The sequence below is a fragment of the Paraburkholderia saeva genome, from assembly GCF_907164555.1.
Lineage (GTDB): Bacteria > Pseudomonadota > Gammaproteobacteria > Burkholderiales > Burkholderiaceae > Paraburkholderia > Paraburkholderia saeva.
In genome coordinates this window covers 113822-170117 of the sequence record NZ_CAJQZC010000002.1, presented here as the reverse complement: position 1 = coordinate 170117, position 56296 = coordinate 113822, and the positions used below count along the sequence as shown (strand labels likewise).

Below are 56296 nucleotides of genomic sequence, written 5' to 3'. Positions count from 1 at the left end.
GCGCGGAAGTGCGCGAGCGTCTCGCGCACCTCGCCGACGTATTTTTCCCCGATGGCACGCAAGGTCTCGACATGCGCGCCGCGCTGGAGCGGGTGAGTGCAGACGTGCCGGTGCGCGTCGTGTGGGGATTGCAGGACCGCGTCCTGCCAGCGCGACATGCCGAGGGCCTGACAGGCCGCATCGCCGTGCATCGCTTTGCCGGCGCCGGCCATCTGCCGCAGGTCGAGGCACAGGACGACGTTGCGAGAATCGTCGCTGAAAACGTCGCGAGTGCAATGGGGGAGAGCGTCATGCGCCGTGGCGCGGTAGGATGACGCTGCGTTAATTCGTTGTGCCCGCAACCCATGCCTCGCGCGTCGGGCTTCGGGATAGATGAATGGCAAAGGGAGAGGCGCATGACCGCGTTTTTCCCAATGCAAACTGAAATGAACAATTGTAGTATCGAAAATACAATATGTTCACAAAGAGCCCGCCGTAAAACGGCGCCGCAGCAGTCGGGCGAGCGAGGGCTCCAGTCAAAAATCAGGAGACGACGATGGACTATGTGCGCGGTGCCCTGCTCGCCCTGGCCGTATTCTGGGCGTTGCAACTCGTGGGTTCGTTGTATCAGATGCGCCGTTACCGCGAGGCCGTGCAGGATTCGGCGCGTCGCTGGCATAGCGGCTTTCTTGGCGTAGGCTCCTGCAAGGTCAGGCTCGGACGTGGCGCGGTTGCCATCGTCGTGCTTTCGGCCGACATGCGGGTCTGCCAGTTCCTCAGCATGTCCGGCTTCACGGTCTTCACGCGCTTTCAACCTCATCCCGGCTTCGAAGATCTTTCGATGGATGAGTTCGTCGAGCGGCTGTATCGCGCGAAGCTGCGCGGCAGCATCGTGAAGGCCGCCATCGATGCGCTCGAGCGCGCACACCGCGCCGCCGAGGCACCTCCCGGGCATGAGACGCAGGCCGCCGCGCCGGCCTGACCGGCAGCTGCCAGACCCTCCGGTTTCCTGTCGTTCCGCTCTATCGCTTTAGCGTTCTGTCCGGTTCCGCGTGGCGACCGCCGTGTGGGGCTTTTCGCGATCGTTTCGGTTTATCTGGGAGATTCGCCATGTTCATGCTTGATTGGCTTACGCATCTCGCTGAAGGATTTATCGGCATCTTCAATGCCGGCGGCAAAACGTTTGTGGGTTTCGTCACGGGCATCCTGCCTACGCTGATCGTGCTGCTGACCGCCGTGTACACGATCATCGCGCTCGTCGGTGAACATCGGGTTCAGGGTCTCGCGCGCTTCTTCTCGAAGAACGTCATCACGCGCTACACGCTGTTGCCGCTCCTCGCGATGTTCTTCCTGACCAATCCGATGGCCTACACGTTTGGCGTGTTTCTGGAAGAGAAGCACAAGCCCGCGTTCTACGACTCGGCTGTTTCGCTGTGTCATCCAATCACCGGGCTCTTTCCGCACTGCAATCCGGGTGAACTCTTTGTCTGGCTCGGCGTGGCGGCCGGCATCACGAAACTCGCGGAAAGCGGTGCCGCGCCGTTTTCGATTCCCAAGCTCGCGTTGTTCTATCTGATCGTCGGTCTCTTCGTGAATCTGCTAAAGGGGATTCTCACCGAGGCGCTGACCCGCATGCTGGCGCATCGGGAAAACGTCAAGCTGTGATGCATTGCCCTTGCTGGCAAACCCCCATCGCAACATCGAGACAGAGGAGCAACTGAAATGGACACACGCGTATATAGAACCGTCCGGGTCGAACGCGGGCCGAACGGCTGGGGCGGTCCGCTCCTGATCCGGCCGACGCCGGAGCGCAACAAGATCGTCGCCGTCACCGGCGGCAATATCCCTGAGCTGGCGAAGGTGCTGGCCGAGATGACGGGCGGCGTGCTCGTCGACGGCTTTCGCACGCCGCCGCCCGAATCGGAAATGGCCGCGGTCGTGATCGATTGCGGCGGCACCGCGCGCTGCGGCGTCTATCCGCGCAAGAAGATTCCGACGATCAATCTGACTTCGGTCGGGCAATCCGGTCCGCTCGCCCAGTTCATCACCGAAGACACGTACGTGTCAGGCGTGACGCCCGAGCAACTGACGGGCGTCGATGACGGCGACGCAGCTGCTGCATCGAGCGGTCTTGCGCGTGCGGCGTCGCCGTTCGCGGCGCCGGCCAGCGCGGCCGTGGCCGTGGAGCAGGCGGCGGAGCATTCGCGCGGTGTGGTCGGTCTGATCACGTCGATCGGGCGCGGCATGGGCGGCGTCGTCAATGTGCTGTTCAACAGCGGCCGCAAGGCGATCGACACCGTGATCCGTAACGTCCTGCCGTTCATGGCGTTCGTGACGATGCTGATCGGTATTATCAATTCGACGGGCATCGGCACAGGTCTTGCGCATCTGCTTTCACCGCTGGCCGGCAACATCATCGGCCTGATCGTGCTGTCGGCGATCTGTGGGCTGCCGTTTCTGTCGCCGGTGCTGGGCCCGGGCGCGGTCATCGCGCAGGTGATCGGCGCGGCCATCATCGGGCCGGCGATCGGCAACGGGACGATTCCCCCGCAGATGGCGCTGCCCGCGCTCTTCGCGTATGACACGCAGGTCGGTTGCGACTTCGTGCCGGTCGGGATGGCGCTCGGTGAAGCCAAACCGGAGACGATCCGGATCGGCGTGCCGGCCGTACTGATCAGCCGGCAGATCATGGGACCGATCTCGGTACTGATCGCGTGGGCCGCGAGTTTTGCTCTCTAACTGCTATACGTGAAGAATGAGAATGACCATGCATTACTACAAGACTGTGATTTCAGAGGTGGGCCCTGAAGTGGGCGATCTGCTCGAAGGCGGCGTGCTGATTCTGTATGCACACGGCGCGCCGCCAGAACTCGCTGAGGTGTCGGTGCTGCACCGGGTCGAAGCGGCGCACGAAAAGGCGCCTCAGGTCGGCTCGCAACTGCGGATCGGCGACGTCAGCGCGTCTGTGACGGCAGTCGGTCCGACGGCGTGGAACAAGGTGAGTGAACTGGGCCACGTCGTGATCAACTTCAACGGCTCGCCTGCGGCGGAGCGCCCCGGCGAAATCTGCGCGCAGCCGGTCGATGTGGCCGAACTGCTCGCCAGCATTCGCAGCGGCGCGGTGATTGAAATCGCGGATCTGTGACGTGTCGCGGCGAACGTCGTGCGTTCGCCGCGACGTGTGTGGTCCGGTAGGGGCCGCTGGAAACGCGCATTAAAGTACGTCTGGACAGGAAGGTCTTGATGCTGGAAACCGAAATCGTTGTGAAGGTGAACGAAGGTCTGCACGCGCGGCCGGCGACGCAATTCGCCAAACTCGCGAAGGAGTTTTCGTGTTCGCTGCAGATTTTTCGCGGGACGACGAGTGCGGACGCGAAGAGCGCCGTGAAGCTGATGCTGCTCGGCATCAAGCAGGACGACCAGATCCTGCTGCGTGCCGACGGCTCGGATGAAAGCGTGGCGGTGAACCGGTTGCTGGCGTTCCTGTCGGAGCCGTCGGCCGGCGTGCAGCCTGCACAAGCGGCACAAGCGGCACAAGCGGCACAACCCGCGCAGACGGAAGCGGTTTCGGCGTCCGTCAACGGTTCACACACTATGGCGACCGATGCTGCCACACCGGAAGCCGCGCTCTACGTGCGTGGCGTGCCGGCCAGCGAAGGTCTCGCATGCGGCGAGGCGTTCGTCTATCTGCCGGAAGCGCTTCGTGCGACGCGGCAGTTCATCGAGCCGCACGAAGTCGCGACCGAACTCGACCGTTTCAGCGCGGCGTTCACCGAATCGATTGCTGCGCTCGATCAGCAGTTCAAGACAATGGGTTGCCACGACGATATCGTCGAAGCGCTCGCCGATGTCGCGCAAAGCGACGAGTTTTCCGGCGCCGTGAAGCAGCGCATCGCGTCGGGTTGGGATGCGGCGGCGGCCACCTTGCAGGTTGGCGAGGAACTCGCGGCGTCGTTTCTCGCGATGGAAGACGAATACCTGCGCAGCCGCGCCGACGACATTCACGGCATCACACGTCAGGTGGCGCTGCGACTGCTCGGTATGGAAGACGTGAGCCTTGCCAGTCTGTCGAGACCGTGTGTCGTGCTCGCTGCCGAACTGAGCGCGCTCGACTTCGCGCGCGCCAGAGTGGCGAATATCGTGGGCCTCGTTTGCACGAAGGGCAGCGCGACGTCGCATCTGGCGATCATGGCGCGCTCGCACGGCATTCCGGCGGTGCTTGGTCTGCCGGTCGACGAAGCGCTGCTGCGCGGCGCCACGCGCGTCGCGCTCGACGGCGCGCAAGGGCAGGTGTGGTTCGATCCGTCGCCGGAGGTGGAAGCGGGATTCGCGACGCGCATCGCGCAGGAAAAGAGCCGGCATGCAGCGCTGAGCGTGTATCGCGACGTCGAGCCTCTCACGCGCGACGGTCGTCACGTCGAGATTGCGGCGAACCTCGGCTCGCTCGGCGAGATCGACGCCGCGCTCGAAGCGGGCGCGATGGGCGTCGGCCTGTTTCGTACCGAACTGCTGTTCATGGACCGCCGCACAATGCCTGACGAGGACGAACAGGCAGCGATCTACACGAAGCTCGCGCAGGCGTTCCATCCACGGCCGGTCGTGATCCGCACGCTCGATGTAGGCGGCGACAAGCCGGTGCCCGGTATCGTGTTTCCCGAGGAAGACAATCCGTTTCTCGGCTGGCGCGGCGTGCGGATGTGCCTCGACCGCCCCGACGTGTTCATGCCGCAGTTGCGCGCGCTCTTGCGGGCCGCGACGGTCGGCAACGTGCAGGTGATGATCCCGATGATCGACGACGTCGACGAAGTGCGTCGCGTGAAGGCGCTGATCGCCACGTGCGGCGAAGCGCTCACGGAAGAAGGCGTCGCGTGGGCGCAGCCGAAGCTCGGCATCATGGTCGAGACGCCCGCTGCGGCGCTCACGGCGGATCTGCTCGCGCAGGAAGTCGATTTCTTCTCGATCGGCACGAACGATCTGACGCAGTACGTAATGGCCGTCGACCGGATGAATCCGGATCTCGCGTCGCTGTATCGCACGGATCATCCGGCCGTGCTGCGCGCGATCGGCATGGTGTGCAAGGCCGCGAATAACGCGGGCATTCCCGTTGCCGTGTGTGGTGAGGCGGCGGCAAGGCCGGAGATGATTCCGCTTTTCATCGACCTCGGCGTGACCGAGCTGAGCATGAGCCCGTCGTCCGTGTTGCGCGCGAAGAAGATTGTGTGCGAGCTTTGATGCGGTGAGCGGTGGCGCTTCGGGCGCGCCCATTACGGGTGCGTGTAGTGCGGCACACGGCTCCGGTGCACCACTCCGGTTCGTTTTGTGAGCCGTTCCCGCCTGTGGTGAAGTGCACGACATGTTCTCGCCAGAGCGACCGTCGTGCGACTTCTTCCCTTGAGATCGCGCGCTGCATGAAGGCGGCGAAGGCGCTTGCAGCGGCGCTTCGCGGGCGATTGCGCGCGGTCGCGATACCTGGATTCCACGCACACGGACTCCCGCCTGGCGCTGCGATTGTGCGTGTCATGGCATGAGACTTGCACGTCCTCAGCCGGGGTCAAGGGCGACTCCGATACATTGAATTGGTGCTGGCTGCCTGTTGTCGGGCGGCCATCAGGGACAACGGCGTCCCGAAACGTGATTTCGCGCAGAACGAGCAATCGGTCGTGCGAACGCGTTTCGGGGCGCTTTTTTTTGCGCTGGCGAAACGCCGGCGCCTGCGGTCCGGTGACGGGTTTCCCGATCCGGTCTTCTCCCGCTTTCTACATGAAACATCAGACACAAACACGCCACGACGACGTTTCCGGACAGGTGATCGGAGCGCTCATCAACCTGTCTGGCCGGCAGCGGATGCTTTCGCAACGCATCGTGCTCCACGTGCTGCTCGCTTCGCACGGCGAGCCCGGCGCGCTAGCAGTGGTCAAGGATTGCCTCGCCACCTTCGCGGCGACGCATGCTGAACTCGTGAACGGCAACGCTCATTTGCCGGGCGTATTCTCCGATGCGCTGCGGCAACTCTACTTCGGCACACGTCGGGCGGACGATCGCATCCAGCAGTTCATTGCATACGCGAATCACGCCGTGGCGAGTCTCGAGTCGGATTCGATCGATGCACGCGAGGAGATCGCCGCGCTCGTCGCGCAGGCCACGCCGCTGCTCGAACTGCTGCAGGCCATCACGCTCGCCTACCAGAACGAGATGCGCGGGATCGAGATGGCGTCGCTGCGGCGTCAGAACGAGATCGCAGAGCAGCTTGGCAACATCTCGATGCAGGCGAATATCGTCGCGCTCAATGCGCGTATCGCGGCGGCGCGGGCAGGGCAGTTCGGCCGGGAGTTCGCGGTGATCACGACCGTGCTTGCCGACATCATCAAGGAGATGGACCAGCTGATCCATAGCGTCGTCGATCCATCCGGCACGAACGACGCCTCGCGCCGGAGCAGCGCGCAACGTGCGGCGCCGGTTGCGACTGCCGGATGATCCGGCTCACCATCTGGGATTGAACATGCACAAACGGTTATCGGATTTTCTGCGGTCGTGTCTTGCGGGTGAATCGTCCATTGTGGCCGGAAGCAGCGAGACCGCGCCGCGCTGTGCCGACGAGGACGAGCGGGCGCTGCGGCATACGGCGGATCTGCGTCCCGCCAGCCAGCGTGGGCGCAGGCGGCGCGTCCAGTCGCGCCATGACAGACGGGACATTTCGCGGATGGGGTGAGTGAAGGCCGAACACCATCGTGGATCGGCCACGGGCCGGAATTAGCAAATCACAAACGTATATTTGTGCCGGCACGATGTCTGGCGTTACGATCGCGCCTTTGTCGGTCGTCCCTTTCATGTCAACCACCTTTGCGCCCGTACAGGCCCCTGTTTCGAAGACGGGGCCCGCAAAGCCCGTCATCCGTTCAGCGTCCGATGTATCCAGCCTCGTCAATCAGGGGGCGGCTGCCGGCAGCGACGCCCGTATCGTCGTCGCGATTGCGCTCGGCGGGGTATTTCTCGACGCCTACGATCTCGGCGCGCTTGCATTTGGTCTGAAGGACGTCGCGCGCGAGTTCTCGCTGACGCCCGCGGGCACCGGGCTCGTTGCTTCGGCGATCACGTTCGGTGCGATCTTCGGCGCGTTCTTCGGCGGATTTCTGACCGACAAGATCGGCCGTTATCGCGTCTTCATGGCCGACATGTTTTTCTTCGTCGTGGCCGCTCTCGCGTGTGCTTTTGCCCCTAATGCGTGGGTGCTCGGTGGCGCGCGTTTTGTCATGGGGCTTGGTGTCGGGATCGATCTGCCCGTCGCGATGGCCTTTCTCGCGGAATTCTCACGCCTGTCCGGGCGCGGCAACAAGGCCGCGCGCATCGCCACGTGGTGCCCCGTCTGGTATGCGGCAATCAGCATTTCGTATCTGCTGGTGCTGGGTTTCTATTCGACGCTGCCGGCCAGCCATTCAGGTTTGCTGTGGCGTCTGATTCTGGGCTTCGGCGCCGTGCCGGCGATCATCATCATTGCCGTACGCAGCCGGTACATCAGTGAATCGCCGGTCTGGGCCGCGAATCAAGGCGACCTGGAGGGCGCCGCGCGCATCCTGAAGCGATCGTATGGCATCGACGCGGAAGTCGCGCGCGATACGAAGGCACACTCCGGCCACACGCAGGTTCGCGCAGGCGCGTTGCGGAACTATGGCGCGCTGCTGCGCGGTGTCTATCTGAAGCGCACGGTGCTGGCGACGGTCATCGGCATCGCTTCGGCATTCGCGTATAACGCGGTCGCGTTCGGCTTGCCGGTCATCATTTCGAGCTTCCTCGCGCAGTCGATGCTGACGACGATCCTCGCTTCGCTCGTGCTGAATCTCGGATTCGCGTTCGTCGGCGGCTTGATCGCGGTGCGCATCGTGCCGAAGGTCGGCGCGTGGAATCTGACCGTGCTCGGCTATGCGCTGCAGTTTGTTGCGCTGATCGGACTCGCGCTTGTGGGCCGGCCGGCTTCGACGCCCGAGGTGGCGGCCGCTGTCGCACTGCTCGCGCTCTTTCTGCTGGGTCAGGGCATCGGGCCAGGTTCGCACAGCATGACGTTCGCGTCATTGAGCTATCCGACTTCGCTGCGCGGCGTCGGCGTGGGCTTCAATCAGACGCTGATGCGCGCAAGCTCGGCCGCTTCGCTGTTCCTGTTTCCGGTGCTGGCGGCTACATTGAGCACGCGCGTTTTCTGGATCATCGCCTTTGCGCCGCTGTGCGGGCTGATCGCGTTGCTCGCGATTCGCTGGGAACCGTCAGGTTATGACGTCGACGCAGAGGACTTCAAGGCTGGCACGCAACCCCTTGCGGGCTGACAGCGTAGCAGCCTGTGAACCTGAATGCCTGCCAGCCAGGCTGCTGGCAGGCCGTCAAGCATCTACTGACCCGATGCGTGTGCGCGCAGAAACGGCACATAGCCGTTCTGGGCCTTGATGATCTTGCCGGCGCACTCGTCATAGTCCTTGCCTTGCGCGCCATCCGGCCCGTACATGTTGCGACACTGTGCGAAGAGCGTCAGCGTCGCGCCCGCGCCTTTCGCGGCACGCGTTGCCGACAAGGCGGCGTCGCCGGAACTGGACGGCACGTCGGTTTCGATGGCGACTGCATCCGCGCGCGTCACGGGCGTATTGGAATGTTGCTCGATGTAGCGTTTTGTCAGCGCCCAGGCGGCGTCGCAGTTCGACGGATCGCAATCGACGGCCGCATTGCGCTGGGCCGTGACGAGGCCGCTTTCGTTATGGGCGAAATCCTGGGCCTGTTTCTCCTGCTTTTCGGCAGACGAGCAGGCCGTGAGTACAAGCGCGACGAGCGCAGCGGTAGCGATCTTCTTCACGAGTAAAACTCTCCTCACCATGTTCGAGCGCGATTATAGCGGGGCGCTGGAAGGGGTCGCAGGTTCGTCGCAATGACGCGGCCGTGGCCGGCAGGCAGCGGCGCCATCGGAAGCCAGTCGGCGGCAGAGCGGCCAGCGCCATGCAGCAGCCAGATGAATTCGCCTGTGCCACCGTAGTCCTGCACCGCGAGTCGGGTCGTGCCGGCAGCTTGCGATGTTTCGCGATAGAGGTGCATGGCGGGTGCGCAGGGTGATGGTCAACACGGCGTGCTATGCCAGCTCTCCCGCTTCGTTTCGAAGGTCCTGCGCGATGAAGTCGACAAACGCGCGAATGCGGTTCGACATCTGATGCCGTTGCGAATACACCGCGAAAATATCGGCGTTCGGCGTGTCGTGATCGGGCAGCACGCGCACCAGCGAGCCATCGGCGAGATATTGCCTGATGTCCCACTCGGCACGCAGCAGAACGCCGTGTCCTTCCAGGGCCCACTTCACGGCGATCTCGCCGTCGTTCGTGGTCAGCGTGCCGTTGATCCGCACCGCTTCCGTCTTGCGCGATGCGCCCCTGCCCGACGTCAGACGCCACACGCCGTATGCCTCGTCGCCCTGGCGGATGCCAATGCAGTTGTGCCGCGTCAGGTCGTGTGCAGTCACCGGCATCCCGCGTGAGGCGATGTACGAGGGCGCGGCGCACAGCAAACGCCGGTTGGCCGCGAGACGCCGCGCGACCACCCGTGTATCGGGCGGCTCACCGAAGCGGATACAGACGTCAAACGTATCGTCTGTCAGCGGCGGAGGCGTGACCGATAGCTGAAGCTGGACCGACACCTGGGGATACTTCGCGACAAAGCGCGAGATCGCGGGTGCGACATGGCTGCGTCCAAAACCGAGCGTCGCGTTCACGCGCAACAAACCCTTCGGATTTTTTTTCGCCGTGCCCAGCAGTTCGGCCAGTTCGTCGATTTCGTCGAGGATGCGGCGCGCGTGTTCGAGGTACAGCTCGCCCTCTGGCGTGAGCATCATCCGGCGCGTCGTCCGGTTGATCAGCGCCACGCCCGCGCGGCTTTCCATCTGCGTCAGGCGCTTGCTGACGGCCGCGGGCGTGAGGCCCAGCTCGCGCGCCGCGGCGCTCAGGCTGCCGCAAGCGGCGAGGGTCGAGAAAAAGCCCAGATCGGACGGCTGGACTGTGTCGCGCATCGTCGTCACTTGTGAATTCAGGTTAAAGATGCTTTGAGTTTAGCACCGGTTTTTGCGTCCGGATATCGATAGAGTTCAGTCACGCCCCAAACACATGAAGGACGGAGACATGAAAACCTATCGCATCGCAACCATCCCCGGCGACGGCATCGGCAAGGAAGTCGTACCCGCTGGCGCGCAGGTTCTGGAGGCACTCGCAAAGACCACGAAGTCGTTTGCGTTCGAATTCGAAAACTTCGACTGGGGCGGCGACTATTACCGCAAGCACGGCGTGATGATGCCCGCCGACGGGCTCGATGCGATCCGCGACAAGGACGCTATCCTCTTCGGCTCGGCTGGCGACCCGGACATTCCCGATCACATCACGTTGTGGGGCCTGCGCCTGAAGATCTGTCAGGGCTTCGACCAGTACGCGAACGTGCGCCCGACCCGCATCCTGCCGGGCATCGACGGCCCGTTGAAGCGCTGCAAGCCGGAAGACCTGAACTGGGTCATCGTCCGCGAAAACTCGGAAGGCGAATATTCCGGTGTGGGCGGGCGCGTGCATCAGGGGCACCCGCTCGAAGCCGCGACGGACGTTTCGATCCTGACGCGGGCCGGCGTCGAGCGGATCATGCGCTTCGCGTTTCGCCTCGCACAATCGCGTCCGCGCAAGCTGCTCACGGTCATTACGAAGAGCAATGCGCAACGTCACGCGATGGTGATGTGGGACGAGATCGCGCTCGAAGTCTCGAAGGAATTTCCCGACGTCAAATGGGACAAGGAACTCGTGGATGCGTCGACCGCCCGCATGATCAACCGTCCAGCGACGCTCGATACGATCGTCGCGACCAACCTGCACGCCGACATCCTCAGTGATCTCGCCGCCGCGCTCGCGGGCAGCCTCGGCATCGCGCCGACGGGCAACATCGATCCGGAGCGCCGATTTCCGTCGATGTTCGAGCCGATTCACGGTTCCGCGTTCGACATCATGGGCAAGGGTCTCGCCAATCCGGTCGGCACGTTCTGGTCGGTCGTCATGCTGCTCGAGCACCTTGGTGAAGTCGACGCCGCAAAGCGCGTGATGCAAGCCGTCGAAGCGGTGACAGCGGACAAGTCGCTGCATACGGGCGATCTCGGCGGCACGGCAACGACTGCACAGGTGACGGCGGCCGTCTGCGCGTTCATCGAGCGAGCCGCGGTGCCTGCGGCCAATGCGGCATAACTCCCGGGGCGGCCCTGCTGGCGTTTCGCCTGCATGGGCTGCCGTGCGCTGCGCAGATTCCGCCAGACGCATGACCGTTGCCCGAAACGTTTGAACAGCAGATGCGCGTGACAGACAAGAGCCACATCCGATGGCTGCGGCGCGTACCTCGCCATGACCGCGATTCTGAACAGAGCACGGCTCAAGCCTCCAAGGAGGAGACAATGATTTCCGATCTCGAAAGCCGGGTTTCCCGCAAGCTCATGCTGCGGATCATTCCGTTTGTGATGCTGCTGTATTTCGTGAGTTTTCTCGACCGCGTCAATGTGGGCTTCGCCGCGCTGACGATGAACAAGGCCATTGGCCTTTCGCCGACAGCGTTCGGACTCGGCGGCGGACTGTTCTTCATTGGCTACTTCCTGTTCGAGGTGCCGTCGAACCTGATTCTTCACAAGGTCGGCGCGCGTCGGTGGATCGCCCGCGTGATGGTGTCGTGGGGAATCGTTTCGTTCGCGTCGGCGTTCGTGGTCGGCCCGAACAGTTTCTACGCGCTGCGCTTTATCCTCGGCGTCGCCGAAGCGGGCTTCTTCCCGGGCATCATCCTGTATCTGAGCCTGTGGTTTCCGTCGCGTCAACGCGCGCTCGCGGCTGCATGGTTCATGGCAGCCGCACCGATCTCGACCGCGATCGGCTCGCCGCTTTCAGGCGCGATCATGAAGCTGCCTCCCATTGCCGGGCTTACCGACTGGCAGTTGCTGTACATCCTCGAAGCGGTGCCCGCGATCGTCCTCGGCTTTGTCGTGCTGAAGTACATGACGGACACCCCGTCGAAGGCACACTGGCTTCAGCCGGAAGAACGCGAGTGGCTGATCGCGAAGCTGAAAATGGAAGCAGACGCGCGGCACACGCACGCCGGGCACACAGCCGGCGCGCTCAGCGCGTTGCGCGATCCGCGTGTGCTGGCGCTGGCACTCATCTACTTCGGCACGTCTGCGGGGCTGTACACGCTTGGCCTGTGGGCGCCGCTCATCATTCGACAGTACGGCTTCGGCTCGTTCGAGACGGGTCTGCTTGCGGGTGTGCCGAGCATCCTCGCCGTGATTGCGATGATCGTGTGGGCAAAGCATTCGGACCGCACCGAAGAGCGCACGTGGCACGTTGTCATTCCGTGCGTCGTGGCGTGCCTCGGATTCATCTTCGCCGGGAACGCGACGACCGCGTTGATGATCATTCTGGCGCTCGTGGTCGTGAACATCGGAATCAGTGCGGCGAAGGCCCCGCTGTGGGCAATGCCGAGCATGTTCCTGTCAGGCGCCGGTGCGGCAGCGGGGATCGCGATGATCAATTCGGTCGGCAACCTGGGCGGCTTCGTCGGCCCGTTTGTGATCGGCTGGCTCAAGAACGTGACGGGCGGCTATTCGGCGGGCCTGTACGCTGTGGGCGCGACGCTGGCTGTGTCCGCTGTCGTCACCCTGATGCTGAGCCGGCAATCGAAACAGACGCCCGTCGCGGCAGGGGAACGGCACGGTCATTGAGCGTGCTGCGCGTGTGGTTCGAAGGTTTGCGTTCCGCACGCCGACGCGACGGCGCGGAGTCGCGCGGCAGTGGCGGCAAGCGGGCGATGCGGCAATGAAACCATTCCATCGCGCCCGCTGCCGTGAACGGCAAGCCTATCGAAGATTCGATTTGAAAAACCCGAGCACCTTTTGATTGAAGTCTTTGTGAAAGGCCACGCGATCAAACCCTTTTTCGTCGACGCAGAGTTCAGGCGCGTCCTTCGTCATGCCCGGTGAACACGGGGCAAGAAAAACAAAATGCGCTGCGCCGGCGACACGATGGAATTCAGGTCTCTGTGGAAGCGCGCTGGCAAGCGCAGCGCCCGTTTCGGGAAGCACGCCGTCCCCGCCGAATTGCGAAGCCCAAAGCTGAATGGATGCTTTCACATCTTTCAGGCTCTCCGCGGTTGGAAACTCATTGAGCGGGTCCGCGAGGACATAGGCTTTGATCCGCGCATCATGCGTCAAGGGTTGTTGAGGGATTTCTTTGCGCTGAAGCTGTTTGCAGATCAGAAGCTGCGGATCCGGGCAGGCGACGCCGGCATTCAGGAAATCCGGGTTGCCGCCGGCCAGCACAACGCCGGTGTAACCGCCGCGCGAAAAGCCGAAAAATCCGATCGATTTCGGGTCGATCTTCGCCGCTTCGGGTGAGCTGCTCAACATGTAATCGATGAGGCGTTTTATGTCGGTTGGGCGCTCCACGAATTCAGATATGTCGGCCGCGCGGCTCATATCAGAGAATGTGTCACCGGGATGGTTGATCGCTGCGACAACGAATCCGGTGTCGGCCAGCACCTCGGCCAGGTCATGGTGGCCGAGGAATGAACCGCCATGGCCGTGTGAGATCACCACCAGCGGCAGGTTGTCGCCAACGGTCGGGCAGTCCCGTTGCCCCATCAGAACATACGGCCCGATTCGTACTTCCTGCGCGGCGGTTGCGCATGGCGTCCACACAATCGCCCTCAAGGCCGGGCCGGCGGCATCGGCCGGAACCTGAACAAACCTGATTCCCGCAGCCTGCGAGAGCGTCGAAAAAAAGCAGAGCACCGCCGCCAGTGCAATTGATCTCATGTGGCTTCCTGAGGCTATGAGGGGAGGGCAGTCGTTCCCGTTTTAGTGGAAGGGGAATGTTACGCGCTGTCGTCTTTCGAAGCGAAACGCGTTGCCGCGTTCCGTGCCAAAAAAAAGGAGGAGCCTGAGCTCCTCCTTTATCAGGGCGCCTTAAGCGGCGTCTGTCAATCGTAGAGCACGGCGGAGATCTTGGGATCCGTCATGTTGGTCTTGTCATACCAGTAGAAGCCCGTGTCGACTTTGCCGGGCAACTTCTCGCCCTTCATTGCCTTTACAGCCGAGTCGACCACGCACTTGCCAATGCCCACCGGGTTCTGCGTAATGGCGCCCAGCATCAGGCCCGAGTTGATGTCGTCCTTTTGCTCCTTGCCCGAGTCGTAGCCGATCAGCACGAGCTTCTTGCCCGATTCCTTGACGCCAATCGCTGCACCTTCCGCCGAGCCTTCGTTAGCGCCGAAAATGCCCTTGAGATTGGGGTTCGCCTGGATCATTGCCTTGGCGATTTCGGCTGACTTCAGGTGGTCGCCGCCGCCATACTGAACCGAGACGATCTTGATGTTGGGATGCTTTGTCTTCATCTGGTTAAGGAAGCCATCGCGCCGGTCGATGCCGGTACGGCTGGTCTGGTCATGCACGATCACGCCGATCTCACCCGAATTGCCGATGGCATCGGCCATCTTGTCGGCAGCGAGCGCGGCGGCGGCGACGTTGTCTGTGGCACACGTTGTCAGCGGAATCGTGCTGTCGACGCCCGAGTCGAAGGCGATAACCGGTATCTTGCTTGCCTGTGCCCGCTTCAGCAGCGGAATGGCCGCCTTGCTGTCGAGCGCGGCGATGCCGAGCGCCTGGGGCTTCTTCGCGAGCGCGGCCGAGAGCATGTCGATCTGCTTGTCGACCATCGCCTCGGTTTCCGGTCCCTCGAACGTGATCCTGACGTTGTGTTCCTTCGCCGACTGTTCAGCGCCGGCTTTGACCGCCTGCCAGAACTGATGCTGGAAGCCTTTCGAGATCAGCGGGATATACGCTTCGTCCGCGTATGCAAGACTCGTCCCGCCGACGAGCGCGCCGACGCCGATCGCGGCACCGATAAGTCTTCTTTTCAACATGGTGTGTCTCCTCCAGGGTTGGGCTATTAACCTTCGGCCATTACAGGAGCCTTTGGGCGCTCCTTTTTCGATCTTGTCCTATGGGGTCAGCTCTTCCTGCGTCGCAGGATATCGGCATAGACCGCCAGAATGATGATGAGTCCCGTCACCACGATCTGCCATTCCTGGGCGACGGACATGATGCGCAGTCCGTTCGTCAGCACGCTGATGATGAAAGCGCCGATGATCGTGCCCAGAATCGTGCCCGAACCGCCGCTAAGCGACGTGCCGCCGATGACGACAGCAGCAATTGCTTCAAGCTCGTAGCCCTGGCCAAGCGCGGGCTGCGCCGAATTCAGACGCGAGGCGATGAGCAGACCCGCGACGCCGCAAATCGCACCGCTCAGGCCGTAAATCGCGATTTTCCAGCGGTCGACATTCACGCCGGACAGACGCACCGCTTCTTCGTTGCTGCCAAGCGCAAACGTATAGCGGCCAAGCGCGGTACGCGTCAGCGTCATCGAACTCGCAATGGCGAGGAAGAACAGGATCAGAACCGCGTTCGGAATTGGCACGCCCGGCAGCACGTGGCCGATCAGCGAATCCTGCGAGATCATGTAGAAGTTTTCGGTGTCGGTGAAATAGATCGGCTTGTCGGCTGAGACGACAAGCGAGAGTCCTTTCAGCAGCATCATCATGCCTAACGTCGCAATGAAGGGCGGAATCTTCATCTTCGCCGTCAAGGTGCCTGACACCATGCCGCAGAGCGCGCCCGTCGCGATCGCCGCGAGGACGCCGATCCACATCGGCAGATGCCAGTAGGTGAGAAACACGCCGCAGATAACCGCCGTAAAGGTCATCAGCGTGCCGACGGACAGATCGATGCCGCCCGTGATGATGACGAATGTGCAGGCGATGGCCAGCACGCCGTTGACCGCCGTCGCCTGCAGAATGCCGAGGATGTTATCCATCTGCATGAAGGCCGGCGACGCGAAGCTGAAAAACACCAGCAGCAGGATCAGGCTCGCAAACGCAAGCAGCTTTTGCAGGGTCGTCGGCGCGAAGAGGCGGCGCCTCAGGCCGGAAGCTCGTCCTTCGTTAGCCAGCGCCGCAGTATCGGATGGCAGTGTCATGTACTTGACCTCTTGAGGGTTACGCCGCTTCCAGGGATTCGCGCCGCGTCGCGAGATGCATGATACGTTCCTGCGACGCCTCGCTGGCGGAGAGTTCGCCGGTAATACGGCCTTCGCACATCACCACGATGCGGTCGCTCATGCGCAGGATTTCCGGCAGTTCCGACGAGATCATCACGATCGCCTTGCCCTCTGTGGCGAGCGCGCGCAGGAGCTTGTAGATTTCGCTCTTGGCGCCCACATCGATGCCACGCGTGGGTTCGTCGAAGAAAAGCACGTCACAGTCGCGCTCCAGCCATTTTGCAATGACGATCTTCTGCTGGTTGCCGCCGGAGAGCAGCCGCACCTGCTGCGTCGCGGAAGGTGTGCGAATGGCGAGCAGATTGATGAAATGCGAAGCCGTCTTGCGTATCTGCGCGCGACGCAGGAAGAAGTTGAACGACAGGAATTTCGGCAGGTTGGACATCACGATATTCGATTCGACGTCCATTCCCGTTGCGAGACCGAACCGCTTGCGGTCTTCTGAGAGATAGCCGATGCCACGCGCCACCGCATCGCCCGGTGTCCTGATGACGGCTTTCGCGCCCTTCACCAGAATCTCCCCGGATTCGACCGGGTCGGCACCGAACACGGCGCGCGCGACCTCCGTGCGCCCCGCGCCCATCAAGCCGGCGAAGCCCAGGATCTCGCCTTTGCGTAGCGTAAAGCTCACATCCCTGACGAGCGGGCCGGCTGTGAGATGTCTGACTTCGAGCGCGATCTCGCCCGTGTTTTTCGCGCCCTGAAACGGCGTGACGTCGGTCAGCGTTCTCCCGACCATCATGCCGATGACCGCCTCGACGCTCGTGTCCTTCGCAGTGACCGTCGCCACATATTCACCGTCGCGAAGCACGGTGACGCGGTCGGCAATCTGCTTTAGCTCATCCATCTTGTGCGAGATGTAGATGATGCCGACGCCTCGATCCCTCAACTGGCGAATGATGCGGAAAAGCTCTGCAATCTCGGCGTCGTTCAGCGCTGAGGTCGGCTCATCCATGATCAGGACGCGCGAATCGAACGACAGCGCCTTGGCGATTTCGACCATCTGCTGGCTCGCCACTGTGAGCTCGCCGACAATCGCGCGCGGGTCGATCCGCACATGCATATGGGCGAGAATGTCGCGCGCCTGCGCGTTGAGCTTGTCCTCGTCGAGAAAGAGCCCCAGACGTCCGCGCGGCTCACGGCCGATGAAAATATTCTGCGCAACGGTCAGGTGATTCATCAGTTGCAGTTCCTGATGAATGATGCCGAAACCCATGGCCTGCGCGTCACGTGGGGACTGAAAATCGACGGGCTTGCCCTCGCAGAGGATTTCGCCTGTATCCCTTGTGTACACGCCGGCGAGGATTTTCATGAGCGTCGACTTGCCGGCGCCGTTCTCGCCCATCAACGCGTGGACTTCGCCAGCCATGAGCTCGAACTGAATGTCGTGAAGCGCCCTCACGCCGGGAAAGCTCTTGCAGAGGCCGGTGACGGAAATGAGCGGGATCATGGTGCGGGTTTGGCAATAACGGCACGGGGTTGTTTCGACCCATGGCAGAAGCGGACGGCGCACGCCCAGGGCGTGCACCGCCATTCAGAACCGGAGATGCAATGAAAAGCCAGATACATTGCCGCCGCCTCTTAAATCCCATGTGCAGCGATTCAGCGATGCTGCACGACAGTGGTTGATTTCGCGCTTTACTCACCGTGTGCGACGTAAGGAAATCGTCTGGATTGCACACGGTTTCAGAAATGGGTCGCCGTCGATCACGGCGAGTGCAGCTCGCTAAGGTTCAAAGAGATCCGAGCGTTCGCTTGCGGACCGGTACAGCTCGGCCACGACCTGATCGAGATGGTCGTGCATGGCTTTCGCAGCCACGTCGGCTCTCGCGCTGCTGATCGCCTCGAAAATCGCTTCATGTTCTTCGAGGGTGTGCACGAGCCGCTCAGGACTCGCCAGCAATTGCCTCGCGCGATCCAGTGCGTTACGCGACACTGCGGCGATTTCCTTCACTCGCGGCAAATTGATCGAGTCGAAGAGGGCGCCGTGAAAGGCCAGATCGAGTACATGAAAGGCGAGGCGTTCGTTATTCGCAACGGCTTCGCGCTGCTGATCCAGATTGAGCGCCAGGGCGTCCAGCGTCGCGCGATCCCGCGTGAGCGCGACGGTACGCACCGTTTCGACTTCCAGTGCGCTGCGCACGAACAGATGCTGACGGATATCCTCAAGCGAGATCGGCTTCACGCGCGTGCCGCGCTGCGGCAAAACCTCGACGAGGCCCGCGTGTTCGAGCCTTGCGAGCGCGGCCGATACGGGAAAGCGCGAGACGCCCATCCGTTCGCAGACCGCCAGCTTGTCGATCATCATTCCGGGTTCCAGCACCAGCGTCATGATCGCTTCTCTTAGCGCGTGTTCAACCACGTCAGTCAGACTGCCTCGTTCGCCGCCCGTGATTTTTTGCAACGCAGCATACGGGTTGCCGGGGGCACTCGCTACCTCGGAAGAAGAGCTCACGGCGGGCTTGATTTGCAGTAAAGATGCTAGCATGCTAGGAGGTGGATTCAGTGTTGTCAACGCGGGCAAATGCCTGGGCGCAACCCTTAAGGGTGTGTCATTGCCTTCGCATGCACGCGCCGGGCTGCTCTTGATGTTCGCAGGCGAAAAATCGATCACCTCGCCCTTGGAGGGTGCAAAGATGACCACGATTACAAAGCTGTCCGTTCGGGACATTCGCTTTCCCACCTCGCGTTCACTTGACGGGTCCGATGCGATGAACGCCGCGCCGGATTACTCCGCCGCCTACGTAACGCTCGAAACCGATTCGCCGCACGCGCTCACAGGACACGGCCTGACCTTCACCATTGGGCGAGGCAACGAGATCTGCGTAAGTGCGGTAAAGGCGCTGGCCCCGCTGGTCGTCGGCAGAACGCTGGAGGACATCGCCGCGAACATGGGTGCGTTCTGGCGCTCGCTGACGTCAGACAGCCAGCTGCGCTGGATCGGCCCGGACAAGGGCGCCATTCATCTGGCGACAGCGGCCGTCGTGAATGCCACCTGGGATCTGTGGGCAAAAGCGGAAGGCAAGCCGGTATGGAAGCTGCTCGTCGATATGAGCCCGGAAGAGCTCGTGCGTTGTCTAGACTTCCGTTACGTGACAGACGCAATCACACCGCATGAAGCCATCGCGATGTTGCATCGTCACGCGTCGACCAGAAACGAACGCGAAAAGGAGATGCTCGCTCAAGGCTACCCGGCGTATACGACTTCGGCCGGCTGGCTTGGCTATGACGACGACAAGATTCGCCGCCTCGCACGTGAGGGCGTTGCGCAGGGCTGGACGCACTTTAAGCAGAAGGTCGGCGGCAATCTTGAGGAAGACGTGCGCCGCGCCCGTATCCTGCGTGAAGAAATCGGCGAGGACCTCAAGCTGATGATGGACGCGAACCAGGTGTGGGATGTCGATGAAGCGGTCGCGAACATGCGGCGTCTGGCGGAATTCGACCCGTGGTGGATCGAGGAACCCACAAGTCCAGACGACGTCCTCGGCCACGCGGCCATCCGGCAGCGGCTTAAGCCCATCGGTGTCGCGACGGGCGAGCATTGCCAGAATCGCGTGATGTTCAAGCAGTTGCTACAGGCGAATGCGATCGACTTCTGTCAGGTCGACAGCTGCCGTCTGGGCGGTTTGAACGAGGTGATCGTCGTGCTGCTGATGGCGGCGAAATTCGGCGTACCGGTCTGTCCGCATGCGGGCGGCGTCGGTTTGTGCGAGTACGTTCAGCACATTTCGCTATTTGACTATATCTGCGTGTCGGCTTCGCTTGAGAACCGCGTGCTCGAATATGTCGATCATCTGCATGAGCATTTCGTCGATCCTGTCGTGATCCGCAACGGGCACTACATGCCGCCGCAGCGTCCCGGCTATAGCATCGAAATGCACGCGGCCTCGCTCGATCAGTTCCACTTCCCTGACGGGCCGGCCTGGCAAGCGTGAAACAGGCTTGCAGCCTGCGTGCGACTTGAAACGTCGCACGCAAGAGCCCTTACCTCAGGGTATTTCTGCGTTCCTGCGGATTCGCAGCCAGCAGTTGCAAATGAAGCGCTTCGGTGTCTTCATCGACGGGGAACATGCATTCGACGCGCAACTCCTGCGCGGCTACGGTTTGCGGCGTGCCCACATTTGAAACCATCGAAAAATAACGCAGTACCTTTCCTTCACTGACAAAGCCGATTGGAATGACAGGCATCGTCGGCGTAGCGGACGGTACATGAAGCGATTTCCAGTCGCGCGGCACGCCGGGATACGCGAGCAGTTCGTCGAGCAGACTTCGTGTGTCGCGGTCGATCACCTGACCGATCGATTCACGACATACGCGTTGCAGCAGACTTCGCGCGACGTTGTCCCAGTCGTCTATGAAAGGACGCATGCCTTGCGGATCGAAGATCAGATGCAGCATGTTTCGCGGCGTCCTGCGCGCGGCCATATCGACGAAGCAGTTGAAAAAGCGTGGCGCGGCGTCATTGGTCATCAGAACGTTCCAGTAGCGATCCATCACGATCGCCGGAAACGGTTCGTGCTGGCGCACCACGCGCTCAAGCGCGCGCACGACGGTCTGCATCTCCTGCGCATTCCACGGCGCCCCGGAATAGAGCGGGGCGTAACCGGCGGCGAGCAGGAGCGCGTTGCGCTCCCGCAGCGGCACATCGAGCGACTGCGCGAGATTCAGGATCGTCTGCCGCCCGGGCGCGCTGCGACCGCTTTCGATGAAACTGATCTGACGCTGCGAGATACCCGCCTCGAGCGACAGATCGAGTTGACTCACGCCCCGCGCATCCCGCCAGTAACGCAACAGTTCGCCGAGTTCGTTCGGTGGCACGTTCGGGCCGGAATGCGTGACGCTCATCGTATTTCCTTACTACAGTGAGGGCGGGTAGAGGGTACCGCGTCCGGGTGAAGGCGCGTGCCAGGTGAATTCCTGGAACGACGCCTCAAGCGGCGGCCGTGTCACGCTGCCCGTGTAGTTCGTGATCGTGGACGCCGCAACCACCGCGATGACTTCGAGGATCTGCTCCGCGCTGAATCCTGCTTCAACGAAGCGCTTCCGGTCGGTCTCTGACAGATGCCCGCGCGTTTCGATCAGCGTACGGGCCAGCGTCGAGAGTGCGGCGAGCGACGCATCGCCGGGTGACCTTCCGTGCCGGATCGCATCGACGTCAGCCGGTTGCACGCCCTGGTTCAGCGCCAGCGCCGTATGAAACGCAACCGCCCATTCGCTGGCGTTCGTGACCGCGTTGGTCAGCAGCAGCGTCTGGATCTGCGGCTCGGTAAGACTACTCGAATGGACGTGCTGGAACAGTCCGACGAATCCGCCGATCAGCACCGGCGAAGACGCCATCGCGCCGGCGACGTTCGGAATAAAGCCAAATACCTTTTGCAGTTGTTCGAGCACGGGCTTCGAGTGTGCCGGGGCGGACTCGATGGTGTGAACGGGATAGCTGGACATGGTAGCTCCTTGTGAGTGAGCGCCACCGAAGCGGCGGCGCGACAGACAAAGAGTAGGGATGACGGTGCGCTGCGCCAATTACATCGCATGTAATCGCGGCGCTGCGGGCGAGGCCCCGCCCGTGGCCGCCTGCACATCATCTTTTACGGTGTTGCGCTAGACTGGCTGGGTCCTGGAGGGGCTCCGCGTGTCTGATCCAAAATCCGTGCTGATCCGTTCAATCGCGACGTGTGCGCTCGTTTGCGCGTCGTCGTTCGCGTACGCCGCGAACGCGGCGGGGCCAGCCGCTGACACCCATTCGTCATCCGCTGAACAATCCGCTTCTGCGGTTGCAACATCGACGCAGCCTTTCGTGGGCGACGACCCAGCCGTGGTAAGAGACACCCTCGCAAAACTGCGGATCAAGGCCGACACGCCTTCGCTCGGCGACCGCGTGCGAAGTCTTGTTCACGCCCCCACCGGCAAGACATCGCACGAGATGGATCTCGCGTCGGCCGGACTCGATCGCGAACTGACCTTCGTTATCCCTGCGTCGTACGGAATACTGTACCGGTCGAACAGGCATCAACTGACGGTCGACGTCGATCTTGCCGACGACGAACGTCCTGGCGTGATCCAGCTCCGGAAGACAGTGACCGGGATGCGCGGCCGACACCTCGTGGTGGCGCCCGAGGCGAAGGCCAGGGGCTACGTCCAGCGCATCGACCTGATTGAACTGAGGGAGGGTGAAAAACGTGAGAGCAGCGTCAAGGGACGTGTTGCCGTTTCGCAGGCGCTATTCGCCGAAACAACCGGCGACTTCGCGATCGTCCTGAAGTGCAGCATCAAGCCGCCCTATCTGACCGACGAGACAGAACACACCGATCCGACCATCGACGAACCCACCGACATCACCACGCGAACCTCCACGTTGCATGCGACGATCCACGCCATCTGGCTCGTCAGCCCGCAGCGGGGCATCGTGCTTTCGAAGAAGCTGCACCTGTCGAAGTAAGACGCACCCGAGCGCGTTCGTTATTGCGCGAGCACACCCTGCACGACCAGCACCAGGCCGGTCGCGACAAACGCGACCCCGACCGCCTGCATCGCACGCTCACCGGAACGCGCGAGACGTTCGGCGGTAATCGCCGCTGTGACGACAACCATCGCGCGCAGATCCATCACGCCGATGACGAAAAGAATCGCCGTCAGCCCCGCGCAGCAGTAACCGCAATGGAGGCCAAGCCGCACGCCGTGTCGCCAGGCCGTGACGGCGTCCGCCTGCAACGTACGGCCGCGCTGCGGCATCTCGCGGCAGCATGCAAGATGACGCGCCTTCCATGCGGTGAACTGGAACGCGCCGGCTACCACGACGATCATACCGGCCACGACCGGAACCGCACGCGAGAGCGCGGGCAGTTGCATCTCCAGTTGCGCCAGCGCGACGCCCAGCGGAAACGCGACAGCGCCAAACGCCATCCACACGGAGAAGTAGCCTGCGCCCACCAGCATGGTCAGCCGGGCGAGGCGTGCCTCGCTGGTCCTGAAGACCGCCTCGCGGTAACGCAACAGCATGGGCACAAGAGAAGGCATCATCATCGCCACCGTCATCGCGGCCCACATGCCGAGGAACGATGCGGCGACGTCGGGCCATGTCTGTCCGCACATGCGCATCCACGTCATCGACATCGTCCAGCCGCCCGGCATCGGCATTTCGCCCATCGCCGACATCATCGACGCGCCCTGGACGATCGTCACCGCCGCGCTCGCAGCGAAGAGTAGCGCGCAGACGCCGAGGAACGCGTGCCGGGAAGCGCGTGATGCGCGCTCCCGTGCGCACGTTGCGTCGATGTCAGCCACGACGCTGCCCGCTGCCGTTTGCGTACTCGTCGTGACGACGCCACCAGACGCCTGCCTCGTTGCGTCCTTTAGGCGCGCGATCGAGCCACTGATACATGCCCCAGACGCCATCCACGCCGCGCGCGTAGGTCGAGTACGTGTGATATACGACGCCATCCTCGAGCACGAACGCGGAGAGGCCGGGGCGCTCGCGCGCATACGTGGGCGCGTCGGTGCCGCAAGTCGCCGCGAACTCGGCGACGGGTTGCGGCACCGGTGTCGCGTCCATCGCGTGGCCGCCGCGCTGGTAGTTGTATTCGACGATGCCCTCGCGCTGCTGCGCCTCGGTGAACGAGACGTTGAAGTCGAAGTTGAAGTCGCTCGCGGGCGTCGACGCCCACGGGAACGTCCAGCCCATGCGCTCCTTGTAGGCGCGCAGCTTTGCGAGCGGCGCACGCGACACGGCCATCAGCGTGACATCGTGATTCGCCAGATGGACGACGATGCCGTCGAAGCCGTCGGCGATCGCGGAGCACGACGGGCATCCCGCCGTGTAGTCGGGGCCGAACATGAAGTGATAGACGAGAAGCTGCGAGCGTCCCTTGAAGAGATCCGCGAGCGTCGCGCTGCCTTCGTCGGTATCGAAGCGATAGGTCTTGTCGACGCGCACCCACGGCAGGTTTTGACGACGCTGCGCGAGTTCGTCGCCGCGTCGCGTGTATTCCTTCTCTGCCTTGAGCAGGTCGAGCCGCGCTGCCAGCCATTCTTGCCGTGTTGCCGTTGCGTGTTCCGTCATCATGCTTCCCTCCGTCAGGTTTGGATGCGACTTACCGGTTACTGGTCGTGATAGATTAGTTCCGGGCGTACGGACGGTGGGAGTGACAAGTGTGGCGGGATTCATCCAGACCATGGATTCGCTGATCGTAGCCGCAGCGCGGGCGCTGGCGGCGGGCGATCCGCTCGGCGCACTCAACCGTGTCGCGCTGCGCGATGACGCCCATGCGCTCGCGCTTCGCGGCATCGCTATGGCACAGCTTGGCGACCTGGTTCGGGCGAAGGCGCTCATGCGACTTGCTGCACGCGCGTTCGGTCCGAAAGAGGCGGTGGCCCGCGCGAGATGTGTCGTTGCCGAGGCGGAAATCGCGCTGGCCTCGCGTGATCTCGGCTGGCCCGCAAAGACGCTCGACGGCGCGCGCGCGACGCTCGAAGCGCACGGCGACCGTGTGAACGCCGCGCATGCGCGATATCTCGAAGTCCGGCGCCTTCTACTGATGGGACGCCTCGACGACGCCGAACACAAGCTCGCTGCGCTGGACCCCGCGCCGTTTCCACCTGCATCGCGGGCCGCGCACGAACTCGTCGTCGCGGGCATCGCGATGCGGCGCCTGCGTGCGAAACCGGCACGCGCTGCACTCATACGGGCGGGTCGCGCCGCGCGCCACGCAGGCATTCCCGCGCTGATGGCGGAAGTCGACAGCGCGTCGCGCATGCTGGACGCACCCGCCGCGCGTCTCATCGCGCAGGGCGAAGAGCGGCTTCTCGTGCTCGAAGAAGTCGAAGCGCTACTGGAATCGAAGGCGCTCGTCGTGGACGCGTGCCGTTACGTCGTGTGTGACGCAGGCGCGAAGGTTCCGCTTGCCACGCGTCCCGTGCTGTTCACGCTCGCGCGGACGCTTGCCGAAGCGTGGCCGGACGATGTGTCGAGAGAGACGCTCGTCGCGCGGGCGTTTCGCGCCAGGGCTGCGGATGAATCGCATCGCGCGCGGTTGCGCGTCGAGGCCGGGCGGCTTCGCACGGCGCTGCGCGATCTCGCCGATGTGCGCGCGACGAAGCGCGGCTTTGTGCTGGTGCCGCATCGGGCACAGGAGGTCGTCGTGCTGGCGCGGCCCGTCGAGGAACCGCACGCGACCGTGCTCGCCTTTCTCGCGGACGGCGAATCGTGGTCGAGTTCGGCGCTCGCGTTGGTGCTGGGCGCAAGCCAGCGCACGGTGCAGCGCTCGCTCGATGCGCTGTCGGCGACCGGCAAGGTGCAGTCGTCTGGACGTGGCAGGGCGCGCCGCTGGATGACGCCGCCGATGCCAGGATTCGCGACGACGTTGTTACTCCCCGTTCCACTATCGAACGTTTAGGATGGGCGCATGAACCGTTCCGCTGCCAGAATCGTCAATGAATATGGACCCTTTCCGGGCGTCGACTCCGTGGCTGGCGTCACCTTCGACGGCCAGCAGGTGTGGTTTGCCGCCGGCCGCGCGCTGACCGCGTTCGATCCGGCGAACGGCCAGACGCTCCGTTCCATCGATGTCGCCGGCGACGCCGGAACGGCGTTCGACGGCAAGCATCTGTTCCAGATCGCCGCAGGCCGCATCCAAAAGATCGATCCGCAGACAGGGCAGGTGCTGGCCACGATTCCGGCACCCGGAGGCGGCAACGATTCCGGGCTCACCTGGGCCGAAGGCACGCTCTGGGTCGGGCAGTACCGGGAGCGCAAGATCCACCAGATCGACCCGGAAACAGGCGCGATTCTTCGGACGATCGAATCGGAACGCTACGTGACCGGCGTCACGTGGGTCGACGGAGAACTCTGGCACGGCACCTGGGAAAACGACGCGAGCGACCTGAGACGCGTCGACGTGAGAACCGGTGAGGCGCTGGAAACGCTCGATATGCCCGAGGGTGTGACCGTGTCGGGACTGGAGTCCGATGGCGGCGACCGGTTCTTCTGCGGAGGCGGGAACAGCGGGAAGGTGAGAGCCGTTCGCCGTCCCGGGCGCGCTTCCGCGGAGGACAGCGACGCAGGGGTTCCAGCCGGCTAGACGAGCGACCAGGCGACGTGGGCCGCGAGGAACGCGGCCCGGCAGGTTCTGCGAAAACCGCTTACGCGAACGGTTTCTGACCGTCTTGCGACGTCGACAGCATCCGTTCCACATACCGCGCGATCAGATCGATTTCCAGATTGACCTTCGAGCCTGTGCGCAGGTTTCTGAGCGTCGTTACTTCGACGGTGTGCGGGATCAGGTTGATCGAAAACTCGCAACCGTCGTCGCGATCCTTCACCGAGTTCACTGTCAGGCTTACGCCGTTCACGGTAATCGATCCCTTGAACGCCAGATAGCGGCCGATATCGCGCGGCGCGAGCACGCGCAGTTCATGCGATTCGCCGACCGGCGCGAAATGCGTCACCGTGCCGAGTCCATCGACGTGTCCCGAAACGATATGACCGCCCAGGCGATCGTGCGCGCGCAGCGCCTTCTCGAGATTCACTTCGCCCGGTTCACCCAGACCCGCGGTGCAGTTCAGGCTTTCGCGCGATACGTCGACTTCGAACGAATGCGCGGTCTTGACGACGACCGTCATGCACGCGCCCTGAACGGTGATGCTGTCGCCCAGCTGCACGTCATCGAGATCGAGCGCGCCGGCTTCGATGTTCAGGCGCACGCCCGCGTCGCCATCGTTGCCGAGTGGCTTGACTGATTCAATGCGGCCCACGGCCGCGACGATTCCGGTAAACATCGTGCTGGTTCCTTTTGCGTGTGTTCAGTGCGAAGCGTCGGGTGCTTCGGGTGCTTCGGGTGTATCGGCGGCGGCAGGCGGCTCGAAGCGCGCGAGAATCCGCACGTCCTCGCCGATGCGATCGACACCATGAAAGCGAAGTTGCGTGCGTGCGGCGAGCGAGCTGGGCGCGACGAGATTGAACATGCTCATCGAGTCCATACCGAGCAGGCTCGGCGCGAGATAGATCAGCAGTTCGTCGACGCAGCCTTCGCGCAGCAGCGAGCCGTTCAGCTTGTAGCCCGCCTCGACGTGCAGTTCGTTCACGCCGCGCTCGCCGAGCGCCTTCAGCATGGCGGGCAGATCGACCTTGCCGTTCGCGTTGGCCATCTGCACGATCTCGGCGCCGCGCGCACGCAGCGCTTCGGCACGCTCCGTGTGACGTTCGTCGAGATTGCCGCAGAAAATCAGCGTCGGCGCACCGACAAGAATCTGGGCCTCGGGCGGTACGTCGAGCTGGCTGTCGATCAGAACACGCTTCGGCTGGCGCGGCGTATCGACCGCGCGCACGGTCATGCGCGGATCGTCTTCCTTCACGGTGCCAATGCCCGTGAGAATCGCCGAAGCCCGCGCGCGCCACGCGTGACCATCGGCGCGCGCGGCTTCTCCGGTGATCCACTGGCTTTCGCCGGAAGGCAGGCCGGTGCGGCCATCGAGCGAAGCCGCGACTTTCATGCGGACCCACGGCCGGCCGCGCGTCATGCGCGACACAAAACCGATGTTCAGTTCGCGCGCTTCGTGTTCGAGCAGTCCGCAACGCACTTCGATACCCGCGTCGCGCAAGATCGAGAGACCGCGGCCCGATACTTGCGGATTCGGGTCTTCCATCGCGGCAATCACGCGTTCGACCTGCGCATCGATCAGGGCATTCGCGCACGGCGGCGTGCGGCCGAAGTGGCTGCATGGCTCCAGCGTCACATAGGCTGTCGCGCCGCGCAGGTCATGGCCGCGCGAGCGCGCATCCTTCAGCGCGCGAATCTCTGCGTGATCCTGACCGGCGGGCTGCGTATAGCCTTCTCCGATCACCTCGCCGTTCTTGACCAGCACGCAGCCGACACGGGGATTCGGGTCGGTGGTGTACATCCCGCGCGCGGCGAGCGCGAGTGCACGTTCCATATGGACGAAATCGGTTTGCGAGAACATCGGCGACGGGTCGGGTTGGAGTGGAACCGGAATCGGAATCAGGCTGCAGACGCAGCAAATGCGCTGCGCGCGGCGGCAATCGTGGCGTCGATGATGGCGTTGTCGTGCGCGATCGACACGAAGCCCGCTTCATACGCCGAAGGCGCGAAGTACACACCCGCGTCGAGCATCTTGTGGAAGAACGCGTTAAAGCGCGGCACGTCGCTCTTCGTGACTTCCGCGAAGCTCGCGGGAATCGAATCGGTGAAGTAGAGACCGAACATGCCGCCGAGCGAATCGGCCGCGAACGGCACGCCGGCTTCGCGCGCTGCTTCGGCGAGACCCTTCGCGAGGCGCGCGGTTTGCGTGGAAAGCGTTTCGTAGAAACCGGGCGCCTGGATCAGTTGGAGTGTCTTCAGGCCGGCGGCGACCGCGACCGGATTACCCGAGAGCGTGCCCGCCTGATAGACGCCGCCGAGCGGCGCGAGATGAGCCATGATGTCGCGACGTCCGCCGAACGCGGCCGCCGGCATACCGCCGCCGATCACCTTGCCGAGGCACGTGAGGTCCGGCGTGATGCCGTACACCTGCTGCGCGCCACCGAGTGCGACGCGGAATCCGCACATCACTTCGTCGAAAATCAGCACCGTGCCGTGTTCGGTGCACAGACGCCGCAGCGTCGCGAGAAATTCGGGCGTTGCGCGCACGAGGTTCATGTTGCCCGCAACCGGCTCGACGATCACCGAAGCGATCTCGTTGCCGAACGCCTTGAACGCTTCTTCGAGTTCCGCGACGTTGTTGTATTCGAGCACCGTGGTGTGCTTCGCGATGTCGGCCGGCACGCCCGCCGAAGTCGGGTTGCCGAACGTCAGCAGACCGGAGCCCGCTTTCACGAGGAGGCTGTCCGCGTGGCCGTGATAGCAGCCTTCGAACTTGACGATGCGGCTGCGGTTCGTGAAGCCGCGCGCGAGGCGCAACGCACTCATCGTCGCTTCGGTGCCGCTCGACACCATGCGTACCTGCTCGATCGAAGGCACGAGCTTGCAGATTTCCTCGGCGATCTCGATCTCGGCTTCGGTCGGCGCGCCGAATGAGAAGCCGTTTGCGAGCACGCGTTGCACGGCTTCGAGCACTTCCGGATGCACGTGACCCAGGATCATCGGCCCCCACGAGCCGATGTAGTCGATGTAGCGCTGACCGTCGGCGTCCCAGAAGTACGGGCCTTGTGCGCGTTCGATGAAACGCGGCGTGCCGCCGACCGAACGGAACGCACGCACGGGCGAATTGACGCCGCCCGGAATGGTCTGCTGGGCGCGTTCGAAGAGTGCCTGGCTACGGGATGTGCTGGAAGTGCTGGAGGTGCTGGACATGAACGTTGGACCTGCTGAAAGTGATCTGCCTGATCGTGAAGCACGCACGGCTCGCGCATGGAAGAACGGCGGTGAGCCCGTCAATACTGGCGTCGCGGCGGCTGGATAGTGACGAAATTGTACCGGAGTCGCGTCGTTCGGGCCGGGCCCGGCGCAGGGCGCGGACCGGCTCCCGCCAGTGTCAGGCCGCGTGCACCTTGCGCTTCGACGGGCGCGCGGGCCCGGCCGGGGCCGGCAGTGCGGGGCGCGGGCGTCGGCCGGTGAGTTCGGCCCAGCGCTTTTCCAGCGCGCCTTCGGCGATCGGCTTGATCGACGTGCCCGAGCTTTGCGCGTCCCACGTCTGGACCGAAAACGGATGCGTGCGCAACGCGTCGCGCGGGATGACGACGTCCTCGTGCGCGTCGACGACCCAGTCGTATACGAAGTCGATGCACAGCCGGTAGCCGCGTTTTGTCGTCGGATCGGGGACTTCATAAGGCGCGCGCATCACGTAGCCCGAACCGAAGATGCCCTTCGGCTCCTTTGCGACGCGATGCAGGAACACGCGGTCGCCCGGTTCGATGCCGCGCGCGAAGCCGCAGCCCCACACGTCCAGCACGGCTTCACCGGCGGCGACCCGTTTTGCCACGTCGGGCAGTTCGGGCCACGGCCACTTCTTGGGGCTCCAGATCAGCAGGAAAGCGGTCATGAAGGATTCATCTACGGAAACGCCGGCGCTGCAGCCGGCAGGAAAAGCACTGTAACCGATTGACGCTGCGGGCAGAAAACGTGATCCGGAGGGCCACCGGAAGGGACGGATCGCGGACGGCACTTTTAAGCGTCGCGTACAATGCGTGGACGCCAACCCGTCGTTTCCGCCGTTCGCCGCTTGTCATGGCGGGCCGCCCGATCTGGATTTCCATGTCTCTCGCTGCCAGAAGCCGGCCCGATCGCCGGCTGATTCTGTTGCTCGGTGCGCTCGCCGCATGCGGGCCCATCTCCATCGACATGTATCTGCCGAGCTTGCCCTCGATCGCGCAGGCGTTCGCCGTCAGCGCAGGCGCCGCGCAATCGACGCTCACGAGCTTCATGTTCGGCTTTTCGATCGGCATGCTGCTGTATGGCCCGCTGTCGGACTCGTTCGGTCGCCGGCCGGTGCTGCTTGGCGGCATCGTGATGTACGCGCTCGCGAGTGTTGCGTGTGCGCTGTCGTTCTCGATCGGCTCGTTGATGACGTTCCGGTTCATCCAGGCGCTCGGCGCGGGCGCGGCGTCGGTGCTGGCACGCGCAATCGCCCGCGATGCGCACGAGCCGACCGAAGCGGCCCGCGTGCTGTCGATGCTCGCGATCGTCACGTCGATCGGGCCGCTGCTTGCGCCGCTGATCGGCGGACAGTTGCTGCTGCTGGGCGGCTGGCGCGTCGTATTCGTCGCGCTTACGACGTTCGGCTCGGTCTGTGCGGTGACGGCGTTCCTGCGCGTGCCGGAAACCTGGCCGCGTGAGAAGCGTGCGGGTGCGGCGGTACTGCAGTCGTTCGCGGCGTACGGCAAGCTGCTGCGCGATCCGGTTGCGTGGGGCCACATGTTGTGCGGCGGCATGGCGTTCGCCTCGATGTTCGCGTACATCACCGCGACGCCGTTCGTGTACATCGAGTACTTCCACGTCTCGGCGCAGCATTACGGTTTTCTGTTCGGGCTCAACATCATCGGCATCATGTTCGGCAACTTCATGAACACGCGGATGGTGGGTCGGCACGGCCCGATGCCGATGATCTCGGTTGCTTCGGGCATCAGTTGCGGCGCATCGTTTTTCGTCGCGCTGGTCTGCCTGACGGGATGGGGCGGGTTGTGGTCGATCGTCGCCGGACTGTTTTTCGTGGTCGGCGTGGTCGGGCTGCTGTCGGCCAACTGCACGACTGAACTCATGCATCGCTATCCGCGCAACGCGGGTGCCGCGGCCGCCGTGTTCGGTGCCGTGCAGCTCGCGCTCGGCGCGCTCGCGAGTCTCGCGGTCGGGCTCTGGCAGGACGGCTCGCCGAAGGGCATGGGCGTTACGATCGGTGCGGCCGGGCTGCTGTGTATGCTGGGCCGCTGGCTTGTACTGCGCTGGCACGGGCGGCCGTTGCCTGGGGTGAGTGCGGTCTGAGTGGTGCGTTACGCGCAACGGCACGACGCAGGATGGAAAAGCGCGGGCCTATGGCGAGCTAGCCATTTCGCGCAAGTGTCACGCCACAGTTAAACGCTAGCAGGCCGGTTCGCGAGTTGACATCGGCTTTCTCTTTCAGCACGACAGCGTGACGTGAATAGTCAGAAATCCAGTTCGTCGCGCTCTGCTGCGCTCATGTCACGAACTCTGGATTTGCGCTCGCGCGCCGCCAGGGCCGCCAGCGCCGGATCTTTTTCTGCATACAGGGTTTCGAGCGACATGCCGGGTGCGATGCTGTCCAGATATCGCAGCACCTGGCCGATGGCAAGACCCGGATCCCCGTGCTCGATGCGGTACGCGGTGTTGCGGGACAGACCGGCGCGCAAGGCGGCGTCGGTCTGTTTGACGCCACGCGCGATGCGCAGGCGCGCCAGCAGTTCCCCGAGGTGCTTGCTTTGCTCGAGAAGGGGCGCTGAGAGAATGGAAGCCTGGGTGACCTTCATGTTCGTTAAAACATTCATTAGGAGCCTAATGCTCGATATATCGAGCATATTGGGCCATCAATCACTGTGCGTCAAGTTCCCGTGTATGGGAGCGCATCGATCGTAAAATCGAGCATTAAAAGGATTGCGATCGATTTTACGAGCATTTTAATCGTTCTGCCTGGCACTACCAAAATCGGTAACGACGGTGACTTCCTGACCCTGTCGGACGACCGGGGAGGAGCCCGGCCACTGGGCCCGACCTGAACGTATTCGACGCAAACCGCGCATGGACGAAACCGCGCAAAAAAAGCGCCGGCCTCTCACGAGCCCGGCGCCTTATTACATCGAAACGCAACAGCTAAAACTCAGTCCTTCGCCGAAGACGCCGCGCCATGGCTCAACCAGTCGAGCACGGCCGTCGAATCGTCGTCGGCGCGTTCGCGCACGCGCGTGACGGCTTCGCTTACTTCCGGGTTCGGCGCCGCGCGGCGGATCGCCACGCCCACCGCCAGGATGTCGATCATCACCAGATGCAGGATGCGCGAGATCATCGAAAGCTGCGATTCGCGGATCTCGATGTGATCGGTTTCCAGTGCGACGGTCGCGCGCTTGGCCAAAGGCGTGTTGCTCGACGTGATCGCGATCACCTGCGCGCCGGCCTGCATCGCGACATCCAGCACGCGTAGCAGCTCAGGCGCGCGGCCCGACTTCGATACCGCCACGATCACGTCGCCCTTGCCGAGCAGCGCGGCTGAAGCGGCCTGCATGTACAGGTCGCCGTACGCGATGGTCGGAATACCGAAGCGGAAGAACTTGTAGTGCGCGTCCTGCGCGACGATGTTCGAATTGCCGAGGCCATAGAATTCGATGCGTCGTGCGCCGTTCAGCAGATCGATCGCACGCTCGACGTGTTCGAAGTTCAGATGCTCACGCAACTGCAGGATCGCCGACACGGTGTTGTCGAGCACCTTCGCGCCGAAGTCGGTCGCGGTATCGCCGAGATGCACCTGGCTGTGGCTCACCGGAATCGTACCGGTCAGTCCCGTGGCGAGCTTCAGCTTGAAATCGGACAGACCCTGGCAGCCGAGCGAACGGCAGAAGCGGATCACCGTCGGCTGGCTCACGTCGGCCTTGCGCGCGATATCCACGATCGGATCGTTGATGATCGAGCGCGGATGATTCAGCGCGAGATCCGCGACGCGGCGTTCCGCCGGCGTCAACGCATCGCGCATCTGGCGGATACGCTCGAACACCGCCGACGAACTGCCGCCCGCGCGATTCGACAGCTGTTCCGCGAGAATCGCCGACACGCCGAGGAACGCCGGATACTGCGCCGTGATCACATACGTCGGCACATTCGCGAGGTACGCCTCGAAGCGGCCCTTCGCCTCGAAGCGCTTGCGGAACGACGACTTCGCAAAGAACTCGCCGAGGCGCGGCACGACACCGCCGCCGATATAGATGCCGCCCAGCGCGCCGAGCGTCACCGCGATATTGCCGGCGAAGGTGCCGAGAATGCCGCAGAAGCAGTCGACCGTTTCCAGCGCGAGCGGCTCGTTGTCTTCGATCGCGCGCCGGGTGATTTCGGGTGCATCGACGTTGGCCGGCACGCGCTTCTTGTCGCGGCCCGCGAGCGCGCGATAGATGATTTCGAGGCCCGGGCCTGCCGCCACGCGCTCGAACGACACATGCGACCACTTCTTGCGCGCGTATTGCAGCACGATGTCTTCGCGTTCGTCGGCGGGCGCGAACGTCGCGTGACCGCCTTCGCTGCCGAGCGCGATCCAGCGGTCGTCGGCGGGAATCAGACCCGACACGCCCATGCCCGTGCCCGGGCCGAGCAGGCCGATCACGCTGTTCTGACGACGCTGGCCGCCGCCCACCTGCACGCGCTGTGCATCGGTGAGGCCCGGCAGCGCCATCGCAAGCGCGGTGAAGTCGTTGACGACCAGCAGCGTATCGAAGCCGAGCGCGCGGCGCGTCGCTTCGATCGAGAACGTCCAGTCGTGGTTCGTCATGCTGACCTGGTCGCCATCGACCGGGTTCGCAATTGCGATCGCCGCGTGATTCACGCGGCCGATCTTCGTGTCCTTCAGATACTTCTTGATGACTTCGGCGACGCCCGGGTATTCCGCACACGGATACACGAGCACCTGCGAGATTTCACCGGGACCGGTTTCAAGCGCGAAACGCGCATTGGTGCCCCCGATGTCCGCGAGCAGCCTCGGTCCGTCGGCGTGCTGGCCCGCAGCGGGGACAGCCTTAGTTTGCACACCAGTAGACATCGAGTCTCACTCCCTTGTCGTTTGCCAACTTCGAGATGGCATTTTTTTGTGGCGCAGCGGCGGCCTGTTGCAGCACCTCCAGCTTGCGCGGTCCGGCGATCAGCAGATACAGATGGCCCACCTGTTGCAGCGCGGAAAGCGACCAGCTCACACGCGCATGCGGCGCGTTGCCCGGATGCACGGCGACGAAACGCTCGGGCGTCGTAATCGCAAAGTCCCACTCGGGTGCGTCGGCGAAGATCGAGGCCGTATGGCCGTCTTCGCCCATGCCGAGAATCGCGACGTCCGGCACGCGACGCGCGGCGTCGGCGTTCAGGGCGGCGATGTGGGCGTCGAGTGTCTGCGCAGTATCGACGAGCGGCCAGAACGTGGCGGCGGCCGCGGCGTTCTGCAACAGCGTTTCGTGCGCGAGGCGCGAATTACTGGCGGCATCGGTTTCGGGCACCCAGCGGTCGTCGACGAGCGTCACGTCGATGTGCGCCCAGTCGAACGGGTGGGTCGACAACGTCTGCAGAAACGGACGCGGACTGGAGCCGCCGGATACTGCAAGCGTTGCACGGCGAGCGCCAGATTGAGGCGCGTTCGCCTGCGCGGCGAGAGACGCATGTAACGCGTCACCCACCGCTTTCGCCAGCGCGCCGGATTGGGCGTTCTGGTCGTCGAAAGCGTGAAGCTCGATCACTTCTCCTCCATGCTGCTTTCTTGTAGGTTTGCGGGACGTAAGGCAGCCGGCTTTCTGCCGGTGTGCGACGCGCATTATGCTGCGTCGCGAGGCAGAGGCCAGAAACACCGGCCGGCTCGATACTTCCCAGAATGCGGCGTTGCAACGGTCAGGGGCACGCGAACCTCCGCGTGCCCCGACAGGTAATGCGACGTCAGTTCTCTTCTTCCAGCCAGCACGTGCCGTGCTGCGCGAGCATCGCGCTCGACGCCGCCGGTCCCCACGTGCCAGCCGCGTACGGCTTGGGCGGCTTGTTCGAGCCACTCCACTCATTCAGGATAGGCTCAACCCAGCGCCATGCAGCTTCCTGTTCATCGCGACGCACGAAAAGTGCGAGGCGACCGTGGATCACGTCGAGCAGCAGACGTTGATACGCTTCCATCTGACCTTCGCGGAAGAACTGGTCGAACGCGAGATCGAGGTGAACGCTGGCGAGGTTCATGCCTTCGCCCGGCTGCTTCGCGAGGCAATACAGACGAATCGTTTCGTTCGGCTGCAGGCGAATGACCAGACGATTGGCGCCCGGACGCAACGCCGGCGAACCCAGCGCCGAGTGCGGCACCGGCCTGAAATTCACGACGATTTCCGCGACGCGATCGGCCAGCCGCTTGCCGGTGCGCAGGAAAAACGGCACGCCGGCCCAGCGCCAGTTCTCGATTTCCACCTTGAGCGCGACAAACGTTTCCGTCGTGCTGTCCTTCTTCACGCCAGGCTCGGTTGCGTACGCCGGCACCGGCGTTCCACGAATTCCGCCCGCATGATACTGGCCGCGTACGGCAACCTTGCCGATATCGCGTTCGTCGACCGGCTTGAGCGCGCGCAGCACGCGCAGCTTCTCGTCACGGACCGAATCGGAATCCATCGAATGCGGCGGCTCCATCGCGACGATGGAAAGCAGTTGCAGCAAGTGGTTCTGCACCATGTCGCGCAACGCGCCGGTGTTGTCGTAGAAGTCGCCGCGCGCCTCGACGCCGAGTTCTTCTGCGATCGTGATCTGGATGCTCTCGACCCACTCGCGGCGCCACAGCGGCTCGAAGAGCGCATTGCCGAAACGCAGCGCCAGCAGGTTCTGCACGGGCTCCTTGCCGAGGTAGTGGTCGATACGGTAGATCTGCTCTTCCGCGAAGATTTCGCCGACGGCATCGTTGATCGCATTCGACGACTTCAGGTCGTAGCCCAGCGGCTTCTCGAGCACGATGCGGGCGTTTTCGTTCAGGCCGACCGAGGCGAGCGCGTGACAGATCGGCACGAAGAGCGACGGGCCCGTCGCGAGATAGAACACGCGGATGCCGGGCAGGTCGCTCACGGCGTCCCGCAGTAACGCGAAGTCTTCATGTTTGCCCAGATCGAGCTTCACGTAATCGATGCGCTTGAGGAAGCTTGCCCATGCAGCTTCATCGAGACCATTCTTTGAGACGTACGGCTTGACGTGGTCGTTGACCCACTGCAGGTAACCATCGCGGTCTTCCGCGTGACGCGCGACCGCCACGATCCTGCCGCTTTCAGCCAGCATGCCGCCTGCACGGTGCGCTTCATACAGTGCCGGCAGGATTTTGCGCATCGACAGATCGCCGGTTCCGCCGAAGAGAACGAAGGTGAAACTTGAATCGGTTTGCATGAGTCTCCGTCGATGTCTTGGGGGTCGCCGGTGAGGCGGGAAGGGCGACCGTAGTCCGATAAAATTTTTTTTGACACTGAATTGTAGTTTAACTACAATCCAAATCAAGAGGTAACGCTAATTCGATAAAAAAAGCGTGCGCTGTCAAGAGAGATGCGCGTTTTCCCGAATGAGCGAAGCGTCCTCGCATGCTAACGGACATCGCGTTTCTGCACGGGCTGGCTGGGTAACCGGGTGGCCTGCAAAAGCGGATGTCCGAAGTCTTGCGCGGTCCGCCCTCGAGTCTGCAGCGCGCCACAGCGGGCAGGCAAAAATCAAAAGAGGAGACAGTCAGTTGCATCCCGAACCACTCATCTTCTGAGCGTCCAGCGGCCGGATTCCGGCGCGCCGGCGATGTACATACACATCGGCTGCCCGACGTTCGACCGCCCTGTTTTGCCTGTTTGACCAAACCACCGCACCCTGTTTATGCAGGGGCATTCGTTTTTTGTTCAGGTGTCTGGAGGAGATAAGCAATGAAATTTCGCGCGATCATGGGCGCTCTGTGCGCCGCAGGTCTGATGTGTGGCGTGTCGGCAGCTCAGGCGGCCGAGTCGGTCGAAGTGCTGCACTGGTGGACTTCGGGCGGCGAATCGAAAGCCGTCGGCGTCCTCAAGGACGACATGACGAAGCAGGGTTACACGTGGAAGGACTTCGCGGTTGCTGGCGGCGCGGGTGCGGCTGCCATGACGGCACTCAAGACGCAGGTGATCTCGGGTAACGCGCCGAGCGCAGCCCAGATCAAGGGCCCGCTGATCCAGGACTGGGCCGCTCAAGGCGTGCTGGTACCGATCGACGCAGCCGCTGGCGACTGGAAGAAGAACCTGCCGCCGGAAATCGACAAGATCATGCACGCTGACGGCCACTACGTTGCTGCGCCGTTCTCGGTGCACCGCGTGAACTGGCTGTACATCAACAAGGCAGCGCTGGACAAGGCAGGCGGCAAGGCGCCGACCACGTGGCCGGAATTCTTCGCGCTGGCTGACAAGATGAAGGCCGCGGGCATTCAGCCGATCGCGATGGGTGGCCAGCCGTGGCAGGACCTGACGCTGTGGGAAGACGTCGTGCTGTCGCAAGGCGCGGGCTTCTACAAGAAGGCGCTGGTGGACCTCGACGAGAAGACGCTGACGTCGGATCAGATGGTTGGCGTGTTCGACACGGTTCGCAAGATCCAGGGTTACTTCGACGCGGGCCGCACGGGCCGTGACTGGAACCTGGCAACGGCGATGGTCATCAACGGCAAGGCCGGCATGCAGTTCATGGGCGACTGGGCGAAGGGCGAATTCGCCAACGCCGGCAAGAAGTCGGGCACGGACTACGTCTGCGCCGCTGTGCCGGGTACGGAAAAGTCGTACACGTTCAACGTCGACTCGTTCGTGTTCTTCCAGCAGAAGGGCCAGAAGTCGGCAACGCCGGGTCAGCTCGCACTCGCGAAGACGATCATGTCGCCGGACTTCCAGGAACAGTTCAGCCTGAACAAGGGCTCGATCCCGGTTCGTCTGGGCGTTTCGATGGACAAGTTCGACGACTGCGCGAAGAAGTCGTACGCGGATGAACAGGTTGCGATCAAGTCGGGCGGCTATGTGCCTTCGCTGGCACACGGCATGGCTCAACCGGACGCAGCTGCAGGCGCGATCTCGGACGTCGTGACGAAGTTCATGAACTCGCAGCAGGATTCGAAGAGCGCCGTTGCAGCGCTCGCGAAGGCAGCGAAGACGAAGTAATGAAGTGATGTGCCCGGCGCCTGTCCACGCAGGCGCCGGGTGCTTCGAGCAGGTTCTTTCAGCAGCATCGCAGCACGTTGTTCGAGTGCCTTGAGTGCTTCACCGAGAGTCACACCTTTGCCTGCCCGCATCGCGCGTTTCATGCGTGAGCTCACCGGCGGCATCGTTTCAGCAGGAGTCGAGTAGTGACTGCTTCTATCAGCGGAAACGGGAAAAAGACGGCTTCCGTCACCCGCCGCACGTCGCCCATGGCGGCGCTGGCCGATCGCTATATCCCGAAGCTGGTGCTCGCACCCAGCGTCCTGATCAGCCTTGTGTTCGTCTACGGTTTTATCCTGATTACCGGTTATCTGTCGCTGTCCAATTCGCGACTGATGCCACGCTACGATTTCGTCGGTCTCGACCGTTACCGTGAGCTGTTCGATAACGACGTGTTCTGGACGTCGGCCGCCAATCTCGGCTGGTTCGGCATTCCGTTCATCGGCATCTGTATCGGCCTGGGTTTGTTCCTCGCCATCCTGCTCGACCAGCAGATCCGCAACGAAGGTGCGCTGCGCGCCGTGTTCCTGTATCCGATGGCGCTGTCGTTCATCGTGACCGGCACGGCGTGGCAATGGATCATGACGCCGAGCATCGGCCTCGAAAAGGTGTTCCACGACTGGGGCTGGACGAGCTTCTCGTTTAGCTGGCTGGGCGACCCTGACAAGGCGATCTTCTGCGTCGTGGTGGCGGCCGTGTGGCAGTCCACCGGTTTCGTGATGGCGCTGTTCCTCGCCGGTTTGCGCGGTGTTGACGGCGAAATCTTCAAGGCTGCGCAGATGGACGGCGCGGGCCTGCCGACCATCTACCGCAAGATCGTGATTCCGAGCATGCGTCCGGTGTTTTTCTCGGTGTTGCTGATTCTTTGCCACATCACGATCAAGACGTTCGACCTGGTTGTCGCGTTGACTGCGGGTGGTCCGGGTACGTCTTCGTCGTTGCCGGCTATTTTCATGTACACGTTTTCGTTCAATCGCGGGCAACTGGGCGTCGGCGCTGCATCGTCGATGATGATGCTCGCGACCGTCGTGGCCGTGCTCGTGCCGCTGATGTATCTGGAATCGAGGAGCACGCGCAATGCAGCCTAAGATGACGATCAGCCGTGCCGTCATTTACGCGGCGCTGATTCTGTTTGCCCTGTATTTCCTGTTCCCGCTGTACGTGATGCTGTCGACGTCGTTCAAGGACATCGACCAGCTGCGCACCGGCAACCTGCTTACGCCGCCGACACACTGGACGGTCGATCCGTGGGTGAAGGCGTGGAGCGGCGCGTGCACGGGTGTGCGATGCGACGGCATGGAACCGTTCTTCATGAACTCCGTGCGCATGGTGATTCCGGCCGTGCTGATCTCGTCGATCATCGGCGCGTTCAACGGGTATGTGCTGACGCACTGGCGCTTCCGTGGCGCGGATCCGATTTTCACGATGTTGCTGGTCGGCTGTTTCATTCCGTTCCAGGCGATCCTGCTGCCGATGGCACGTTTCGAAGGCTTTCTTGGCCTGTCGAACACGACGAGCGGTCTTGTGCTGGTTCACGTGATCTACGGTATCGCGTTCACGACGATGTTCTTCCGCAACTTCTACGTCAGCATTCCGGCTGAACTCGTGAAGGCGGCGCGGATTGACGGTGCGGGTTTCTTCACGATTTTCACGAAGATCCTGCTGCCGGTTTCGCTGCCGATTTTCATGGTCTGCCTGATCTGGCAGTTCACGCAGATCTGGAATGACTTCCTGTTCGGTATCGTGTTCTCCGGTGTCGATTCGATGCCGATCACGGTGGCGCTGAACAATCTCGTGAATACGTCGACGGGTGTGAAGGAATACAACGTCGATATGGCGGGCGCGATTATCGCGGCGCTGCCGACGTTGCTCGTCTACATCATCGCGGGCCGCTATTTTGTGCGTGGTTTGACGGCAGGCGCGGTGAAGGGCTGATCGAGAGCCGATCCCATACATGCTGCCGGCGCGCGAAGTGTGGCGCTGGTGGCCCTGAACAAGGCGTGCTTGCCGGCTGGCCGGCGAGGGCGCAAAGAAAGCAGTACAGAGACTAGAGGAATCACAGCATGGCAAGCCTTTCCATCCGTGACGTGTACAAGACCTACCCGAACGGGGTGCCGGTCCTGAAGGGTGTCAACATCGACATCGAAGACGGCCAGTTCCTGATTCTGGTGGGCGGCTCGGGTTGCGGGAAGTCGACGCTGCTCAACATGATCGCCGGCCTCGAGACCGTGACGAAGGGCGAGATCCAGATCGACGGCAAGACGGTGAACAACCTGTCGCCGAAAGATCGCGATATCGCGATGGTGTTCCAGTCGTATGCGCTGTATCCGTCGATGACGGTGCGCGAGAACATTTCGTTCGGCCTGAACATCCGCAAGGTGCCGAAGGCTGAGCAGACGCAGATCGTCGAGCGCGTGGCGAACACGCTGCAGATCACGCATTTGCTGGATCGCAAGCCGGGGCAACTGTCGGGCGGCCAGCGTCAACGTGTGGCGATGGGTCGTGCGCTGGCGCGTGATCCGGTGATGTTCCTGTTTGACGAACCGCTGTCGAATCTGGATGCGAAGCTGCGTATCGAGATGCGTTCGGAAATCAAGCTGCTGCATCAACGTCTGGGCACGACGATCGTTTATGTGACACACGACCAGATCGAAGCGATGACGCTGGGCGACCGGATTGCTGTCATGAAGGATGGTGTCGTGCAGCAGTTCGGCGCGCCGCAGGAAATTTATGATTCGCCTTCGAATCTGTTTGTTGCCGGCTTTATCGGCGCGCCGCCGATGAACTTCATTCAGGGCAAACTGGTTGAAGCGGGCGCGGGTGTGGGTATCGAGCTGGATACGGGTGTGACGCGCAGCGTGTTGAATCTGCCGTTCGAATCGGGTCAGGTGAAGTCGCACGTTGGGCGCGAAGTGATTCTGGGGCTGCGTCCTGAGCGTATTACCGATGCGCGTAGCGCGCATAACGTCGAAGGCGGCAAGCTGCAGCCTGTCGAAGTAAAGGTCGACGTGATTGAGCCGACGGGGCCGGATACTCTGGTGTTCGCGCAGGTGAATGGCAAGCGTATTGTTAGCCGCGTTCACCCGGCATCGAACCCGCAGCCGCTGGCTAATACGACGTTGCTGTTTGATGTGTCGAAGGCTGTGTTGTTCGATCCGTCGAATGAAGAGCGGATTGCCTGATTTTTTCTGGCGGTCGCTGCTTCTAGAAGTTTTGCGAGAAGTGCGAGTAACCCCAATGCGTCTTAAGGCGCGTTGGGGTTTTTTGTATGCCCTGCATCCGCACGTTTAGGGACGGGCCGCGGCGACGGAGTCGAAAGGCTCGCAGGTTTGTGTGGGGTTCCGGTCTTCCAACCTTGTTACGTGCCCGCTCACCCGTTTTGAGGCGAGTGTCGGGCGACTTACAGCGAAGCCTATCGGTTCGCCATGGGCCCCGAGGCTGTGTCCCAATAAACGTTGAAGCCCATCAATGAAGTGAGCGTGTCTGCTGCCTTTTTCATCATCTCGCCGACTTCGGCCAAGGTTGGCACAGGGGCATCGTCGATGCGCTCTATATACGGCGTAGTCAGTGCCGCAATGGCATGACCGTCCTGGCCGAACACCGGATAGGCCAGATTCCTCACTCCCTTGACCTGGCGGCTGGACATGCGGGCATTACCGTGTCTGCGGATCTGCGCGAGGTCCTTCGCCAGCTGCTGCGACTCGACGGCCCGTTCGCCGTCCACGGGGATATGCAGTTCCAGCATTTCGCCGCGTTGGGGCTCTTCCTGGAAGGCGAGCAGTACCTGTCCCGACGCGGTATCCGTCAGCCCGATCAACGTGCCGACCTTCAACGCAAAGCCCCAGCGCTCCGGACTTTCGACGCCCGCGACGATCAGGACACGTCCCTTCTGATACACGCACAGATGAAACGACTGGCAGGCATCCCTGGCGAGTTGTGTCATCAGCGGCAACGCGCTCGATACGAGTGAGCGCACGGGCTGATGCCGGTGCGCCAGCTGGAAGAGCAGCAGCGACAGAACATACCGGTCGCCGATGGTGCAGAGATAGCCGCGCGTTTCCAGCGTCACGACCATCCGGAATATTTCGGCGGTGGTGCGGCCGAGCTCTTTTGCGAGTTCCGCAAGAGACAAACCCGGCGCGTGATCCGCCAGCAGTTCGATGATGTCCAGCCCTTTTTCCAGTGCAGGTGCCGAATAGCGCGGTGCGTTGGCGTTCAAGTTTCCTCCTGAAATCGCAGATGAATGGCGCACATGGTAACCAGACGGATTGTAGGGCGGCCGAAGGTCGTGTGAGCGTGAAACAGCCCATTCGACGAACGGGGAAAACACCTACCAAGTTTTCATACATAAAATGAAATTTCATATATACAATTTAAACGATGGTACGGCGAGAGTGGCCAGTAGCGCTCAACGGCCGGTTACTGAATAACGCGGAAGGAGGGCGGATGGCAGCCGTAGCATTCGAGCAGGTCAGAAAGTCGTTTGGTGACCAGGAAGTGTTGAAGCAGATCGACCTGCAGGTTCCGGACGGAGAGTTTCTCGTCCTGGTCGGGCCGAGCGGATGCGGGAAGTCCACGCTGCTGCGCGCGCTGGCGGGCCTCGAAAGCGTCAGCCACGGGCGCATCGTGATCGACGGCGAGATCGTCAATGCGCGGCCACCGCGCGATCGCGATATCGCGATGGTTTTCCAGAACTACGCGCTCTATCCGCACATGACGGTGCTCGAAAACCTGACGTTCGCGCTCAAGCTGCGCAATCGCGACCCGCAGGAGATTGTGTCGCGAGCGCAAAAGGCAGCGACGATGCTGGGTCTGCAGGATCTGCTGGATCGTCATCCACGCCATCTGTCGGGCGGCCAGCGGCAGCGCGTGGCGATGGGCCGCGCGATCGTGCGCGATCCGAAGGTGTTCCTGTTCGACGAGCCGCTCTCGAATCTCGATGCGAGGCTTCGCGTGCAGATGCGCGCGGAAATCAAGGCGCTGCACCAGCGCCTGCGTGCCACCACCGTTTACGTGACGCACGACCAGATCGAGGCGATGACGATGGCAGACCGCATCGTCGTGCTCAACGGAGGCGTGATCGAACAGATCGGCACACCGCTCGCGCTATACGACGATCCCGACAATCTCTTCGTAGCGGGCTTCATCGGCTCGCCGGCGATGAACTTCTTTGCGGGCACTTACGAACGGCAAGGGGATGGCGCATGCGTGCGCATCGGCGACCTTGCGCTGCCGGCGCCGCTCGTCAACGCAACGCACGGACAGCAGGTCACGTACGGCGTTCGTCCCGAGCATCTGGGTCTTGCCGGCGCGGACGGCATGCCGTTCGCACTCGAAGTGGTCGAGCCGACCGGTGCGGCGACCGAACTGTTCGGCACGGTCGCGGGCCAGAACTGTTGCGTGATGCTGACCGGCCGTACCGATGTGCGTGCCGGCACCGCCATTGCGCTGCGGGCGGACCCGGCCAGGGTACTCGTGTTCGACACCGCCAGCGGGCGGCGGCTGCGCTAGACAGGATTGCGAGCCAGACCGTCGCGGGGCTCGCGTGACACAGTTGCCGCCGGCAAGCCGCGCGGTCCACGGCGGAACCCATGGAAGAGGAGACAATGATGCGTTATAAAACTACGTTCAGGCTCGCAGCTTCGATATTCGCACTCGCGAGTGTTGTCGCGTCGGGTCTCGCGCATGCTGACGGCGAATACAAAGGCTATACGCTGCGGGTCAAGCTGATCGGCGGCGTGCAGTACGAGGCGCTCTATACGCGGATCCCGCAGTGGGAAAAACAGACGGGCGCGAAAGTCGAGATAATCTCCCGCAAGAGCCATTTCGAACTCGATCGCGAACTGAAACAGGACATCGCCTCCGGTCACGTCGACTATTGCGTGTCGTCCAACCACACGAATTTCTCGGCACAGTATCCGATTTTCCGTGATCTGAAGAGCCTGTTCCCGGCCAGTTACCTGGCCGCGTTCTCGCCGAGCCTGCTCAAGCAGTCGGAGATTAAGGGACATCTGGTGCAGATCCCGCGCTCGGTCGACATCGAGGCGCTCTATTACAACAAGACGGCCTACGACGACCCTGCCAACCAGAGCGCCTATCAGAAGCAGTTCGGAGCGCCGCTCGCGCCGCCGAAGAACTACGCCGAATTCACGCAACAGGCGAAGTTCTTCACCAAAGCGCCGAACTTTTACGGCACGCAATTCCCCGGCAAGGACGAAGCGATCACCGGCACGTTCTACTCGCTGCTGGTCGCCAATGGCGGGCAGTTGCTGGACGGAAAAAACCAGCCGGCATTCAACTCGCCTATCGGCGTCAAGACGCTGAACTGGTTCGTGGATCTGTACAAGGCCGGAGCCGTACCCAAGGGCGTGCCGAGCTACGTCTGGGACGATCTCGGCAACAATTTCGCTGCAGGCAAAGTTGCGCTGGACCTCGACTGGCCAGGCTTCGCTTCGTTCTACAACGATCCGAAGACCTCGAAACTGGCCGGCAAGGTCGGCGTGGTGCCCGCGCCGCTCGGCATGGCCAGCAAGCGCCCGGGCTGGTCAGGCTCGCATAGCTTCTCGATCACGAAGACCTGTGACCGTCCGGAAGTCGCGGCGAGCTTCGTCCAGTTCCTGACCAGCTTCGATTCGCAGATGGTGGAGGCGCGGCTCGGGTCGATTCCGTCGCGCACCGACGCGCAGCAAGCGGTCGTGAAGGAGTTCGAGGCGAAACAGGACACGTATATGGCGCACGCCATGTCGGTGTTCAGCACCGCGGCCCGGCAGGATGCCTTTACGCCTCCGCGGATCCAGCAATGGGACGAGATCTCCAATGCGCTGTGGCCGGAACTGCAGAAGGCGCTGATCGGCGACAAATCGTCCCAGCAGGCGCTTGACGATGCGGCGAAGAAAGTTTCCGACATCATGCAGGACGCTTCCAACTAGTGACATGCACGGCGCGGCCGACGTGCCGCGCCATGTAGTCGGTCCGCTTTCCCTGCTCCAACATGCTCTTATACGCGCTCCAATATGCGATTCAATATCCGCTATTCGCCAGCCGCACCATGTCTTGAGTCGGCCCTGAATCAAAGCCTGGGCGTGCCTTTCAAGCTTCTGCTGCCGGCGTTTTTCTCGGTGGCGATCGTGGTTGTGCTGCCGCTGCTGTTCTCGCTCTACACGAGTTTCACCGCGTACCGGCTCATCGATCCGGACTCGATCTGGAATCTCGTCGGCCTGCGCAACTATCTGCGCGCGTTTGCGAACGGGGATTTTTGGGCCGCGTTCGGGCGTACGGTGCTGTTCCTGACAATCGCGCTGAACCTGGAACTGCTGCTGGGCCTTGGAATCGCGCTGCTGCTCAACCAGGTTGTGAAAGGCCAGCGCGCGCTGCGCACCATCATGATGTTCCCGATGATGTTTTCGCCGGTGCTGGTCGGCTTTCAGTTCAAGTTCATGCTTAACGACAGCACGGGCGTCGTCAATCATCTACTGCAAACGGTATTCGGGTTGAAGAGCACGATTCCGTTTCTGGTCGACGCGCAATCGGCGCTTGCTTCGCTTGTCGCGGCGGAGGTGTGGAATTCGACGCCGGTGTTCGCCGTGATTCTGCTTGCCGGCCTCATGGCGTTACCGAAGGATCCGATCGAAGCGTCCAAAGTCGACGGCTGCACGCCGTGGCAAACGTTCCGCTACGTGACGCTGCCCTACCTGATGCCGTTCATCTACATCGCGATGACGATCCGCTCGCTGGATGTCGGCCGGGCTTACGACATCGTGCGCATCATGACGAACGGCGGCCCGGGCGGCCGTACCGAACTGCTCTGGACGATGGTAGGCCGCATCGCCTACGACGATTCGCGCATGGGTTATGCGAATGCCATCGGCTATGTGTCCGTGCTGGTATCGGTGCTGTTCACGCTGTACTTCTTCCGCAAGCTCAATGCGGCGCGCAAACACATGGGGCCGGCCTGACATCATGAGCACGACTTTAAACCACGAATCCACATTCGATTCACTGCGAGCACCGTTGAAACGGGGTGCGTTGTGGCTCGCAGTCTTCGTCGTGATGGCGGTTATCTGCCTGCCGGGCCTTTGGGTCATGCTCAACGCCTTCCGCTCGAATGTCGCGATCCTGTCGAACCAGCCGCTGCTCGATGCCAGCAGTTATACGCTCGACAACTTCCGCAACGTATTCGGCTTTGGCGAGATGGCGTCGCTGCCGATTCGTCAGTACTTCGTGAATTCGGTGGTGATTTCTCTGGCGAGCACGATCGCCGCGATCGTGGTGGGGGTGGCAGGGGGTTACGCGTTTGCACGCTTCGAGTTCCGCCACAAAAAACTGCTGTTCGTGGTGCTGATGCTCACGCGTGCGATTCCGGGCATCGCGCTCTCGCTGCCGGTCTTCATGCTCTGGGCATGGACGGGACTGCTCGACACGCATATCGGCGTGATCATCGTCTACCTCGCGATGAACGTGCCGTTCACGGTCTGGCTGATCGACGGGTTCTTTCGGGAAGTGCCGGCGGAACTCGCGGAGGCCGCCCAGATCGACGGCTGCAGCCGCTGGCAGGCGTTCTGGCATATCGAGCTGCCGCTCGCCCGCTCGGGCGTGGCGTCGGCTGCGATCTTTGCGTTTCTGACCAGCTGGAACGAGTTCGCGCTGGCGTCGCAACTGTGCCGCAGCCCCGATACCAAAACCCTGCCTGTCGGCTTGATGGACTTTACCGCGCAGTTCACGGTGGACTGGGCCGGCATGTGCACGATGGCCGTGATCATCATTATCCCGGCCATCATCCTCACGTTCATCGTTCAGAAACACCTGATTGCAGGTCTCACGCTTGGCGGCGTCAAAGGATAGAACAACATGACCCTCATCGAAACCGTGGAAATCCGGCAGGTCGACCTTCAGCCGAAGGTCCGGCGCACGGACGCCATCCAGTCTTTTGTCGTTCAGGAAACGGTGCTGGTCACGATCCGTTGCAGTGACGGCAGCACGGGCACGGGCTACACGTACACGATCGGCACGGGCGGCTCGTCGATCGTCGCGTTGCTGCACGACCATCTGGCGCCGCAGCTTGTCGGCCGCAATCCCGCGGAATATGAAGCGATCTGGCGGCATCTTTTCTATCACACGCACGCGACCGCTGTCGGCGCGATTACGAGCCTCGCGCTGGCCGCGATCGACACCGCGCTGTGGGATCGCAATACGCGTGTGGCCGGCCTGCCGCTGTGGGTTGCCGCGGGCGGCGCGAAGCCGCGCGTGCGTACTTATACGACTGAAGGCGGCTGGCTGCATCTGTCGGAGAGCGAGCTTGTCGAGCAGACCCTGCAGGCACAGCAGTCCGGATTCAGCGGCGCAAAGATGAAGGTCGGACGCCCGCATCTCTCCGAAGACGTGCGACGACTTGCGGCCGTGCGGGAAGCGGTGGGCGACAGCTTCGAGTTGATGGTCGACGCGAACCAGGGGTTCACGCTCTCGGAGGCGCTGCGTCGAGCGCACGCGTTCGAACCGCTGCACCTCGCATGGCTGGAAGAACCGCTGCCCGCCGAGAACATCGCTGGCCACCGGCAACTGAGCGCGAGCACGACGGTGCCGGTCGCGGTGGGGGAATCGATGTATCACCCGGCGCAGTTCGCCGAGTATATGAAGGCGGATGCCTGCTCAATCGTACAGGCAGACGTGGCGCGCGTCGGTGGCATCACACCGTGGCTGAAGATTGCCCATTTTGCCGAAGCCATGAACATTGCAATCTGCCCGCATTTCCTGATGGAACTGCACGTGAGCCTGTGTGCTGCGGTGCCGAACTCCGCATGGGTCGAATATATCCCGCAGATCGACACGCTCACGGGTTCGCGTGTGAAGATCGAGGAGGGGTATGCGGTCGCGCCGGACGAGCCCGGTCTTGGCATCGATTGGGACTGGGATGTGATCCGCGCAAGCCAGCACGTGCACAAGACGATTGGTACGCCCATCGCGCGTGTCGCGGCCGGAGGCGGATGATGGATCGCGCACAGCCCGCGGGAGACGTAGCGGCGGCCGTGCGCGAGCCGGCCACACCGCTGCAGTTCAGCGCGCTCGGCTTCGGGTCGGCGGGCATCGCCGGCATGTATCGCGATGTGACCCACGTGCAGGCGCTCGCCACGGTCGACGCAGCCTGGGACGCCGGCGTGCGTTACTTCGATACGGCGCCGTTCTACGGTTATACGAAGGGCGAACACCGGCTGGGCGCCGCGCTCTCAGATCGCAACCGCGACGAATTCGTGCTATCGACGAAAGCGGGGCGCATGCTGACACCTGCCCACGCGGGTGGCGCAGCCGTCTTGCCGGGCGGCTGGTCGAATCCGTTTCCGTTCACGGTGCGCTTCGACTACACGCGTGACGCCATACTCCGTTCGTTCGAAGACAGTTTGCAACGCCTCGGAATGGCACGCGTCGATGTCCTGCTGGTGCACGACATCGGCAGCTATACGCACGGTCACGAACCGGAGACAGCAGCACATTACTGGCGACAACTCTCGGACAGCGGATTCAAGGCGCTGGATGAATTGCGCTCGGCGGGCGTCGTTCGCGCAGTGGGATTGGGCGTGAACGAGAGTGCGGCGATCGTCGATGCATTGCGCGAATTCGATCTCGACTGCGCGCTGCTCGCGGGACGGTACACGCTGCTGGAGCAGGCTGTCCTCACCGATCTGCTGCCGGTCTGCGAGGCGCGCGGCGTCGGCGTGCTGATCGGCGGTGCGTTCAATTCGGGCATTCTCGCGCGCGGACGCGGCGCTCCGGCACACGGTCCAGACGGCGCGCAACCCGCGTTTAACTACGGGAGCGCGCCGCGGGAGATTGTGACGCGCGTCGAGCGTCTGGTCGCGGTGTGCGACAGGTTCGGCATACCGCTAAGCGCTGCCGCGTTACAGTTTCCGTATGCACATCCGGCAGTGAAAAGCATCGTGACGGGCGCGCGTTCGCCAGACGAAATGATCGATAACGCACGTGGCTTTGCGCTCCCGATTCCGCCCGCGTTCTGGGGCGAGCTGAAAGCACTTGGTTTGATCGATCAATGGGCGCCGGTGCCGGGCGCGTGCGCGGCGGCAGCACATGTTCGCGAGCTCGCAGCGGAGCGGTCATGAAGATCGATGCGCATCAGCATTTCTGGCAACGCAGCCGCGGCGACTACGGGTGGCTCACGCCCGAACTGGGCCCGCTGTGGCGCGACTTCCTGCCACCGGATCTGGCACCCCTGACAGCTGCTGCGGGCATCGAACGCACGATCGTCGTGCAGGCCGCGCCGACGCTGGAAGAAACCCGTTACCTGCTGACGCTTGCGGCGCGTGAGCCGTCCATTGGCGGCGTGGTTGGCTGGGTGCCGATGCTCGCACCTGAAGCCCCTTCGTTAATCGCCGGGCTTGCGCGCGATCCGAAGTTCAAGGGCGTGCGCCCGATGCTGCAGGACCTGCCGGATGACAACTGGATCGCCGATCCTGCGCTGGGGCCCGCTGTAGAAGCACTACTCGCACATGACCTCGCCTTTGACGCGCTGATTTTCGCGCGCCACGCCGACGCGCTCGAGACGTTTGCGACGCGTTTTTCGCCGTTGCGCATCGTCGTCGATCATGGCGCGAAGCCACCGGTTCGCGATGGTCAGGCTGGCTGGCGACCGTGGGCCGACAGCATTACGCGCCTCGCGCGCCTGCCGAATATTCATTGCAAACTTTCGGGCCTGGCAAGCGAAGCCGCACCCGCCTGGACGGAAGCGACCCTGCAGCCTTATGTGAATCATCTGCTGGATGCCTTTGGTCCGGCGCGCCTGATATGGGGCAGTGACTGGCCTGTACTCAACCTGAACGGCGACTACCTGGTATGGCATTCGGTGGCGAACACTTTGCTTGCGTCCCTGTCCGAGGCGGAGCGCGATGGGGTTTTCGGTGCCAACGCCAGAACGTTCTATCGCTTGTGAAGTTTGTGAAACGACTGTGACGGGACGCTGGACTGCCCCTGAAGGCGAACTGCCGGGCCGTGTGCCAGGCTGACCGATGGCCTAACCGCGATTTCGACTGGAGCCGTAACAGATGACACAGAGACTGGCTGGGAAAAAGATATTGATTACTGCAGCAGCCCAAGGCATCGGGCTCGCGACAGCCGAACGCTTCGCTGCGGAGGGTGCTCACGTCGTCGCGACCGATATTCGCATTGAATCGTTGGCCGGAAAACCGTTCGATGTGCGCAAGCTCGACGTTCGCGACAGCGCGGCAGTCAACAGGCTGGCGCAAGAGCTTGGCGCACTCGATGCCTTGTTTAACTGCGCTGGTTTTGTGCACGCCGGGTCTATCCTGGAGACGACCGAAGAGGACTGGGATCTGGCGTTTGACCTCAACGCGAAGGCGATGTACCGGACCATTCGCGCCTTTCTGCCCGCGATGCTGGAGAACGGCGGCGGTTCGATCATCAACATGTCGTCGGCGGCATCGAGCGTGAAGGGCGTTCCGAACCGCTTTGTCTATGGTGCATCGAAGGCTGCCGTGATCGGTCTGACGAAGTCGGTCGCCGCTGATTTCGTCACCCGTGGGATCCGTTGCAACGTGATTTGTCCAGGCACGGTCGATTCGCCATCGCTGCAGCAGCGCGTCACTGAACAGGCGAAGGCGCAGGGGAAGCGTGTCGAGGAGGTGCACGCGGCGTTCGTTGCGCGTCAGCCAATGGGACGTGTGGGCAGGCCCGAGGAGATTGCAGCGCTCGCCTTGTATCTCGCGTCCGATGAGTCTTCGTTTACGACTGGTCAGATCCATCTGATCGATGGCGGCTGGTCAAATTAGCCGTTCTGGTCGCTGCCGTTTCGGCAGGGAAGTATCCGTGCACTAAGCCTCACGAAACGCGCAGCAAAGACAAACGCTTTGGAGAACCCGATGAGACGTTGTCTGATGCTGGATCTTAAGGATTCCCCGGACCTGATTGCCGAGTACGAGGCCATGCATCGCGAGATCTGGCCGGAGGTGGCGAATCATCTCCGCACTCAGGGCATCACACGGATGGAAATTTTTCGTTTGGGCACCCGGCTATGCATGCTGATGGAGACAGATGACTCGATCTTCAGCGATCAGCGCGTTGCGGATGCTGAAGCAAACGATCCTGTGCTGACGAAATGGCAGAGTCTGATGTGGAAGTTCCAGGCCCCAACGCCATGGACTCCACCCGGTGAGAAATGGGTCGAAGCGGCACTCGTCTTCGATTTGTCGCGGCAACCGTAAGTGGCAGTCTGCGCGCGTCGAGTCTGCCAGCAACCGGTTCACTCTCCGTTTCCGCGCAGGCTGCTTCGCCACTCACTCCTGCTGGTGAGGCGCTCTATCTGAACGAGATCACGCTGTGGTCGGGCAGCAAGAAAATCGTCGACCTGGCCTATACGACGACAGGTCCCGGCACCAAAAACATGTCACGGCGAGACGATGTTCTCAGGATTGGCTACGGCCTCCGCTCCGCTACTGCACCGTAATAACCTCCTTCATATTCGGGTGAATCCCGCAGAACACCTTATAAACGCCGGGCTTATCAAACTTGAACTGGTACGTATCGTTCTGATCGAGCGCTGCCGAGCGGAAGATGCCAGCGTCGTTCACAACCGTATGCGGTTCCCCGTCCAGGTTCTTCCACGTCACCGTCGACCCGGCCTTAACGGTCATCGCCATCGGCTCGAACATAAAATTCTTGATCACGACCGCATTGGCATCCTGCGCGTGAGCGGCCGGGACTCCAAAAGCGATCGCCGACAGAAAAGCAGCGCCCCCAAAACAAACCCCCAAAGCCCGACGAAAAATAGCGTTTTTCATAAGTTGGTCCCTCGCAATAAGCCAGAAAAAAATCAAACAAGCGTCGTATCAGCCAGCGTCGCCTTAAGCGGATGCTGCGAAACCGTAATGCTGGTTACACCCAGCATCTTCGGAAGCTGATCGCTGGGCACAACAAGCGGCCCTGGCCCCGGGCCATTTCCAGCAGTCGGTTGCGGATAGGCGGTCGAGCGCGCGGTATGGAAGGTGATATTCCCTTCGACCTTCGAAACGATCTGATGGATATGGCCGTTCAGCACCGTGACCGAACCAAAGCGCTTCAGATAGCTCATCGCCTGGCCGGCGTCGCCCGTGCCCCAGCCCCACGGCTCGTAAATCGTCCACATCGGCATGTGTGCAAAGACGACGATCGGCGTGCTGGACGAGCGTCCCTTCAGATCGCTTTCCAGCCACTCAAGCTGTTCGTCGCCAAGGCCACCGAGGCCATTCGGCTTGAAATGCATCACGTTGACGAGCCCGACGAAGTGCACGCCGTTGTGGTCGAAGCTGTAATAGCCCCTGTTGTCCGAGGCCTTGCCGAAGCGGCTGAAGTACTCGGTTCCAGGTCCGTCTGTCACATCATGTTCACCCGGCACGGTATGCAACTCGGTGATCTTCAGCTCTGACATCAACTGGGCCGCGAGGTCGAACTCGGCCGGTTTGGAAAGATGGGTGATATCGCCCGTGTGAATCGTCAGGGCCGGCTTGACCGGCATCGCGTTGACGTACGCGATCGTCTGCCTGAGCGTGCCCGCAACATCCGGATTGGCTTCCTTGTTGAAGCCAATGTGCGAGTCGCTGATCTGCAGGAAGAGCGGCGTGCCCGACATCTCTTCAGGACTGGCGCCGAGGGCAAGCTGCACCGGCGTCAGGACGCCACCTGAAAGTACAAACAAAGTGCCCGCGCCACCGAAAGCGAGACACTTCAGCGCGTTGCGGCGCGAAGGCTGGGAAGGAAGATCTGACGACATGGTTTCCTCTCGACTTGAGTTCCGGAGAAGGTCATCCGCCAGCTCATCCAGCGGGCCTTCGTGTCCGGTCTGGATGTGAATACCGTCGCGACGTCAGTTTTATTCCACCCTGAGATATCGCCTCGCTGACCCGCGCTTTCCTGCTCTGGTTGCCATCGGTTAGATCGGGGAATATCCAGCGCACGCCCACGGTCCTGCAAGCGGGACACACACAAAATGGGTGATCGGAATGGACATCGTCGACATGGCCCGTGCATCGGGACTGGCCGTCATACTCGACGGCAGGATCGGCCGCGAGGAATATCAAAGCGTTTGCGGTTCGATATCGGCATTGCAGCGATTCGCCGAAGCAGTGCGTCAGTGCGCAGCGAATCAGCATGACGCCGCTGTGCTTCGGTCTTCAACGGTCGATCTACCCGGGCAACTACGCCACGGTTTAATTAAAGCTGTGGAGAGATCCGGCGGCAGGGCGGCGATTGATCGCCGCATGACGTACATCATTCGACGGCAGCAGGCATGAAGGCGCAATCGCTGCTGCGTCGATTGCAGCTGGGGTCGGGCGTGGTGCTGTTGATCTATCTCCTGCTTCATCTGATCAATCACGCGCTTGGCATCTGGTCGCTCGAACTTGCCGGACGCGGTCTCGTACTCGCGCTCTGGATCTGGCGCAGCCCGCCTGGAACGATCGCGCTGTACGGCGCGACGGCGCTGCATTTCGCGCTGGCAATGCGCACGATCTACATGCGCCGTCACTGGACGTTACCCTTGGGCGACTGGGTTCGCCTCTGGGCCGGCCTCAGCCTGCCGTTACTGCTTGTCCGTCACGCGGTGACGACCCGGCTCGCGTCTTCGCTCTATGGCTTTGAGCCTGACTACGAGCGAGTCGTCATCCTGCTGCTGACGAGCGGCACACAGGGCCTGCAACTTGCACTGCTCGCGCCCGGATGGATACACGGATGCCTCGGGCTATGGTTTCGCTTGCGCCACTTCACGTGGGCGCGCCGCATGAAGCCTGCGCTTGTCTCGCTGGTCGTGCTGTTGCCGCTGCTTTCGGCAGTCGGCTTTATCCGGATGATGCGGGCCGTCGAGGCGAAGAGCGTCATGCTCCCGTCCCCCGATCCGAAGCTCGTTGCGCATCAACTCGAGCTGAATGCGTGGCGTCACGATCTCGTCGCGTTGTATCTGTCACTCATCGTCAGCGCGTTTATCGCAGGGCAACTGCGCAACGCGCTTGAACGTCGCAGATTGCAGAGACGTTCGCTCAACTCCTGAAGCGGTCAAGACGCCATCCGCGAGATCGCCGCCGCTGTTCCTCCCGTCGCGACCCCATCCAAATCTATCAATTTTGTAATCAAACGGTCGGTTTCGCGTCAGCATCAAAACCGCAATATGACACCCAGACGCTCACAGAAAGAAACGGAAACAGATTGTTGTGACGGTTACTGAAATAGCGGCAGCGTCGACGTGTTTGCAACCGTGAGAGCCAACCGGTTTCGTGATTCTGGAACCAGAAAGTCCCGGTTAAACACGGGTTGTTACAGGCAGTACCCGTAGTGGGCAATCGATGCCCGTTAATTCATCGTACTCATTGAAGGAGTTTTGATCATGAAGAAGATTCTCGTTTGCCTCGCACTCGCCGCTGGTTCCCTGGCCGCTCCTGTTGTCAGCTTCGCTCAGTCGAATGCGCCTGTGACACGTGCAGAAGTCCGCGCCGATCTCGTGCGCCTCGAACAGGCCGGCTACAACCCGTCGGCCGCTGACGACGCCAACTATCCGGCCGACATTCAGGCTGCCGAAGCGAAGGTCGCCGCTCAGGAAACCGCGCAACAGGCGACGCAGGCGTATGGCGGCGTCGCGCAGAACGGCACCTCGGCGGCAGGCGCACCGGTTCGCACCGCACCGATGCATACGTCGATGCAACCGGCGTGCGTCGGTCCGGTCAGCTTCTGCAATACGTACTTCGGTAGCTGAATGGCGCGCGCCTCGTCCCGTGCTTCAAAAGTCACGCACGGGACGGCGCTTCCTCTGGAAGCCCTGCGCGCGGCCTGATTCGAACAACACGATTTCTTTTTCATCGAAAAGTGGAGATTCCAGTGAATTTAATGTCTTCTGCTGCTTCGGCGCTCGCCATGTCGGCGTGCCTGCTGGGCTCGACCGGCGCGATGGCGCAGGATGCCCAGCCCACCCACCGTCCCGTCAAAAACATCGTTCTGGTGCACGGCGCATGGGTCGATGGTTCCGGCTGGAAGCCGGTCTACGACATCCTGACCAAAGACGGTTACCACGTCAGCCTCGTCGAAGAGCCGCTGACCTCACTTGAAGATGACGTGGCCGCAACGCGTCGCGTGCTCGCCTTGCAGGATGGCCCGACCATCCTCGTCGCGCACAGCTACGGCGGCTCGGTCATCACGGAAGCGGGCGAGGCCCCGAACGTCGTGGGACTGGTGTACGTCGCCGCGCACGCGCCGGCAGTCGGCGAAGATGAAAGCGCGCTCGGCAAGGGCATGCCTGGCTACACGTCGAAGCAACCCGACGCGATCAAAAAGACCGACGACGGGTACACGTATCTGAACCCGTCGGTGTTCCCACAGGACTTCGCCGCCGATCTGTCGCACAAGCAGGCCGTGTTCGAATCCCATTCGCAGATCCTGACGGCCGCAAAAGTGTTCTCGACGCCGATGTCGGCGGCCGCGTGGACGACAAAGCCGAGCTGGGGCATCGTCGCGGCGGATGACAGGATCATCAATCCGGACCTCGAACGCTGGTACTACGCTCGCGCGCACAGCCACGTGACCGTGATTCCCGGCGCGAGCCATTCGGTCTACGAATCCCGGCCGAAGGAAGTCGCCAAGGTGATCGAAGACGCGGCGCAGCACGCGCAGGGCTAATGTGTCGAAGCGCGCTGCAGGCCGGCACGCAGCATGAAGATGAACCACGCGCCGCGCCGACATGAACGTCGACGCGGCGCACAGATGCAGGATCGACGTACTATGCTTTCGGGCGGAACAGAACATTGCAGCGAGGCTGACATGAGGGTTCTGGTTATTGAAGACGAGCAGAAGGCGCTTGCCT

The 56296-nt window shown here is 62.4% G+C and carries 55 protein-coding genes (2 of these 55 cut by a window edge); 33 read left to right on the top strand and 22 right to left on the bottom strand.

All coding sequences use genetic code 11. The annotated features are described in order from the left end of the window. From LPA36_RS04940 to LPA36_RS04905, 8 genes are all read left to right on the top strand, one after another. A protein-coding gene (locus LPA36_RS04940; protein WP_228875031.1) for an acetoin dehydrogenase dihydrolipoyllysine-residue acetyltransferase subunit crosses the window boundary here: on the top strand, positions 1–314 show its final stretch. The gene continues 1027 nt to the left of window position 1, outside the view; only the last 314 of its 1341 coding nucleotides appear in the window; its start codon lies beyond the left edge, outside the window; its stop codon occupies positions 312–314. A gap of 221 nt (positions 315–535) precedes the next feature. After that, complete coding sequence (locus tag LPA36_RS04935) at positions 536–961, top strand: transcriptional regulator GutM (protein ID WP_228875030.1); 426 nt, start codon at positions 536–538, stop codon at positions 959–961. A 128-nt stretch (positions 962–1089) separates the two neighbouring features. Further along, a complete protein-coding gene (gene srlA / locus LPA36_RS04930; RefSeq protein WP_228875029.1) occupies positions 1090–1644 on the top strand; it encodes a PTS glucitol/sorbitol transporter subunit IIC in 555 nt (184 codons plus the stop codon). A gap of 57 nt (positions 1645–1701) precedes the next feature. Continuing rightward, on the top strand, positions 1702–2718 hold the full coding sequence (srlE, locus tag LPA36_RS04925; protein WP_228875028.1) for a PTS glucitol/sorbitol transporter subunit IIB: 1017 nt from the start codon (positions 1702–1704) through the stop codon (positions 2716–2718). A 28-nt stretch (positions 2719–2746) separates the two neighbouring features. Next, entirely contained in the window at positions 2747–3124 is a 378-nt protein-coding gene (locus LPA36_RS04920; RefSeq protein WP_228875027.1) for a PTS glucitol/sorbitol transporter subunit IIA, read from the top strand. Between the two features lie 98 nt (positions 3125–3222). After that, on the top strand, positions 3223–5211 hold the full coding sequence (ptsP, locus tag LPA36_RS04915; protein ID WP_228875026.1) for a phosphoenolpyruvate--protein phosphotransferase: 1989 nt from the start codon (positions 3223–3225) through the stop codon (positions 5209–5211). A 528-nt stretch (positions 5212–5739) separates the two neighbouring features. Then, on the top strand, positions 5740–6453 hold the full coding sequence (locus LPA36_RS04910; protein ID WP_228875025.1) for a type IV pili methyl-accepting chemotaxis transducer N-terminal domain-containing protein: 714 nt from the start codon (positions 5740–5742) through the stop codon (positions 6451–6453). Between the two features lie 353 nt (positions 6454–6806). Then, positions 6807–8294, top strand: a complete 1488-nt coding sequence (locus LPA36_RS04905; RefSeq protein ID WP_228875024.1) for an MFS transporter — start codon at positions 6807–6809, stop codon at positions 8292–8294. A 62-nt stretch (positions 8295–8356) separates the two neighbouring features. Here LPA36_RS04905 and LPA36_RS04900 read toward each other — a convergent pair whose 3' ends face one another. Continuing rightward, positions 8357–8812, bottom strand: a complete 456-nt coding sequence (locus tag LPA36_RS04900; RefSeq protein ID WP_228875023.1) for a hypothetical protein — start codon at positions 8810–8812, stop codon at positions 8357–8359. Positions 8813–9082: 270 nt separating this feature from the next. Further along, positions 9083–10009, bottom strand: a complete 927-nt coding sequence (locus tag LPA36_RS04895) for a LysR family transcriptional regulator (protein WP_228875022.1) — start codon at positions 10007–10009, stop codon at positions 9083–9085. A gap of 109 nt (positions 10010–10118) precedes the next feature. Here LPA36_RS04895 and LPA36_RS04890 point away from each other — a divergent pair, with 109 nt between their 5' ends. Further along, positions 10119–11213 carry a tartrate dehydrogenase gene (locus LPA36_RS04890; protein ID WP_228875021.1) on the top strand — a complete coding sequence of 365 codons (1095 nt, stop codon included), beginning with the start codon at positions 10119–10121 and terminating at the stop codon, positions 11211–11213. A gap of 203 nt (positions 11214–11416) precedes the next feature. After that, a complete protein-coding gene (locus tag LPA36_RS04885) occupies positions 11417–12727 on the top strand; it encodes an MFS transporter (RefSeq protein ID WP_228875020.1) in 1311 nt (436 codons plus the stop codon). A 135-nt stretch (positions 12728–12862) separates the two neighbouring features. Here LPA36_RS04885 and LPA36_RS04880 read toward each other — a convergent pair whose 3' ends face one another. The 5 genes from LPA36_RS04880 to LPA36_RS04860 form a co-directional block, all read right to left on the bottom strand. Then, positions 12863–13819: an alpha/beta hydrolase family protein gene (locus tag LPA36_RS04880; protein WP_228875019.1), complete on the bottom strand. Its 957-nt coding sequence runs from the start codon at positions 13817–13819 to the stop codon at positions 12863–12865. A 164-nt stretch (positions 13820–13983) separates the two neighbouring features. Next, a complete protein-coding gene (locus LPA36_RS04875) occupies positions 13984–14925 on the bottom strand; it encodes an ABC transporter substrate-binding protein (protein ID WP_228875018.1) in 942 nt (313 codons plus the stop codon). A gap of 86 nt (positions 14926–15011) precedes the next feature. Next, positions 15012–16037 carry an ABC transporter permease gene (locus LPA36_RS04870; RefSeq protein WP_228875017.1) on the bottom strand — a complete coding sequence of 342 codons (1026 nt, stop codon included), beginning with the start codon at positions 16035–16037 and terminating at the stop codon, positions 15012–15014. 19 nt (positions 16038–16056) lie between these two features. Then, entirely contained in the window at positions 16057–17568 is a 1512-nt protein-coding gene (locus LPA36_RS04865) for a sugar ABC transporter ATP-binding protein (RefSeq protein ID WP_228875016.1), read from the bottom strand. Positions 17569–17844: 276 nt separating this feature from the next. Further along, a complete protein-coding gene (locus tag LPA36_RS04860) occupies positions 17845–18606 on the bottom strand; it encodes a GntR family transcriptional regulator (protein WP_228875015.1) in 762 nt (253 codons plus the stop codon). Positions 18607–18754: 148 nt separating this feature from the next. Here LPA36_RS04860 and LPA36_RS04855 point away from each other — a divergent pair, with 148 nt between their 5' ends. Then, complete coding sequence (locus LPA36_RS04855; RefSeq protein WP_228875014.1) at positions 18755–20053, top strand: L-fuconate dehydratase; 1299 nt, start codon at positions 18755–18757, stop codon at positions 20051–20053. Between the two features lie 49 nt (positions 20054–20102). Here the strand turns inward: LPA36_RS04855 and LPA36_RS04850 are convergent, their stop codons facing one another. Beyond that, the gene (locus tag LPA36_RS04850; RefSeq protein ID WP_228875013.1) at positions 20103–20963 is read right to left on the bottom strand and encodes a helix-turn-helix domain-containing protein; all 861 of its coding nucleotides are present in this window, start codon (positions 20961–20963) and stop codon (positions 20103–20105) included. Positions 20964–20975: 12 nt separating this feature from the next. Further along, positions 20976–21563 carry a carboxymuconolactone decarboxylase family protein gene (locus LPA36_RS04845; protein WP_228875012.1) on the bottom strand — a complete coding sequence of 196 codons (588 nt, stop codon included), beginning with the start codon at positions 21561–21563 and terminating at the stop codon, positions 20976–20978. Positions 21564–21750: 187 nt separating this feature from the next. Here LPA36_RS04845 and LPA36_RS04840 point away from each other — a divergent pair, with 187 nt between their 5' ends. After that, positions 21751–22557 (top strand): hypothetical protein, encoded by an 807-nt coding sequence (locus LPA36_RS04840; RefSeq protein WP_228875011.1) that lies wholly within the window; start codon positions 21751–21753, stop codon positions 22555–22557. 20 nt (positions 22558–22577) lie between these two features. Here the strand turns inward: LPA36_RS04840 and LPA36_RS04835 are convergent, their stop codons facing one another. Beyond that, positions 22578–23402 carry a DUF2182 domain-containing protein gene (locus LPA36_RS04835; RefSeq protein WP_228875010.1) on the bottom strand — a complete coding sequence of 275 codons (825 nt, stop codon included), beginning with the start codon at positions 23400–23402 and terminating at the stop codon, positions 22578–22580. Next, a complete protein-coding gene (locus LPA36_RS04830; protein WP_407674233.1) occupies positions 23395–24177 on the bottom strand; it encodes a DUF899 domain-containing protein in 783 nt (260 codons plus the stop codon). The genes LPA36_RS04835 and LPA36_RS04830 overlap by 8 nt, the downstream gene beginning before the upstream one ends. A gap of 112 nt (positions 24178–24289) precedes the next feature. Between LPA36_RS04830 and LPA36_RS04825 the strand changes: the two genes are divergently transcribed. Both LPA36_RS04825 and LPA36_RS04820 read left to right on the top strand, forming a co-directional pair. Beyond that, positions 24290–25510, top strand: a complete 1221-nt coding sequence (locus LPA36_RS04825; protein WP_228875008.1) for a helix-turn-helix domain-containing protein — start codon at positions 24290–24292, stop codon at positions 25508–25510. Positions 25511–25519: 9 nt separating this feature from the next. Continuing rightward, positions 25520–26194, top strand: a complete 675-nt coding sequence (locus LPA36_RS04820) for a Vgb family protein (protein ID WP_228875007.1) — start codon at positions 25520–25522, stop codon at positions 26192–26194. A gap of 61 nt (positions 26195–26255) precedes the next feature. On the opposite strand, the gene LPA36_RS04815 is transcribed toward LPA36_RS04820, so the two are convergent. The 4 genes from LPA36_RS04815 to LPA36_RS04800 form a co-directional block, all read right to left on the bottom strand. Beyond that, entirely contained in the window at positions 26256–26891 is a 636-nt protein-coding gene (locus LPA36_RS04815; RefSeq protein ID WP_228875006.1) for a riboflavin synthase, read from the bottom strand. Between the two features lie 24 nt (positions 26892–26915). Then, entirely contained in the window at positions 26916–28073 is a 1158-nt protein-coding gene (ribD, locus tag LPA36_RS04810; RefSeq protein ID WP_228875005.1) for a bifunctional diaminohydroxyphosphoribosylaminopyrimidine deaminase/5-amino-6-(5-phosphoribosylamino)uracil reductase RibD, read from the bottom strand. Between the two features lie 38 nt (positions 28074–28111). Continuing rightward, complete coding sequence (gene hemL, locus LPA36_RS04805; RefSeq protein ID WP_228875004.1) at positions 28112–29422, bottom strand: glutamate-1-semialdehyde 2,1-aminomutase; 1311 nt, start codon at positions 29420–29422, stop codon at positions 28112–28114. A gap of 181 nt (positions 29423–29603) precedes the next feature. Continuing rightward, positions 29604–30110, bottom strand: coding sequence for a hypothetical protein (locus tag LPA36_RS04800; RefSeq protein WP_228875003.1), 507 nt, complete (start codon positions 30108–30110; stop codon positions 29604–29606). Between the two features lie 212 nt (positions 30111–30322). On the opposite strand from LPA36_RS04800, the gene LPA36_RS04795 reads away from it, so the two are divergent. Next, a complete protein-coding gene (locus tag LPA36_RS04795; RefSeq protein WP_228875002.1) occupies positions 30323–31546 on the top strand; it encodes a Bcr/CflA family multidrug efflux MFS transporter in 1224 nt (407 codons plus the stop codon). A 161-nt stretch (positions 31547–31707) separates the two neighbouring features. Here LPA36_RS04795 and LPA36_RS04790 read toward each other — a convergent pair whose 3' ends face one another. The 4 genes from LPA36_RS04790 to zwf all read right to left on the bottom strand — a co-directional run bounded on the left by LPA36_RS04790 (position 31708) and on the right by zwf (position 36655). After that, the gene (locus LPA36_RS04790) at positions 31708–32049 is read right to left on the bottom strand and encodes a helix-turn-helix domain-containing protein (protein ID WP_228875001.1); all 342 of its coding nucleotides are present in this window, start codon (positions 32047–32049) and stop codon (positions 31708–31710) included. A 347-nt stretch (positions 32050–32396) separates the two neighbouring features. Beyond that, complete coding sequence (locus LPA36_RS04785; protein ID WP_228875000.1) at positions 32397–34316, bottom strand: bifunctional transcriptional regulator/glucokinase; 1920 nt, start codon at positions 34314–34316, stop codon at positions 32397–32399. Continuing rightward, positions 34294–34998 carry a 6-phosphogluconolactonase gene (gene pgl, locus LPA36_RS04780; protein ID WP_228874999.1) on the bottom strand — a complete coding sequence of 235 codons (705 nt, stop codon included), beginning with the start codon at positions 34996–34998 and terminating at the stop codon, positions 34294–34296. Before pgl ends, LPA36_RS04785 begins: the two co-directional genes overlap by 23 nt. A gap of 193 nt (positions 34999–35191) precedes the next feature. Beyond that, entirely contained in the window at positions 35192–36655 is a 1464-nt protein-coding gene (gene zwf, locus LPA36_RS04775) for a glucose-6-phosphate dehydrogenase (RefSeq protein WP_228874998.1), read from the bottom strand. A gap of 515 nt (positions 36656–37170) precedes the next feature. Between zwf and LPA36_RS04770 the strand changes: the two genes are divergently transcribed. The 4 genes from LPA36_RS04770 (at position 37171) to LPA36_RS04755 (ending at position 41639) form a co-directional block, all read left to right on the top strand. After that, positions 37171–38418 (top strand): ABC transporter substrate-binding protein, encoded by a 1248-nt coding sequence (locus LPA36_RS04770; protein ID WP_228874997.1) that lies wholly within the window; start codon positions 37171–37173, stop codon positions 38416–38418. A gap of 185 nt (positions 38419–38603) precedes the next feature. Continuing rightward, positions 38604–39545, top strand: a complete 942-nt coding sequence (locus tag LPA36_RS04765) for a carbohydrate ABC transporter permease (RefSeq protein ID WP_407674214.1) — start codon at positions 38604–38606, stop codon at positions 39543–39545. Then, entirely contained in the window at positions 39535–40392 is an 858-nt protein-coding gene (locus tag LPA36_RS04760) for a carbohydrate ABC transporter permease (RefSeq protein ID WP_228874996.1), read from the top strand. Before LPA36_RS04765 ends, LPA36_RS04760 begins: the two co-directional genes overlap by 11 nt. 128 nt (positions 40393–40520) lie before the next feature. Then, a complete protein-coding gene (locus LPA36_RS04755) occupies positions 40521–41639 on the top strand; it encodes an ABC transporter ATP-binding protein (protein ID WP_228874995.1) in 1119 nt (372 codons plus the stop codon). A 230-nt stretch (positions 41640–41869) separates the two neighbouring features. On the opposite strand, the gene LPA36_RS04750 is transcribed toward LPA36_RS04755, so the two are convergent. Next, entirely contained in the window at positions 41870–42676 is an 807-nt protein-coding gene (locus LPA36_RS04750) for an IclR family transcriptional regulator (protein ID WP_407674232.1), read from the bottom strand. 227 nt (positions 42677–42903) lie between these two features. On the opposite strand from LPA36_RS04750, the gene LPA36_RS04745 reads away from it, so the two are divergent. The 9 genes from LPA36_RS04745 to LPA36_RS04705 all read left to right on the top strand — a co-directional run bounded on the left by LPA36_RS04745 (position 42904) and on the right by LPA36_RS04705 (position 51680). Then, entirely contained in the window at positions 42904–43968 is a 1065-nt protein-coding gene (locus LPA36_RS04745; RefSeq protein ID WP_228874993.1) for an ABC transporter ATP-binding protein, read from the top strand. Positions 43969–44066: 98 nt separating this feature from the next. Then, entirely contained in the window at positions 44067–45386 is a 1320-nt protein-coding gene (locus tag LPA36_RS04740) for an ABC transporter substrate-binding protein (RefSeq protein WP_228874992.1), read from the top strand. 84 nt (positions 45387–45470) lie between these two features. Then, positions 45471–46412 carry a carbohydrate ABC transporter permease gene (locus LPA36_RS04735; RefSeq protein WP_407674213.1) on the top strand — a complete coding sequence of 314 codons (942 nt, stop codon included), beginning with the start codon at positions 45471–45473 and terminating at the stop codon, positions 46410–46412. Positions 46413–46416: 4 nt separating this feature from the next. After that, on the top strand, positions 46417–47298 hold the full coding sequence (locus tag LPA36_RS04730; RefSeq protein ID WP_228874990.1) for a carbohydrate ABC transporter permease: 882 nt from the start codon (positions 46417–46419) through the stop codon (positions 47296–47298). Positions 47299–47304: 6 nt separating this feature from the next. Next, complete coding sequence (locus tag LPA36_RS04725) at positions 47305–48441, top strand: mandelate racemase/muconate lactonizing enzyme family protein (RefSeq protein WP_228874989.1); 1137 nt, start codon at positions 47305–47307, stop codon at positions 48439–48441. After that, positions 48441–49565 carry an aldo/keto reductase gene (locus LPA36_RS04720; protein WP_228875613.1) on the top strand — a complete coding sequence of 375 codons (1125 nt, stop codon included), beginning with the start codon at positions 48441–48443 and terminating at the stop codon, positions 49563–49565. Before LPA36_RS04725 ends, LPA36_RS04720 begins: the two co-directional genes overlap by 1 nt. Beyond that, a complete protein-coding gene (locus LPA36_RS04715) occupies positions 49562–50392 on the top strand; it encodes an amidohydrolase family protein (RefSeq protein ID WP_228874988.1) in 831 nt (276 codons plus the stop codon). The genes LPA36_RS04720 and LPA36_RS04715 overlap by 4 nt, the downstream gene beginning before the upstream one ends. Before the next feature lie 112 nt (positions 50393–50504). Next, positions 50505–51248 carry an SDR family oxidoreductase gene (locus LPA36_RS04710; RefSeq protein ID WP_228874987.1) on the top strand — a complete coding sequence of 248 codons (744 nt, stop codon included), beginning with the start codon at positions 50505–50507 and terminating at the stop codon, positions 51246–51248. A 90-nt stretch (positions 51249–51338) separates the two neighbouring features. Then, entirely contained in the window at positions 51339–51680 is a 342-nt protein-coding gene (locus LPA36_RS04705) for an L-rhamnose mutarotase (RefSeq protein ID WP_228874986.1), read from the top strand. Positions 51681–51908: 228 nt separating this feature from the next. On the opposite strand, the gene LPA36_RS04700 is transcribed toward LPA36_RS04705, so the two are convergent. Then, positions 51909–52256, bottom strand: coding sequence for a cupredoxin domain-containing protein (locus tag LPA36_RS04700; RefSeq protein ID WP_228874985.1), 348 nt, complete (start codon positions 52254–52256; stop codon positions 51909–51911). A 32-nt stretch (positions 52257–52288) separates the two neighbouring features. After that, on the bottom strand, positions 52289–53224 hold the full coding sequence (locus LPA36_RS04695) for a metallophosphoesterase family protein (RefSeq protein WP_228874984.1): 936 nt from the start codon (positions 53222–53224) through the stop codon (positions 52289–52291). Positions 53225–53453: 229 nt separating this feature from the next. Here LPA36_RS04695 and LPA36_RS04690 point away from each other — a divergent pair, with 229 nt between their 5' ends. From LPA36_RS04690 to LPA36_RS04670, 5 genes are all read left to right on the top strand, one after another. Further along, the gene (locus LPA36_RS04690; protein WP_228875655.1) at positions 53454–53744 is read left to right on the top strand and encodes a hypothetical protein; all 291 of its coding nucleotides are present in this window, start codon (positions 53454–53456) and stop codon (positions 53742–53744) included. Continuing rightward, positions 53741–54496, top strand: coding sequence for a hypothetical protein (locus LPA36_RS04685; protein WP_228874983.1), 756 nt, complete (start codon positions 53741–53743; stop codon positions 54494–54496). The genes LPA36_RS04690 and LPA36_RS04685 overlap by 4 nt, the downstream gene beginning before the upstream one ends. Before the next feature lie 333 nt (positions 54497–54829). Then, a complete protein-coding gene (locus LPA36_RS04680; RefSeq protein ID WP_228874982.1) occupies positions 54830–55195 on the top strand; it encodes a DUF4148 domain-containing protein in 366 nt (121 codons plus the stop codon). Positions 55196–55326: 131 nt separating this feature from the next. Continuing rightward, on the top strand, positions 55327–56112 hold the full coding sequence (locus LPA36_RS04675; RefSeq protein ID WP_228875612.1) for an alpha/beta hydrolase: 786 nt from the start codon (positions 55327–55329) through the stop codon (positions 56110–56112). A 141-nt stretch (positions 56113–56253) separates the two neighbouring features. Then, positions 56254–56296, top strand: partial view of a heavy metal response regulator transcription factor gene (locus LPA36_RS04670; protein WP_228874981.1) — the start only. The gene runs 635 nt beyond the window's last position; the window shows 43 of its 678 coding nt (coding positions 1–43); it begins with the start codon at positions 56254–56256; its stop codon lies off the right edge, out of view.

Bases quoted from the DNA above. Each gene is read 5' to 3' on its own strand.
- LPA36_RS04935 (WP_228875030.1), top strand. From the start codon at position 536: ATGGACTATGTGCGCGGTGCCCTGCTCGCCCTGGCCGTATTCTGGGCG.
- srlA (WP_228875029.1), top strand. From the start codon at position 1,090: ATGTTCATGCTTGATTGGCTTACGCATCTCGCTGAAGGATTTATCGGC.
- srlE (WP_228875028.1), top strand. From the start codon at position 1,702: ATGGACACACGCGTATATAGAACCGTCCGGGTCGAACGCGGGCCGAAC.
- LPA36_RS04920 (WP_228875027.1), top strand. From the start codon at position 2,747: ATGCATTACTACAAGACTGTGATTTCAGAGGTGGGCCCTGAAGTGGGC.
- ptsP (WP_228875026.1), top strand. From the start codon at position 3,223: ATGCTGGAAACCGAAATCGTTGTGAAGGTGAACGAAGGTCTGCACGCG.
- LPA36_RS04910 (WP_228875025.1), top strand. From the start codon at position 5,740: ATGAAACATCAGACACAAACACGCCACGACGACGTTTCCGGACAGGTG.
- LPA36_RS04905 (WP_228875024.1), top strand. From the start codon at position 6,807: ATGTCAACCACCTTTGCGCCCGTACAGGCCCCTGTTTCGAAGACGGGG.
- LPA36_RS04895 (WP_228875022.1), bottom strand. From the start codon at position 10,009: ATGCGCGACACAGTCCAGCCGTCCGATCTGGGCTTTTTCTCGACCCTC.
- LPA36_RS04890 (WP_228875021.1), top strand. From the start codon at position 10,119: ATGAAAACCTATCGCATCGCAACCATCCCCGGCGACGGCATCGGCAAG.
- LPA36_RS04885 (WP_228875020.1), top strand. From the start codon at position 11,417: ATGATTTCCGATCTCGAAAGCCGGGTTTCCCGCAAGCTCATGCTGCGG.
- LPA36_RS04880 (WP_228875019.1), bottom strand. From the start codon at position 13,819: ATGAGATCAATTGCACTGGCGGCGGTGCTCTGCTTTTTTTCGACGCTC.
- LPA36_RS04875 (WP_228875018.1), bottom strand. From the start codon at position 14,925: ATGTTGAAAAGAAGACTTATCGGTGCCGCGATCGGCGTCGGCGCGCTC.
- LPA36_RS04870 (WP_228875017.1), bottom strand. From the start codon at position 16,037: ATGACACTGCCATCCGATACTGCGGCGCTGGCTAACGAAGGACGAGCT.
- LPA36_RS04865 (WP_228875016.1), bottom strand. From the start codon at position 17,568: ATGATCCCGCTCATTTCCGTCACCGGCCTCTGCAAGAGCTTTCCCGGC.
- LPA36_RS04860 (WP_228875015.1), bottom strand. From the start codon at position 18,606: ATGCTAGCATCTTTACTGCAAATCAAGCCCGCCGTGAGCTCTTCTTCC.
- LPA36_RS04855 (WP_228875014.1), top strand. From the start codon at position 18,755: ATGACCACGATTACAAAGCTGTCCGTTCGGGACATTCGCTTTCCCACC.
- LPA36_RS04850 (WP_228875013.1), bottom strand. From the start codon at position 20,963: ATGAGCGTCACGCATTCCGGCCCGAACGTGCCACCGAACGAACTCGGC.
- LPA36_RS04845 (WP_228875012.1), bottom strand. From the start codon at position 21,563: ATGTCCAGCTATCCCGTTCACACCATCGAGTCCGCCCCGGCACACTCG.
- LPA36_RS04830 (WP_407674233.1), bottom strand. From the start codon at position 24,177: ATGACGGAACACGCAACGGCAACACGGCAAGAATGGCTGGCAGCGCGG.
- LPA36_RS04825 (WP_228875008.1), top strand. From the start codon at position 24,290: ATGGATTCGCTGATCGTAGCCGCAGCGCGGGCGCTGGCGGCGGGCGAT.
- LPA36_RS04820 (WP_228875007.1), top strand. From the start codon at position 25,520: ATGAACCGTTCCGCTGCCAGAATCGTCAATGAATATGGACCCTTTCCG.
- LPA36_RS04815 (WP_228875006.1), bottom strand. From the start codon at position 26,891: ATGTTTACCGGAATCGTCGCGGCCGTGGGCCGCATTGAATCAGTCAAG.
- ribD (WP_228875005.1), bottom strand. From the start codon at position 28,073: ATGTTCTCGCAAACCGATTTCGTCCATATGGAACGTGCACTCGCGCTC.
- hemL (WP_228875004.1), bottom strand. From the start codon at position 29,422: ATGTCCAGCACCTCCAGCACTTCCAGCACATCCCGTAGCCAGGCACTC.
- LPA36_RS04800 (WP_228875003.1), bottom strand. From the start codon at position 30,110: ATGACCGCTTTCCTGCTGATCTGGAGCCCCAAGAAGTGGCCGTGGCCC.
- LPA36_RS04795 (WP_228875002.1), top strand. From the start codon at position 30,323: ATGTCTCTCGCTGCCAGAAGCCGGCCCGATCGCCGGCTGATTCTGTTG.
- LPA36_RS04790 (WP_228875001.1), bottom strand. From the start codon at position 32,049: ATGAAGGTCACCCAGGCTTCCATTCTCTCAGCGCCCCTTCTCGAGCAA.
- LPA36_RS04785 (WP_228875000.1), bottom strand. From the start codon at position 34,316: ATGTCTACTGGTGTGCAAACTAAGGCTGTCCCCGCTGCGGGCCAGCAC.
- zwf (WP_228874998.1), bottom strand. From the start codon at position 36,655: ATGCAAACCGATTCAAGTTTCACCTTCGTTCTCTTCGGCGGAACCGGC.
- LPA36_RS04770 (WP_228874997.1), top strand. From the start codon at position 37,171: ATGAAATTTCGCGCGATCATGGGCGCTCTGTGCGCCGCAGGTCTGATG.
- LPA36_RS04760 (WP_228874996.1), top strand. From the start codon at position 39,535: ATGCAGCCTAAGATGACGATCAGCCGTGCCGTCATTTACGCGGCGCTG.
- LPA36_RS04755 (WP_228874995.1), top strand. From the start codon at position 40,521: ATGGCAAGCCTTTCCATCCGTGACGTGTACAAGACCTACCCGAACGGG.
- LPA36_RS04745 (WP_228874993.1), top strand. From the start codon at position 42,904: ATGGCAGCCGTAGCATTCGAGCAGGTCAGAAAGTCGTTTGGTGACCAG.
- LPA36_RS04740 (WP_228874992.1), top strand. From the start codon at position 44,067: ATGCGTTATAAAACTACGTTCAGGCTCGCAGCTTCGATATTCGCACTC.
- LPA36_RS04735 (WP_407674213.1), top strand. From the start codon at position 45,471: ATGCGATTCAATATCCGCTATTCGCCAGCCGCACCATGTCTTGAGTCG.
- LPA36_RS04730 (WP_228874990.1), top strand. From the start codon at position 46,417: ATGAGCACGACTTTAAACCACGAATCCACATTCGATTCACTGCGAGCA.
- LPA36_RS04725 (WP_228874989.1), top strand. From the start codon at position 47,305: ATGACCCTCATCGAAACCGTGGAAATCCGGCAGGTCGACCTTCAGCCG.
- LPA36_RS04720 (WP_228875613.1), top strand. From the start codon at position 48,441: ATGGATCGCGCACAGCCCGCGGGAGACGTAGCGGCGGCCGTGCGCGAG.
- LPA36_RS04715 (WP_228874988.1), top strand. From the start codon at position 49,562: ATGAAGATCGATGCGCATCAGCATTTCTGGCAACGCAGCCGCGGCGAC.
- LPA36_RS04710 (WP_228874987.1), top strand. From the start codon at position 50,505: ATGACACAGAGACTGGCTGGGAAAAAGATATTGATTACTGCAGCAGCC.
- LPA36_RS04705 (WP_228874986.1), top strand. From the start codon at position 51,339: ATGAGACGTTGTCTGATGCTGGATCTTAAGGATTCCCCGGACCTGATT.
- LPA36_RS04700 (WP_228874985.1), bottom strand. From the start codon at position 52,256: ATGAAAAACGCTATTTTTCGTCGGGCTTTGGGGGTTTGTTTTGGGGGC.
- LPA36_RS04695 (WP_228874984.1), bottom strand. From the start codon at position 53,224: ATGTCGTCAGATCTTCCTTCCCAGCCTTCGCGCCGCAACGCGCTGAAG.
- LPA36_RS04690 (WP_228875655.1), top strand. From the start codon at position 53,454: ATGGACATCGTCGACATGGCCCGTGCATCGGGACTGGCCGTCATACTC.
- LPA36_RS04685 (WP_228874983.1), top strand. From the start codon at position 53,741: ATGAAGGCGCAATCGCTGCTGCGTCGATTGCAGCTGGGGTCGGGCGTG.
- LPA36_RS04680 (WP_228874982.1), top strand. From the start codon at position 54,830: ATGAAGAAGATTCTCGTTTGCCTCGCACTCGCCGCTGGTTCCCTGGCC.
- LPA36_RS04675 (WP_228875612.1), top strand. From the start codon at position 55,327: ATGTCTTCTGCTGCTTCGGCGCTCGCCATGTCGGCGTGCCTGCTGGGC.